Source organism: Lysobacter antibioticus, assembly GCF_000731095.1.
Classification (GTDB): Bacteria; Pseudomonadota; Gammaproteobacteria; order Xanthomonadales; family Xanthomonadaceae; genus Lysobacter; species Lysobacter antibioticus_B.
Map to the genome: position 1 here is coordinate 56,962 of NZ_JMTZ01000010.1, position 56,493 is coordinate 113,454.

49 protein-coding genes and 1 pseudogene (1 of these 50 only partly in view) are annotated in these 56,493 nt (G+C 67.3%); 27 read left to right on the forward strand and 23 right to left on the reverse strand.

All coding sequences use genetic code 11. From position 1 onward, the window contains the following. Positions 1-100: 100 nt before the first annotated feature. The gene (locus EX88_RS0103565; protein WP_031370632.1) at positions 101-1,477 is read right to left on the reverse strand and encodes a S8 family peptidase; all 1,377 of its coding nucleotides are present in this window, start codon (positions 1,475-1,477) and stop codon (positions 101-103) included. A gap of 210 nt (positions 1,478-1,687) precedes the next feature. Between EX88_RS0103565 and EX88_RS0103570 the strand changes: the two genes are divergently transcribed. From EX88_RS0103570 to EX88_RS0103610, 8 genes are all read left to right on the forward strand, one after another. Further along, the gene (locus tag EX88_RS0103570) at positions 1,688-2,527 is read left to right on the forward strand and encodes a DUF6689 family protein (protein WP_031370633.1); all 840 of its coding nucleotides are present in this window, start codon (positions 1,688-1,690) and stop codon (positions 2,525-2,527) included. A gap of 78 nt (positions 2,528-2,605) precedes the next feature. Next, a complete protein-coding gene (locus tag EX88_RS0103575) occupies positions 2,606-3,496 on the forward strand; it encodes an FHA domain-containing protein (protein ID WP_051884398.1) in 891 nt (296 codons plus the stop codon). Then, positions 3,493-6,816, forward strand: coding sequence for a serine/threonine-protein kinase (locus EX88_RS24280; RefSeq protein WP_051884400.1), 3,324 nt, complete (start codon positions 3,493-3,495; stop codon positions 6,814-6,816). The genes EX88_RS0103575 and EX88_RS24280 overlap by 4 nt, the downstream gene beginning before the upstream one ends. Next, positions 6,813-7,556 (forward strand): sensor histidine kinase, encoded by a 744-nt coding sequence (locus EX88_RS0103585; RefSeq protein WP_036147955.1) that lies wholly within the window; start codon positions 6,813-6,815, stop codon positions 7,554-7,556. The genes EX88_RS24280 and EX88_RS0103585 overlap by 4 nt, the downstream gene beginning before the upstream one ends. 38 nt (positions 7,557-7,594) lie before the next feature. After that, the gene (locus EX88_RS0103590) at positions 7,595-8,245 is read left to right on the forward strand and encodes a response regulator (protein WP_031370637.1); all 651 of its coding nucleotides are present in this window, start codon (positions 7,595-7,597) and stop codon (positions 8,243-8,245) included. Between the two features lie 590 nt (positions 8,246-8,835). Further along, positions 8,836-9,459, forward strand: a complete 624-nt coding sequence (locus EX88_RS0103595; RefSeq protein ID WP_152566081.1) for a hypothetical protein — start codon at positions 8,836-8,838, stop codon at positions 9,457-9,459. Further along, positions 9,456-10,811 carry an XVIPCD domain-containing protein gene (locus EX88_RS25065; RefSeq protein WP_081930595.1) on the forward strand — a complete coding sequence of 452 codons (1,356 nt, stop codon included), beginning with the start codon at positions 9,456-9,458 and terminating at the stop codon, positions 10,809-10,811. Before EX88_RS0103595 ends, EX88_RS25065 begins: the two co-directional genes overlap by 4 nt. A 167-nt stretch (positions 10,812-10,978) precedes the next feature. Further along, positions 10,979-11,788, forward strand: a complete 810-nt coding sequence (locus EX88_RS0103610) for an alpha/beta fold hydrolase (RefSeq protein WP_031370641.1) — start codon at positions 10,979-10,981, stop codon at positions 11,786-11,788. A 476-nt stretch (positions 11,789-12,264) separates the two neighbouring features. Here the strand turns inward: EX88_RS0103610 and EX88_RS0103615 are convergent, their stop codons facing one another. Both EX88_RS0103615 and EX88_RS0103620 read right to left on the reverse strand, forming a co-directional pair. After that, positions 12,265-12,786, reverse strand: a complete 522-nt coding sequence (locus EX88_RS0103615) for a nuclear transport factor 2 family protein (protein WP_081930596.1) — start codon at positions 12,784-12,786, stop codon at positions 12,265-12,267. A 93-nt stretch (positions 12,787-12,879) separates the two neighbouring features. Then, complete coding sequence (locus EX88_RS0103620; RefSeq protein WP_235186187.1) at positions 12,880-13,812, reverse strand: alpha/beta hydrolase family protein; 933 nt, start codon at positions 13,810-13,812, stop codon at positions 12,880-12,882. Positions 13,813-14,572: 760 nt separating this feature from the next. Between EX88_RS0103620 and EX88_RS0103625 the strand changes: the two genes are divergently transcribed. From EX88_RS0103625 to EX88_RS0103645, 4 genes are all read left to right on the forward strand, one after another. Next, positions 14,573-15,610, forward strand: coding sequence for a helix-turn-helix domain-containing protein (locus tag EX88_RS0103625; RefSeq protein ID WP_031370644.1), 1,038 nt, complete (start codon positions 14,573-14,575; stop codon positions 15,608-15,610). Between the two features lie 70 nt (positions 15,611-15,680). After that, complete coding sequence (locus EX88_RS0103630) at positions 15,681-16,640, forward strand: type 1 glutamine amidotransferase domain-containing protein (protein ID WP_081930597.1); 960 nt, start codon at positions 15,681-15,683, stop codon at positions 16,638-16,640. Positions 16,641-16,723: 83 nt separating this feature from the next. Next, complete coding sequence (locus EX88_RS24285; protein ID WP_081930598.1) at positions 16,724-17,164, forward strand: nuclear transport factor 2 family protein; 441 nt, start codon at positions 16,724-16,726, stop codon at positions 17,162-17,164. 262 nt (positions 17,165-17,426) lie between these two features. Continuing rightward, positions 17,427-18,080, forward strand: a complete 654-nt coding sequence (locus EX88_RS0103645) for a glutathione S-transferase family protein (RefSeq protein WP_031370647.1) — start codon at positions 17,427-17,429, stop codon at positions 18,078-18,080. Positions 18,081-18,158: 78 nt separating this feature from the next. On the opposite strand, the gene EX88_RS0103650 is transcribed toward EX88_RS0103645, so the two are convergent. The 3 genes from EX88_RS0103650 to EX88_RS0103660 form a co-directional block, all read right to left on the reverse strand. Beyond that, positions 18,159-19,712 (reverse strand): amidase, encoded by a 1,554-nt coding sequence (locus EX88_RS0103650; protein WP_081930599.1) that lies wholly within the window; start codon positions 19,710-19,712, stop codon positions 18,159-18,161. A 238-nt stretch (positions 19,713-19,950) separates the two neighbouring features. Continuing rightward, the gene (locus tag EX88_RS0103655; RefSeq protein ID WP_031370649.1) at positions 19,951-20,592 is read right to left on the reverse strand and encodes a GNAT family N-acetyltransferase; all 642 of its coding nucleotides are present in this window, start codon (positions 20,590-20,592) and stop codon (positions 19,951-19,953) included. Between the two features lie 197 nt (positions 20,593-20,789). Then, the gene (locus EX88_RS0103660) at positions 20,790-21,680 is read right to left on the reverse strand and encodes an AraC family transcriptional regulator (RefSeq protein ID WP_031370650.1); all 891 of its coding nucleotides are present in this window, start codon (positions 21,678-21,680) and stop codon (positions 20,790-20,792) included. Between the two features lie 134 nt (positions 21,681-21,814). Between EX88_RS0103660 and EX88_RS0103665 the strand changes: the two genes are divergently transcribed. Then, positions 21,815-22,570: an SDR family NAD(P)-dependent oxidoreductase gene (locus EX88_RS0103665; protein ID WP_031370651.1), complete on the forward strand. Its 756-nt coding sequence runs from the start codon at positions 21,815-21,817 to the stop codon at positions 22,568-22,570. Here the strand turns inward: EX88_RS0103665 and EX88_RS0103670 are convergent. Further along, complete coding sequence (locus tag EX88_RS0103670) at positions 22,558-26,067, reverse strand: PAS domain-containing hybrid sensor histidine kinase/response regulator (protein WP_036147959.1); 3,510 nt, start codon at positions 26,065-26,067, stop codon at positions 22,558-22,560. The two genes, EX88_RS0103665 and EX88_RS0103670, sit on opposite strands and share 13 nt — an antisense overlap. A 364-nt stretch (positions 26,068-26,431) precedes the next feature. Here EX88_RS0103670 and EX88_RS26740 point away from each other — a divergent pair, with 364 nt between their 5' ends. Further along, entirely contained in the window at positions 26,432-28,018 is a 1,587-nt protein-coding gene (locus tag EX88_RS26740) for a proprotein convertase P-domain-containing protein (protein WP_051884412.1), read from the forward strand. A gap of 396 nt (positions 28,019-28,414) precedes the next feature. Next, on the forward strand, positions 28,415-29,653 hold the full coding sequence (locus EX88_RS0103685; RefSeq protein ID WP_051884414.1) for a trypsin-like serine peptidase: 1,239 nt from the start codon (positions 28,415-28,417) through the stop codon (positions 29,651-29,653). Positions 29,654-30,330: 677 nt separating this feature from the next. Here EX88_RS0103685 and rpmG read toward each other — a convergent pair. The 11 genes from rpmG to EX88_RS0103740 form a co-directional block, all read right to left on the reverse strand. Continuing rightward, positions 30,331-30,495, reverse strand: coding sequence for a 50S ribosomal protein L33 (gene rpmG / locus EX88_RS0103690; protein WP_031370656.1), 165 nt, complete (start codon positions 30,493-30,495; stop codon positions 30,331-30,333). A gap of 13 nt (positions 30,496-30,508) precedes the next feature. Continuing rightward, positions 30,509-30,745 carry a 50S ribosomal protein L28 gene (gene rpmB, locus EX88_RS0103695; RefSeq protein WP_031370657.1) on the reverse strand — a complete coding sequence of 79 codons (237 nt, stop codon included), beginning with the start codon at positions 30,743-30,745 and terminating at the stop codon, positions 30,509-30,511. Positions 30,746-31,188: 443 nt separating this feature from the next. Beyond that, complete coding sequence (locus EX88_RS0103700) at positions 31,189-31,524, reverse strand: lipid-A-disaccharide synthase N-terminal domain-containing protein (protein WP_031370658.1); 336 nt, start codon at positions 31,522-31,524, stop codon at positions 31,189-31,191. Between the two features lie 8 nt (positions 31,525-31,532). Continuing rightward, on the reverse strand, positions 31,533-32,273 hold the full coding sequence (locus EX88_RS0103705) for a glycosyltransferase family 2 protein (RefSeq protein ID WP_031370659.1): 741 nt from the start codon (positions 32,271-32,273) through the stop codon (positions 31,533-31,535). Between the two features lie 328 nt (positions 32,274-32,601). Next, a complete protein-coding gene (locus EX88_RS0103710; RefSeq protein ID WP_031370660.1) occupies positions 32,602-33,567 on the reverse strand; it encodes an NAD-dependent epimerase/dehydratase family protein in 966 nt (321 codons plus the stop codon). A 168-nt stretch (positions 33,568-33,735) separates the two neighbouring features. Beyond that, positions 33,736-34,167, reverse strand: coding sequence for a hypothetical protein (locus EX88_RS0103715; RefSeq protein ID WP_152566082.1), 432 nt, complete (start codon positions 34,165-34,167; stop codon positions 33,736-33,738). 185 nt (positions 34,168-34,352) lie between these two features. After that, positions 34,353-34,802, reverse strand: a complete 450-nt coding sequence (locus EX88_RS25070) for a DUF4279 domain-containing protein (RefSeq protein ID WP_081930600.1) — start codon at positions 34,800-34,802, stop codon at positions 34,353-34,355. A 14-nt stretch (positions 34,803-34,816) separates the two neighbouring features. Further along, a complete protein-coding gene (locus tag EX88_RS0103725; RefSeq protein WP_031370663.1) occupies positions 34,817-35,734 on the reverse strand; it encodes a ParB/RepB/Spo0J family partition protein in 918 nt (305 codons plus the stop codon). Next, positions 35,731-36,549, reverse strand: a complete 819-nt coding sequence (locus EX88_RS0103730; RefSeq protein WP_031370664.1) for a ParA family protein — start codon at positions 36,547-36,549, stop codon at positions 35,731-35,733. The genes EX88_RS0103725 and EX88_RS0103730 overlap by 4 nt, the downstream gene beginning before the upstream one ends. A 110-nt stretch (positions 36,550-36,659) precedes the next feature. After that, complete coding sequence (gene rsmG, locus EX88_RS0103735; RefSeq protein ID WP_031370665.1) at positions 36,660-37,337, reverse strand: 16S rRNA (guanine(527)-N(7))-methyltransferase RsmG; 678 nt, start codon at positions 37,335-37,337, stop codon at positions 36,660-36,662. A 145-nt stretch (positions 37,338-37,482) separates the two neighbouring features. After that, positions 37,483-38,094 (reverse strand): 4'-phosphopantetheinyl transferase family protein, encoded by a 612-nt coding sequence (locus EX88_RS0103740; RefSeq protein ID WP_081930601.1) that lies wholly within the window; start codon positions 38,092-38,094, stop codon positions 37,483-37,485. A 282-nt stretch (positions 38,095-38,376) separates the two neighbouring features. Between EX88_RS0103740 and EX88_RS0103745 the strand changes: the two genes are divergently transcribed. Both EX88_RS0103745 and EX88_RS0103750 read left to right on the forward strand, forming a co-directional pair. Beyond that, on the forward strand, positions 38,377-39,687 hold the full coding sequence (locus EX88_RS0103745) for an AMP-binding protein (protein ID WP_031370667.1): 1,311 nt from the start codon (positions 38,377-38,379) through the stop codon (positions 39,685-39,687). A gap of 345 nt (positions 39,688-40,032) precedes the next feature. Next, the gene (locus tag EX88_RS0103750) at positions 40,033-40,308 is read left to right on the forward strand and encodes a GlsB/YeaQ/YmgE family stress response membrane protein (RefSeq protein WP_031370668.1); all 276 of its coding nucleotides are present in this window, start codon (positions 40,033-40,035) and stop codon (positions 40,306-40,308) included. 199 nt (positions 40,309-40,507) lie between these two features. On the opposite strand, the gene xth is transcribed toward EX88_RS0103750, so the two are convergent. The 3 genes and pseudogenes from xth to EX88_RS0103765 all read right to left on the reverse strand — a co-directional run. After that, positions 40,508-41,275 (reverse strand): exodeoxyribonuclease III, encoded by a 768-nt coding sequence (gene xth, locus EX88_RS0103755; protein WP_031370669.1) that lies wholly within the window; start codon positions 41,273-41,275, stop codon positions 40,508-40,510. Between the two features lie 16 nt (positions 41,276-41,291). Further along, complete coding sequence (locus EX88_RS0103760) at positions 41,292-42,620, reverse strand: hypothetical protein (RefSeq protein WP_152566084.1); 1,329 nt, start codon at positions 42,618-42,620, stop codon at positions 41,292-41,294. A gap of 52 nt (positions 42,621-42,672) precedes the next feature. Further along, positions 42,673-42,849: pseudogene (locus EX88_RS0103765) on the reverse strand (coniferyl aldehyde dehydrogenase); the annotation flags it as partial. Between the two features lie 309 nt (positions 42,850-43,158). On the opposite strand from EX88_RS0103765, the gene EX88_RS0103770 reads away from it, so the two are divergent. Together EX88_RS0103770 and EX88_RS0103775 are read left to right on the forward strand one after the other, a co-directional pair. After that, entirely contained in the window at positions 43,159-44,805 is a 1,647-nt protein-coding gene (locus tag EX88_RS0103770) for a WD40 repeat domain-containing protein (RefSeq protein ID WP_152566085.1), read from the forward strand. A 245-nt stretch (positions 44,806-45,050) separates the two neighbouring features. Next, positions 45,051-45,977 carry a glycoside hydrolase family 16 protein gene (locus EX88_RS0103775; protein ID WP_161786074.1) on the forward strand — a complete coding sequence of 309 codons (927 nt, stop codon included), beginning with the start codon at positions 45,051-45,053 and terminating at the stop codon, positions 45,975-45,977. A 460-nt stretch (positions 45,978-46,437) separates the two neighbouring features. On the opposite strand, the gene EX88_RS0103780 is transcribed toward EX88_RS0103775, so the two are convergent. Next, complete coding sequence (locus tag EX88_RS0103780) at positions 46,438-47,865, reverse strand: coniferyl aldehyde dehydrogenase (RefSeq protein ID WP_031370674.1); 1,428 nt, start codon at positions 47,863-47,865, stop codon at positions 46,438-46,440. A 208-nt stretch (positions 47,866-48,073) separates the two neighbouring features. Here EX88_RS0103780 and EX88_RS0103785 point away from each other — a divergent pair, with 208 nt between their 5' ends. The 8 genes from EX88_RS0103785 to EX88_RS0103820 all read left to right on the forward strand — a co-directional run bounded on the left by EX88_RS0103785 (position 48,074) and on the right by EX88_RS0103820 (position 56,166). Further along, on the forward strand, positions 48,074-48,616 hold the full coding sequence (locus EX88_RS0103785; RefSeq protein ID WP_031370675.1) for a gamma carbonic anhydrase family protein: 543 nt from the start codon (positions 48,074-48,076) through the stop codon (positions 48,614-48,616). A gap of 80 nt (positions 48,617-48,696) precedes the next feature. After that, entirely contained in the window at positions 48,697-49,200 is a 504-nt protein-coding gene (locus EX88_RS0103790; protein ID WP_031370676.1) for an RDD family protein, read from the forward strand. Next, a complete protein-coding gene (locus EX88_RS0103795; protein WP_031370677.1) occupies positions 49,200-49,883 on the forward strand; it encodes an RDD family protein in 684 nt (227 codons plus the stop codon). Before EX88_RS0103790 ends, EX88_RS0103795 begins: the two co-directional genes overlap by 1 nt. Further along, positions 49,880-50,896, forward strand: a complete 1,017-nt coding sequence (locus EX88_RS0103800) for a stage II sporulation protein M (RefSeq protein ID WP_036147963.1) — start codon at positions 49,880-49,882, stop codon at positions 50,894-50,896. The genes EX88_RS0103795 and EX88_RS0103800 overlap by 4 nt, the downstream gene beginning before the upstream one ends. After that, positions 50,893-52,569, forward strand: a complete 1,677-nt coding sequence (locus EX88_RS0103805; RefSeq protein ID WP_031370679.1) for a DUF4129 domain-containing protein — start codon at positions 50,893-50,895, stop codon at positions 52,567-52,569. Before EX88_RS0103800 ends, EX88_RS0103805 begins: the two co-directional genes overlap by 4 nt. Then, positions 52,566-53,792 (forward strand): DUF4350 domain-containing protein, encoded by a 1,227-nt coding sequence (locus EX88_RS0103810; RefSeq protein WP_031370680.1) that lies wholly within the window; start codon positions 52,566-52,568, stop codon positions 53,790-53,792. The genes EX88_RS0103805 and EX88_RS0103810 overlap by 4 nt, the downstream gene beginning before the upstream one ends. Further along, positions 53,789-54,778, forward strand: a complete 990-nt coding sequence (locus tag EX88_RS0103815) for an AAA family ATPase (protein WP_036147966.1) — start codon at positions 53,789-53,791, stop codon at positions 54,776-54,778. The genes EX88_RS0103810 and EX88_RS0103815 overlap by 4 nt, the downstream gene beginning before the upstream one ends. Beyond that, the gene (locus EX88_RS0103820; RefSeq protein ID WP_081930603.1) at positions 54,775-56,166 is read left to right on the forward strand and encodes a DUF58 domain-containing protein; all 1,392 of its coding nucleotides are present in this window, start codon (positions 54,775-54,777) and stop codon (positions 56,164-56,166) included. Before EX88_RS0103815 ends, EX88_RS0103820 begins: the two co-directional genes overlap by 4 nt. 243 nt (positions 56,167-56,409) lie before the next feature. Here the strand turns inward: EX88_RS0103820 and EX88_RS0103825 are convergent, their stop codons facing one another. Continuing rightward, on the reverse strand, positions 56,410-56,493 hold the 3' portion of the coding sequence (locus EX88_RS0103825) for a YkgJ family cysteine cluster protein (RefSeq protein WP_051884423.1). Its footprint extends 180 nt past the window's final position; the window shows 84 of its 264 coding nt (coding positions 181-264); its start codon lies beyond the right edge, outside the window; the stop codon is at positions 56,410-56,412.

The following is a 56,493-nucleotide window of genomic DNA, read 5'->3' on the forward strand; positions in this document are numbered from 1 at the left end:
CCCCCTAACCCGGCTGGGGAGAAACCCTCAGGTGCCGAGGGCCGAGCAAGGCCGTGCGACGGCCCCTACCGCGCTGCCGCGGCAGGGGCCTGCCGCCGTGCTACAGCCCCTGTGCGACCTGGGCCGCCTCGTAGGCATCGACATGACCGCTGCCGACCTCGTAAGGCTGGCGTCCGGCCATCGGGTCGGCGGTGGATTGCAGCACCTGCTTGACCTCGAGCGGGCTCAGCCCGGGGTTGGCCTCGAACAGCAGCGCGACGATACCGGCGACATGCGGCGTCGCCATCGAGGTGCCGCTCATGTGGGTGTAGAACGGCGCCTGCAGGCCGAGGGCGGCATCCTGCGGCGTGGCTAACAAGGGCAAGGCGCCGGTCAAGGCGCGCGCGGACACGACATCGACGCCGGTCGCGACCAGGCTCGGCTGGTTGACGTAGGTCCAGTGCGAGCCGTCGCTCATGGTGAAGCTGTCGCTTTCGCCGCGCTGGCCGCGCGAGGAGAAGTCGGCCAGCGTGCCGTCCTTCTCGCCGGCGCCCACCGAGATCACCCACGGCGCCTGCGCGTAAGGGTTGTGGGTGTTTTCGGCCGGGCCGTCGTTGCCGGCGGCGAACACGCTGACGATGCCCTTCTTGTACGCCGCATAGCTGGCGAGGTTGACCGGGTCGGTGGGGTCGAAGGCGCCGCTGCTGCCCCAGGAATTGGAGATCACCTTGATCGGCGAATTGAACGCGTGTTGCTTGGCGATGGCGTAGTCGAAGCCGCCGACCGCATCGAGGATCGAGATCACCGCGCCGGAACCGTAGCCGACCAGGTCGGCGGCCGGGGCGACGCCGCGCTGCTGGCCGCCCGAACGCGCGCCGCTGCCGCCGACGCTGCCGGCGCAATGGGTGCCGTGGCCGGAGCTGAGGTCGGTATTGAGTTGGCCTTCCAGGTAAGTCGCCGGGCCGAAACCGGTCACCGAAGCCAGGTTGGTCAGCGCCTGTACGTTCTCGACCACGTGGTTGCCGAATTTCAGGTCGTCGTGAGTGGCGTCGATGCCGGAATCGTTGACCATCACGGTGACGCCGCGACCGGTGTAGCCGAGCGAGGGCGCCGCCTGCAGGCGGTCGACGCCGGACAGACGGCGCGCGTCGGCGTTGTAGTAGCGCAGGCTGCGGTTGAAATGGATCGCGGCGATATCGTCGCGTTGCGCGAGGGCGCGGATCTGCGCCCCGGTCGCCAGGGCGCCGGCGATCGGCAGGCTGCGCATGCGGATGCCCTTGGCGATGCCGAGCGCCTGCAGAGCGGCGACCTGGCCGGTCGTGACCGGGCCGGTTTGCTTGTAGCTGACCACGATCTGCAGCGGCTCGTTCGTGGCCGTCGAATTCAGCTTCGACAGCAACTGCGGATCGAGCCGGGCCTCGGCCAGGGCCAGGCCGCTGCTCAGCAGGCCCAAAGACAGGGCGGACAGTTTCAGTGCCTTGCGACGAGTGCGATTCATGCGAGCGAAGACTCCCTAATGACCCGATGGCCGTGTCGGCCGAACATGAACCGGCCGCGGCGGTCGGGGCATCCGGGATTCCCTTCAGCGGCAAGCGCGGAAAACCCCCAGTCAGCTTCCTGGGGACGGCGCTGAGGGAAATCCCCTAGAGACACACGTCACATTTCGGTTTAGCCTGCCTCTCCGCGTGGTCGTACGCCGGAGTAAGCGATGGGGAAGTTGGCGTTGGCGTCGAGGCTGCTGGCAGCCGCCGCCCTGTTCGTATCCAGCGCGGTCGCATCGGCGCAATCGTTGCCGGTCACCGTCAACGCTTCCGGCAACACCGCCACCATCGTGGTCGGCGATCCCACCCAGCCGGTCGCCGACCTCACCCTGACCTTCGACGATGCCAGCGGCCTGCAGGCGTCCAGCCTGGGGGTCAGCGCCCAGCTGGTCAGCCTCAGCGACAGCGCCCTGCTCGCGCGCCTGCCTGGCCTCGGCCTGACCCCGCTCGACCCGGCCTTTCCGCTGCTGATCACCATCGAGCCGCCGGCGCTCGGCGGGCTCAGCTTCCGCCGCAGCGTGCGGGTCGAGGTGCATACCCATGCGCTGAGCTACAGCGCGGGCAGCTCGTATCGTTTGTTCAAGGCCCCGCTGGGCGGCAACTTCCGCGACATCTCCGACGAAATCGCTCCGGGCAGCGTGCGCGCGCGCGGCACCACCGGCGGTTTCTCGCAGTTCCTGGTGCTGTCGGACCTGCGCGCCACCGGCAGCGTGATCGCCCAGAAGATCGCCTGGCTGCGCGCCCGTGTCGATCAACTGCCCTTGGCCGAGCAGGCGGCGTTCGATGCCTGGCTCGACACCGTCGCCACCGCCGTCGCCGCGGCCGAGTACGCCGATGCGATCGCGGCGCTGGATGCGTTCCGCGCCCGCGCCGTCGCCCGCGCCGGCAGTCCGCTCGCCGACCAGTGGCGCGCCGCCCGCGACCTCGACAACCATGCCGGCGAACTGATCGCGGGGGCCGCGACGCTGAAGTTCAGCGTCGCCTACCTGCGCGACTTCGGCCAATAAGCACACCGCGTCATCGGCGGCTTGCGCTTTGCGCCGTCGCGCCTGCCTTTCCCGCATCGGCGACGCTAAGATGATCCGATGCAGGCGCGCCTGATCGCCTATCCGCCAGATCACGCTGCGGTCGTCCGGTCATTGCGGCCGGGCGACGCGTTGAGTATCGGCCGCGCGCCCGACTGCGACCTGGTCATCGCGCACCCTTCGATCTCGCGCCGCCACGCCGAACTGCGTGGCGAAGCCGACGGCTGGCGCCTGCGCGACCTCGGCAGCAAGAACGGCAGCTTCGCCGACGGCCTCGCGGTCGACGAACTGGTCATGACCGAGCCGTATTGGCTGCGCTTCGGCGACGTGCATTGCGAATTCGCGCCGCTCAGCGCCGCCGAGATCGCCGCCGGCGAACAGGGCCAGTCGCTGCGCCGCGCCGCGGCCACCGCACACACGATGCGGCTGCAAGGCCTGACCCGGCTCGACGACTTGCTCGACGGCAGCCTGCGCGCGGTGTTGGACCTGGCCCAATGCGAGCGCGGTTTCGTCCTGTTCGAAGCCGGCGACGGTGACGGCTATAAGGTGCACAGCAGCCTGGCGCTCGACCCGGGCCGGCTCGGCGCGCGCGAATTCTCCGGCAGCGTCGGCGCGGTGCGGCGGGCCTTGCAGCAACGCCGCGCGGTCGTCGCCAACGATGTCCGCAGCGAAGCCTGGCTGGCGACGCGCGCCTCGGTGGTCGCGGCCGGAATCAACACCCTGGTATGCCTGCCGCTGCTCGACGGCGAACAAACCCTCGGCGTGCTGTACGCCGATCGCGTGCGCCCGGGGCCGGCGATCACCACCCTCGACCTGGAATTGCTCGAAGCCTTCGCCGAAGGCGCGGCGGTATGGATCGCCGTGCGCCGTACCAGCGAATGGCTCGATGCCCAGCCGGCCGCGCCGCAGTGGGAGCGCATCGTCGCCGCCCAGTTCGGGGAGGCGGGATGAGCGCCTCCGGCGGTGCCGGGCACGACGCGACCGCCACCGGTCTCTATCGACACGCCGATCTGCCGCCGGGCAGCGTGCTGGCCGGGCGCTTCCGCATCGAGTCGATGCTCGGCGTCGGCGGCATGGGCGTGGTCTATCGCGCCACCGACCTCGCCTTGGACATCCAGGTCGCGCTGAAACTGCTGCGCCCGGAACTGATGCACCGCCCGGATGCGCTCGAACGCTTCCGTCAGGAACTGCTGCTGGCGCGGCAAGTGTCCAGCGCCCACGTCGTGCGCATCCACGATCTGGCGCAGCACGAAGGCCGTTGGCTGATCAGCATGGATTTCGTCGACGGCGAATCGCTCGATCGCCGCCTCGACCGCGACGGGCCGTTCGCCGTCGACAGCGCCCTGCGCATCGCCCGTCAACTCGCCGAAGGCCTCGCCGCGGCGCACGCCAAGGGCGTGGTGCACCGCGACCTCAAGCCGGCCAACGTGCTGCTGGATGCGCAAGGCAATGCCTACATCAGCGATTTCGGCGTGGCGCGCTCGCTCGCCAGCAGCGGCCTGACCCAGTCCGGCGCGGTGATCGGCACGCCGGACTATCTGTCGCCGGAGCAGGCGCGCGGCGAAGCGCTCGATGCGCGCAGCGATCTGTATGCGCTCGGCCTGATCCTCTACGAAATGCTGACCGGGAAGCTGCCGTTCGCCGGCGGCACGGTCAGCGAAGTGCTGGCGCAACGCATGCTGCGCACACCGCCGCCGGTGACCGCGCAGCGCGCCGAACTGCCGGCCTGGATCGCGCGCCTGGTCGACAAGCTGCTGCGGCCGCAACCGGCGCACCGCTTCAAGGACGCGGCCGCGGTGATCGCCGCGCTCGACGCCAAAGAAGTGCCTCGCGACGGCTATCGCGAAGGCGGTCGTTCCACGCGCGCCCTCTGGCTGGCCGCGGCCGCCGCACTGGCCTTGCTCGCCGGCGCCGGCGCGTGGTGGTGGCAGCGCGACAGCGCACCGGTGCAGATGGCCTCGGCGCCCCTGGACCGTCTGCTGGTCTTGCCGATCCGCCATGCCGGCGACGATGCGCTGGCGCCGCGTCTGCTCGGTTTGGGCGCGCATTTGCGCGATGCGCTCGCGGCATCGCCCGGTGTCGCGGTGGTCGATGAAGAACGCACCGTGCAGGCACTGCGGCAACTCGACCCGACCGGCAACGCCGTACCCGATAGCGCCGCCTTGAGCCGGCTCGCCGCGGCGCGGCGCGTGTTGCAGCCGCGCTTGGTCGAGCGCGACGGCCGTTGGCGCATCGACGCCGAACTGCGTGTCGGCGGCGCCCCGGCGCAGACCCTCGCCGGGCCGCTTGCCGCCGACCCGACCGCGGCCTTGCAGGCCTGGGCGGCGAAGCCGGACACCGTGCGCGCGCTGGCCTTGCCGTCGGCGATCGCGCTGGCCTTGCCCGATACGGGCAAGGCGCTCGATGCCTATGGCGCCGGCCTGCTGGCGCGTCGCCAAGGCCGCTTGAGCGATGCGCTGACCCAGTTCGGCCTCGCCACCGCCGCCGCGCCCGATTACGCCATGGCCTGGCTCGCGCAGGGCGAAGCCGCCCTCGCCATCGGCGAGCAGGACGCCGCCTTCGAAGCGATCGAACGCGGCCAGGCCGTGGCCGGCATCGGCGAACGCCTGCGGCGCCGGCTCGATGCCGAACATGCCCTGCTGCAAGGCGACCCGCCCAAGGCCGTCGCGGCCTGGCGCGAGTGGTTGGCCAAGACCCCGGACGACACCTACGCCGAACTCAACCTCGCCCGCGGCCTCGGCGCCGGCGGCGATTTCAAGGCCGCCGTCGCCGCCTTGCTGCGCCTGGCCGAGCGCGACGGCGACGACCCGCGGGTGTGGTTCGAACTCGGCAAGTTTTCGATCCTGCAGGGGCAGGCGCGGCGCGCGGTCGACGACTACCTCGTGCGCGCGCTGGTCTTGTTCAAGCGCAGCCGCAACCTCGGCGGCGAAGCCGAAACGGTCAACGCGCTCGGCGTCGGCTACGGCCGTCTCGGCCAGTCGGCCGACGCCGCCGAGCAATACCGCAAGGCGGTGGAGCTGCGGCGTGCGCTCGGCAACCGCCGAGGCGTGGCGACCAGCTTGCGCAACCTCGCCAACGTGCTTGCCACCACCGGCAAGTTCGACGAGGCCGCTGCCGCGTTGGCGCAGGCGCGCGCGCTGCATGTCGAGCTGGACGATCGCGCCGGCTTGGCCGCGGTCGAAAACGAACTCGGCCTGCTCGCCGAGGAGCGCGGCGACTACCCCGGCGCGCTCGACGCGTTCCGTCGCGCTTTGCAGGCCTGGCGTCAGGTGGAGGACCCGCACGGCACCGCGCAGGCGCTCAACAACATCGGCTTCGCCGACTATCAACTCGGCGCCTACGACGACGCCCAGGTGTATTGGCAGCAGGCCGCCGAGGCTTATGCTGCGCTCGGCGAACAGACCGGGCGCATCCGCACCGAACAGAATCTCGGCCTGCTTGCGACGGCGCGCGGTCAGTGGGGCGAGGCGCGCCGCCTGCTGCAGCATTCCTTGAGCGCCGCCGAACAGCAGCAGATGTTGGAAGAGGTCGCGGTGAGCCGCCGCAACCTCGCCGAACTGGAACTGCTGCAAGGCCATTACGCTGCGGCGATCGATCAGGCGCGCCAGGCCGGCGAGCTGTTCCGGCAACGCGAAGACGCGCGCGGCCAGGTCGATGTCGACCTGCTGCGCGTCCAAGCCCTGATGCAAGCGCAGGCCCTGGTCGAGGCCCGGCGTTTGCTCGACGAGCAAGACAAACCGCTCGCACAAGCGTCCAGCGAACAACGCGCGATCGCCTATCTGCTGCAAGCGCAGCTGGCCGCGCGCGGGCAACGCGCGGCGCAGGCCGGCCCCGCCTTGCGCCAGGCCCGGCAACTCGCCGAGGCCTCCGGCGTGCGCCAGTTGCAACTGCAGATCGCGCTGGAGCAGGCCGCCAATGAGCGCGTTGATCCCTCGCTCGACCGCGCCACCGCCAGCCTCGGTCACGCCGGCTTGCGGCTGGCCTGGCTGGAGTTGGCGATGCGGCAGGCCCTGGCCGCAAGCAATCCCGCGCTTGCCCTGGGCCATTACCGCGAAGCCGTGCAGCGCCTGCGCGACGGCGACTTCCATCGCGCCCGAGCGCTGCATCGTCTCGGCGCGCGCGCCTACGCAGCGACCGGCGACGTCGCCGGCGAACGCAGCGCCCGCAACAAGGCCGATGCCGCACTGAAGACCATGCGCGACGGATTGCCGCCGGCCCTGCGCGCCGGCTTCGACCGCATCGAAACGCCGTCAGGCAAGGAGGCGCCATGAGCCGCTCCGATCCCACCGAGCCAGACCTGTCGCTGGAACGCATCCGCGATCAATACCGCAGCCTGCTGCAACGCCTGGAAGCCAACGAACGCGAGTTCCGCCGGCTCGGCCGCTCGGTGTGGCGAGTGCAGGAAGACGAGCGCCGCCGCCTCGCGCGCGAACTGCACGACGGCATCGGCCAAAACCTCACCGCCCTCAAGCACCGCCTGGTCCAACTCGGCGACGGCTTGTCAGCCGAGCAACGCGCGCGACTGGAAACGGCGATCGCGCTGTGCGCCGACACGCTCGAAGACACGCGCGAGCTCTCGCGCCTGCTGCGCCCGCCGATCCTCGACGACCTCGGCCTGGAACCGGCGCTGCGCTGGCTGGCGCGCAGCCAGAGCGAAGCCAGCGGCATGGACGTCGCGATCGAGATCGAAGCGCTGCCGGCGCTCGACGGCGATCTGCAGACCTTGCTGTTCCGCGTCGCCCAGGAGGCGATCAACAACGCGGCCAAACATGCGCAGGCACGCAGTGTGCTTTTGCGCCTCGTCGCGCGAGGCGGCCTGCTGCAATTGCAAGTCGTCGACGACGGTTGCGGTTACGACCCCGACGCGGTGGCCGCGTCCGGCGGCTGCGGCCTCGGCGGCATGCGCGAGCGTCTGCGCCTGTACGACGGCAAACTCGAAATCCATTCCGTGCCCGGCGAAGGCACGCGCCTGCGCACGGTGCTGCCGTTGCCGCCCGTCGCCGACGCCTGAGGCTTGACGGCGGCGAAGCCGGCGCGCACCTTGCCCGCATGGCGAGTTTTACTATCCGGGTTCTGATCGCAGACGACCACACTCTCGTACGCGAGAGTCTCGTCAGCCTGTTGCAGGCCGACGGCGCGATCGAAGTCGTGGCCCAGGCGTCCGACGGCCTGGAGACCGTCACCCAAGCCATCGCCACCCGCCCCGACATCGTCGTCGCCGACATCTCGATGCCGCGCCTCAACGGCATCGAAGTCGTGCGGCGTTTACGCGAAGCCCTGCCCGACACCCGCGTGCTGGTGCTGACCATGCACCAGGAAGACGAGTACGTACTGCAAGCCGTGCGCGCCGGCGCTTCCGGCTACCTGGTCAAAGACAGCGCAGCCTCGGAACTGCTCGCCGCCGTGCGCTGCCTGCATGCGGGCCGCAGCTATTTCGGCCCGCAGGCGGCCAAGGCCATGGCCGAACAGATGCGCCACCCCGAGCGCACCGTCGAAGACCCTTACGGCCGCCTCACCCCACGCGAACGCGAAGTGTTCCATCTGATCGCCGAAGGCCTGACCACCAAAGAGATCGCCCGCAAGCTCGACATCAGCGCCAAGACCGCCGAGAACCACCGCGCCCGCGTGCTCGACAAACTCGACGTCCGCAACACTGCCGAGTTGGTGCGTTACGCCCTGCGCAAGGGCTTGCTCGACTGAGCGTGCTCCGCGGCACACCTAGACTGCATCCTGCCAGTTCGCCTCGGCACGCCCGCGGCCCAAAGGGTAGGAGCGGCGCAAGCCGCGACCGCGATCCCGCAACCTCGCGTCGCAACTTTCAGCATGGCCTAGGGTAGGAGCGGCGTAAGCCGCGACCGCGCAATCCAAAGCTCGCGCCGGAACCTCCGGTGCCGCCGAATGTAGGAACGGTGCAAGCCGCGACCAAGCCCGACCCATTTCGTCTCGTCACTCCCAGCCGCGCCGACCTGTCTCCCTACCGTAGCCATTCGTCTACACGCATGCAGCAAATGTCTACAGCTGATCGGAATTTTCCTATAGCCGGCTCAAGCGGCCCGCTGCTAGGCTGGATCGCAGGGGCCCTGCATCATCGGCCACACTACCAAGCACATTGCAGTACGGACCGGAAGCCAAACCCGCGATAGCGGTGTATCGAATCGACACAAGGAGAAGTCCTTTGCGAGATCCCTCAAGCATCCGCACACCGGTCCATCAATGTCGGCTATCCGTATCGTTGAATCGGGCGGGTTTATTCACAGAAATGAGGCCGCCATCCGGTCTGGAAAATGATCATGTCAACTTCATGTCGATTCGTTCTAAGTCTATTAGCCGCTCTTCTGGCCAGTGCATGCTCGAGTGACTCCGGCGCCAACAAGCCCGAGTACAAGAAGAACCCTGATCCGAAGCAACGCCGTGAGATTTCTGTCGTTCTGGACAATGCGCCTGGCGCATTCGCGGTCGTAGACGCGACCATGCAATTCGACATCATCAACATGGATTGCCTTCCGCCAGCCGAGCCGTCATCTGGCGTCCAAACGACGCCGACTTCAACCTTCTTGCCGATCGTGCTTATCAAGGCTTCTGATGGTTCCTATAAGGGCGAAGTTGCCCTTGACGGCTTGCTCGATGGGGACTATTTCGGTCAGGGCGTATGCAAGTTCAAGCCTGTCGTAGCCACCACCATCTTCAAGGCAACTGGGGCTGACGGCGAGACTCGGTTCATCGCGAGCCTGAGCGCCGAAGAGATCCGTGAATCGAAGAGCAAGAAAATCTACTACTGGCGTGGTGGCTATCCGAAAGAGGCCAAGTTGCCGAATTATCCGGACTACGGATATGGCGATCCGATGGAGTTCAAGGAAGGTCTCCGGGATGATCTTTTCAGCATACGCATGGCACCTGAAGTCGCGCCGCCATGAGCATCACGACGCAGCAGTACGCCAATCTGGCCGACGATGCGTATCGGAGTCCGGACCTGGAGGACCCCGAAAGCAGAAGGGCAAAGATCGGAGGGGTCGAGTATGCGATCCTCGCTCACGTCAACAAGGACTCGGGCTATCAGGGCACGATTTACCAGCGCCTGGATACCAAAGAGATCGTTGTTGCGCATCGTGGCACCGAGTTCGGTGACCAGCCGATCAAGGATGGCTTGTTGGCTGACGGTGGAATGGTCGCAAATCGTGTTAACCGACAAGCGAGCGATGCGCTCGAGTTCACCCGATATGCCGTGGATATCGCGAACGTCCAAGGGGGGCGAAGTGGAATTGCTCCGCAGGTAACCGTCACGGGTCATTCGTTGGGCGGTTGTCTAGCCCAGATCACAGCAGCAAAGCTGAATTTGAACGGAGAGACCTTCAACCCTTATGGTGCAGTGGGGCTTGGATACAGGATTCATGAAGGCGGCAATCAGATAGTCAACCACGTAATGGCTGGCGATTTCGTAAGTGCAGGCAGCCGGCACTTCGGCAAAGTCAAGATGTATGCAGATCCCGTAGAGGTGAACATTCTCAGGGCTGTCGGCTATGAGGACAGCGGTAGCCGGTTTGATGTTCGTAATCCGCTGAAAGCTGCCGCCTATGGAAACGGCTCTCACCGGATGCATCATTTTCTGGATGTAGATTCCAACGGACGACGAGATCATTCCGTTCTAGGCGACGCTAGGGCGTTGGAACTGGCGGAACAGCATCGGCCAATGTTCGATAGGTACAGGGGTGATGTCCTGGCGCTGCGTGGCGGCGCTTCGGTCGGAGTTGCATTGTCAGGCGGAGTGCAAGGATTCGTCGGGGAAATCAGCCGCCGTCTGCCCGACAAGGTGTCAAATCCATTCGAGGAGTCGAAGGGAACCTTGCCACCTTTACCAGACGAAAGGCATCGAGCAAGTGATCCGCGCGATCCGCGGCATCCTGACAATGGGATGTATCTGAAGATCCGAGACGGTGTAGGCGCCATCCTTCAGCAGCAAGGCAGGTCGTTCGACGAAGGCGGCGAACGGATTGCTCTCGACCTGCTCGTAGCGGCGAAGCAAGCCGGCCTGGATCGAGTCGATCATGTGGTGCCCAGCGTCGGCGCCAACCCGGGCGAGACCTGTTTCGTCGTGCAAGGCGATTTGCGCGACCCGGCGCACAAGCGCGCCCAAGTCTCGCTGGCTATAGCCGAAAAGACCCCTGTCATCGAGTCGCTGCAGAAGCTCGATATCGAGAACCAAGGGCTGGCGGAAAATCAGAGTCGAAACCAAGAACAGGCCCGGAATCTCGGTCCGCGTATGGTCTGATCAGCGGCGTCGGAGTTACACTGCCGCTTGTTCGAACCTCGCCCAGAACCCGTTTCGGCACGAACGAACCGTAACCCTCCCTCTTCACCGCGACGCGTTGGGCGCTGTCATCGATGGTCGCAGTCGAGCGGGTGGTCTGATTGTTCCGGCAATCGTCGACTGACCTAATGACCTCCATTCCCACCCGCGAGCACTGGATAAATACCGACCCAGGACGGTTGTACGCCAAGGCGTGGATGCCGGCGACGGATGCGGGGGAATCCGTTCCCATCATTCTGTTCCACGACTCGCTCGGTTGCGTCGAACTTTGGCGCGACTTTCCGGTGCGACTCGCGCGCACGACCGGTAGGCAGGTGGTCGCTTACGACCGGCTTGGTTTCGGTCGATCCGACCGCCATCCCGGCCACCTCGATGGGCGCTTCGTTCACGACGAAGCCCACGGAGCTTTCACTGCGCTGCGGAATCAGTTGAAGATCGGGCGCTTCGTCGCGTTTGGCCACAGCGTCGGCGGCGGCATGGCCATCGGTTGTGCGGCAAGCTTCCTCGAGGATTGCACGGGCCTGATCACCGAATCCGCCCAGGCCTTCGTCGAAGATCGGACGCTGCAAGGCATCCGCGCAGCGCAGCAGTCGTTCGCAGAGCCGGGTCAACTCGAGCGCCTGCAGAAGTACCACGGTGATAAAGCGGCCTGGGTGCTGAGTGCCTGGATCGACACTTGGCTGGCGCCGAGCTTCGCTGGCTGGAACCTCGACGAAGCCCTGGGCCGCATTCGCTGCCCGAACCTAGTCATCCACGGCGAGCACGACGAGTTCGGTTCGCTGCTGCACCCGCAACGGATAGCAGACCTGACGCACGGCCCAGCCATCAACCGCATCCTCAAGGGCTGCGGCCACGTGCCCCATCGCGAAGCGCCGGAGACGGTATTGGAGTTGATCGATAGTTGGCTCGATGCAAGCGACGACCGAATGGTTTCGTAGCAGGAGGTCGGCTTTCGGCCAACACTATCCATTCCGCTCGCGTCGCTCCGAGTATCAGCAGGGGGCAGCCAGGGGGCGGGCCGGACCGCCGGAGAGGGCGACCCCGCCCGGGGGAGACGATCGTGTCCGGGAGAGAGTTTGTGTTCGCTCATCCACTGGGGGCGTTCATCGCTTTGGGGTGGAAGCGGTCACTCGATTCTCAAAGACCATTGTCTGCTTTCGGTTGGGGCGGGAGGTTCTCAACGCTCACAGGTCCAGCAGATGCATACCACTATCAAACGGCCTTGGGAGTACGCGGGAGTGGCGTCGATCCACATCTGGATGGTGATGGTGGAATCGTCCGGAGGGACGAGCAGGAGAGCACCAAGGTCAGACGACGATGGAGCGATCAGCCGCGTCGGTTCATGCACGGCCCCTGCGGTCGGGTGTCCGTGTCATCGAGATGAGCACTGATCCGGACTCAGGAGCCCGGCTCGCTATGGTGTTTTCTGGCGGATGTCCTGCCTCGTGAACAGCGTGTCCGCATGCCGGTGGACCACGCGCCAGCCTTCCGTTTCGCGCCGAAAGATGGTGGTCACGCGGTAGTCCCGTTTAGCTGCCTCAGGCTGTCCGGAAGGGTGATACCGAATGTGTTCGTACTGCACGATGTAAGCGAAGTCGCCGCTGATCGCCGTCGAGATCTGCTCGATGCTCTTGGAGCCGTTGGAACCCAGGAACTGGGAGCTCGCCCAGTCGAGCCTCGAGCTGACATTGCTCCATCCTTTCGCAGTAGCGCCGCCAGCCGCGCCCGACAAGGTTACGTCCTGCGCGTGCGACCAGAGCGCCTTCACCGCCTCTGGCTTGCCGTTATAGAACAGCTCCGCGGCCTCGGCATACTTGCCGAGCATCGCCTGCAACGCGGCATCGGGTACCGACTGCACGGCAGTTTCCGCGGCGGAACTCATACTCGCTGCAGCCAGCAGAGCGGCCGCGAGAACACAGGATCGCAGGGTTTTCATGCTCGACTCCCAATGGTGGTGGGCGTGGCGCCAGTGCCTGAACTACGCGGAGTGGCGAGGCGGTTTCGGTTTGAGTGCAAGCCAAGTGCGTGGCTAGTGTCCCGGTTTCAGCAATGATCCGATTGCCTCGTGCACGACAGGCCACGCCGGCGAGGCTGGATCGGCGATCTCGAAATGGCCGAGCGATGGCAACACTTCTAGCCTTACGGAATCGCCGGCCTTACGCGCTGCGTCTGCGTAAGCCTCGCCCAGCCAAACAGGCGTCATCTCGTCCCGTTGACCCCAGATCAGAATCTGCCGTTTCGCTAGCGGAAGCATCCTCATGGCGGATGTCTGCGCATAGCGTTCGGGTGCAGCGGCAGGTTCGCCTCCAAGCAGGGTCTTGACGATGTTCGGGTCGCGGCAAGCGGTCATTTGCACCGGGATGAACGCCTCCAGGTCGCCGGCACCTGCGAGATCGACTACGCCACTGATCGGCAGTGGATCCGCAACATGCAGTTGACTCTTGGCCGGAAGGCGGGAGCGAGCCGCCACCCACATCGCCAGGTGTCCGCCGGCCGAGTGTCCCAGCACGACCACGCGGTCGAGATCGAGCCGGTACTTCTGCGCGATCACTCGAAGGTGATCCGTTGCCCGTCCGACATCTGCATAGGTTCCCGGCCAGCCGCTGCCCGGTTGGGGAATGCGGCGGTATTCAATGTTCCAGCTAGCGATGCCGTCGGCTTTCAGCGCATCGGCCATGGGCGCCAGGCCGCGCAGCGTGGCGTAGTCCGCTTTCCAGCAGCCGCCATGGATCAGGATCACCACGGGATGCGGCCCCGCCGTGGAAGGAACGCTCAAATCGGCGTATTGATTCGGGTCATCGCCATAGGCGATGCGATGGTCCGCCGGTCGACTGGGCAAGGACCGGAACTCGGCGGGCCCCATCAGCTCGTCGGCACTCTGCGACGCTATGCGAGGCGGCGGCATCGCCGTACATGCCGCAAGAATCGCCAGAGTCAAAACGCCGGGTGACTGTCGAAGCATTGGAGTGGTTCCCCATGCTGCTTAACAACCTGATAGACGGCCCCTTGGGTATCGGCGCACCCACCGGCTGGAGTGTAACTCCTGACCCTGCTCGCGCCCTACAACCCGGCCCTGGTCAACAAGCCGGCGCATGGCCGGGCCGGACACATCTGCACAGGCGGGTGACCGAATAAGCGCAACCGGTGGCTCGGCCATCCTCTCCGTTCTGTCCGCTTTCGGCCGGCAGCGGACATCGCTCTTTTCGATGGGTCGCCCCTGCCAAGCTTCGATGCCTCGGCGAAGAGGCTGGGCCGAGGCCCTGGCCTACGGCCCCGGACCATCCGAACCTGGCCGACTCGAACCGGGTCGGCCGGGCGCACTCGACCCGGCCGGTTGGAACTTGGAGGCGAGCCTATGAGGAAACGAACGGCCGCCTGCTCCGCCCGGCCAGGTTCGACGACCGCATCCGGACGGTCGTGCGTCCACGACCCACGCGCATGCACCCACATGAGCGGCCGACGTAAAAGTCCACGGTCTACGGCGGCGAGGCGCAGGAAACGGACTCCTGCGGTAGGTGATCGCCGGCGGTGCCTCGCCAGAACCGCGCCCCGGAAGGGCGATGGGCAAGTGTGTACCATTGCGTACCCTCGTCGAGGCGCATAAGGCCGGGCGCCGGATCGGGGCGATGTAAGCATGTTCCCGCCTGTTCGCCGCAAGCGCGCGCTGCCGTCTCGCCGTGCGGTCGCGACTCGACCAAAACCGATCTTTCGATGCGCCGATCATGCTGAGCCAGCATTTCCTGTTCTTCTTCGCCATGCTCGGCGCCTTCAACGGCATCGGCGCGGCGTCGTTTCTCTGGTGGCGGGCCAAGGGCGAACCCACACAGCGTTGGCTATCGCTGCTGATCCTCGTGGTCAGCGTACGGACGGGAAAATCCGTTGCCTTCTATTTTTGGCCCGACATTCCCAAGATCGTTCTCCAGCTCGGCCTGACCGCCTGTTTCATGATCGGACCCTGCCTGTTCTTTCTGGTCCGCTCCAGCCAGGGCGATAGCCCCGGCCCCGGGCGGGCCGACCGTCGGCATATCGCCGGGCTGTTGGCCATAGCCGCCGCCGTCAACGTGTTCCTGCCCTATGCCGGCCACATCGACTTGTGGCGACACGTCGTCGCGCCGGCTATCACCTACTCGTGGCTGGGCTATCTGCTGCTCGCCACCGCGCAGGTGTACCTGCATCGCACGCGGCTTTCGGGGACGCCGTCCGGCCCGCTGTTGCTGGGGGCGGTGGGCGGCATCTGGTTGATCTGGATCGCCTACTACACCTCCGGCTATACCTCCTACATCGTCGGCGCGCTGTCGTTTACCTTCGTCCTCGCGGCGAGCGTCCTGATCTACCTGCGCCTGCGGTCCGGTCAGGCCCCGATCGAGCCCTATCAGGATCGGCGGATTCCGGAGTCCGAGGCTTCCGTGCAGTTGCAGGCCTTGGCCGAGTTGATGGCGCGCGAGCGCTTGTATCTGGACCCCGCATTGACGCTGCCTCGCCTCGCTCGCCGCCTCGGCGTGCCCCAGACCCGGTTGTCGCAGCTGCTGAACGACAACAACCAGACCACCTTCAAGCAATACCTGGCGCAACTGCGCGTGGGTGAGGCGAAGGCGCTGCTGCGGCAGCTCCCCCCGAAGCCGCTCGAAGTCGTGGCCGAAGAAGCCGGCTTCCAATCGATGTCGACCTTCCACAGCGCATTCAAAAAGCTGGAGGGGGTCACGCCGGCGGCGTTTCGCGCGACCAAAGCCGACTCCGAAAAGCGATTCCAGCACTCCTGAAGAGTATTTCAAGACATTGATTTGAAAGAGATTGGGTAGTGTGCGGGCTCCTCCCCGCGAGCTCGCGCTCATGCACCTACCTCGCTTCATCCAATGCATCCTGATGCTCATGCTGTCCGCCTGGCTGGGCGGCGTTTCCGGCGCCCAGGCGGCCCATGCTTTCACCGGGCCGACCTTTACCGGGCATGCCATCGCCGGCCAGGCTCTCGCCGGCCAGGTGGCCGTTGACCGTTCGCCGACCGTGGCGCCCACGGAGCCGACGGGCACGGCCCGATCCGTCGCGAAGACCGACCGCCGGGAGCCTGCCGGTGGCAACCCGGGGCGCATCCTCTTCATCCTCGCCAGCAGCAAGGTCCACGGCGCTTCGGCCCTGCCGGCCAGCATCAGCTTCGGCGAGGTCGTGCATGCGTGGGATACGTTCCATGCCGCGGGCTATTCGGTCGACTTCGTCTCGCCCGACGGCGGGGCGGTGCCGATTCTCGACACTTATGTCAGCAAAGAGGTGGAGCCTCGGCTGAAGGACGGGCGCATCATGGACGGGCTGCGGAACACCGCCAAACCCGCGCAGGTCGACCCCGCCCGATACCGCGCCGTGTACTACGTCGGGGGCAGCAATGCCATCTACGGCGTGCCGGAGCATCCGGTCCTGCAGAACATCGCCATGCATGTTTACGAGCGTAACGGCGGGGTGGTTTCCGCCGTCTGTCACGGCACGGCTGGAATCGTCAACCTCAAGCTCTCCAGCGGCCAAGCCTTGGTCGCGGGCAAACGCATCACCGGTTTTCCCGAAGAACACGAAGATCAGGGCGCTGCCTACTTCAAGGAGTTCCCTTTCCTGATCCGGAAAACGGTCGAAGCCCGCGGCGGCTCCTTCCATGCGCTCGATGGCAACCAGCCTTACGCCGAAGTCGACGGCAGGGTGGTGACAGGCCAGAACTACGCGTCCGCGAAGCCCGTGGCGGAAGCCGTGGTCGATGTCCTTCGCAAACTGGCCGATCGACAGCCAGGCAGCGGCGCAGCGAAACGCTGATCTAAACGCTGATCTTCCGGACCATCGCCGTCGCCGGGCGAGGCCGGACCACCCTCACGTACCCGATAAACCTCAGGACAATCATGAAAATCTCGATCCGGTCGCTCGTTCTCGCACTAGCTTTCCTCGTTCTTCCGACATCCGTCATGGCGCAAAACAGCGAGCATGACGCGGTAGACCAAACCATGAAAAAGATGATGCGCGCCTTCGAAACCGGCGACGCCAATCTGGCTTTCGAAGTGCTCAGAAAAGACGGTGTCGTGCTCGGCTACTCGGCAACCAGAGGCCAGGTTGTCGCGCAAACCGCGGAGGAATGGGCGAAGGGGTTCCAGGGCAAGCCGGCCGACGATGAGGCCCAGCGCAAACGCAGTTACGAAATCGTGGATGTGACCGAACACGCTGCGGTCGTCAAAGTGATGCTGGATTATCCCGCGTGGAAGGGGCTGGACTATCTTGCGTTGTCGAAGATCGACGGGAAATGGATGATCGTGAGCAAATCGTGGAGCGGTCAACGTAAACCCTAAGCACCGTAGCGCGGCTCTCGAACCCGCCGCTTTGCGCGCAGGGCGGCGCGAAGCGGCGGCATAGTGCCGGCGTATTCTTTGCGCGAGGGCGGGCGGAATGCCTGCCCCGAATGAAACCGAATCAGGTTCACTCCACCCGTGCCCGTGCCGGACGCGGGTGCGCGCTCATGCGCATGCTTCCGGCGTCTGTCGAATTCCGCTCCGGCCGTTCGTCGTGTATGTAGCGGACAACCCGCAACCGGCTCACCAGGAGCGCGTCACGATGACCATCACCATTACCGCCTTTGAACGGTCGCCCGACGGGGGCAAGGGGCTGGCGCGCGATACGCGTCTGCGCTGGGCACTGGAAGAGACAGGCCAAGCCTACGAGGCCCGCCTGGTTTCGTTCGCTGCGATGAAGGAACCCGCGCACCTGCGCCTGCAGCCCTTCGGCCAGATTCCCACCTACGAGGAAGGCGATCTCGCCCTGTTCGAAACGGGCGCGATCGTCTTGCATCTCGCGCAAAGCCACCCGGGGTTGTTGCCGGGCGACGCCAACGCGCGGGCGCGTGCCATCGCCTGGATGTTCGCCGCGCTCAACACCGTGGAGCCGCCGATCCTCGACCTCGTCGTCGCCAAGTTCCAGGAAGGCGACCGGCCCTGGGCTAAAGAGCGCCTGCCGCTGGTCGAAGATCGCATTCGCCATCGGCTGGTGCAGCTTGCGGCCCGCCTGGGCGATGCCGACTGGCTCGACGGTGCATTTAGCGCGGGCGACCTGATGATGGTGTCGGTGCTGCTCAGGCTGCGACCGTCGGGCATCCTGGACGAATTTCCGCGTCTGGCCGCCTACGTCGCCCGCGGCGAAGCGCGGCCCGCCTACCAGCGTGCATTCGCCGCGCAATGGGCGGTCAACGCCGCCAAGCCGCAAGCCGGTTGAGGGTTCGGTTCGGGGTGGGAGCTGTGGTCCGGAGCGGCGGTCGGCTTTAGGCCAAATGCAGACGCTCGGCCGTGGGTGTTAAGCCCCGAAACCGGGCGGCGCCTGAAAACCGCCTAGCTCCTGTGCGATCAGTCGGGCCACTTCAATGGTGGTCCGGTCGCCATACTCCGGGCCGATGATCTGCAGGCCGATTGGAAGCCCGTCGCTTGATGATCCGCAGGGAAAAGCGGTGCTCGGCAAATATGCGAGGGTCGCAAGGCCTACCCAAAAGTAATGCTCGTAATGCGAGGTCGGTGCCGTGTCGACGGCGAGAACTCGCTCGAGCTTGGGCCGATGATCATGTTCGTAGGCCGTGGTTGCGGAAATCGGGCATATCACCACATCCCAATCGTTGAAGAAGGCGCGCCACCGCAGTCGGTAGCGGGTACGCGCTTCATCGTGATCGGACCAGCTTCGATGATCGAGTACGCGGGCGCGCGTAACTACCGCTAACGGCGATTCGTCGTTCGCATCGAACTCTGCAGCCGCCGCTTGAGCAACGGAATAGTATTCATCGGGAAGGTCGACGAGTCCTGTCGATGCCAACAGGTTCAGGTATGTGTTGTGCGATTGCCGTGACGAGAGTTCAGGGCGGGCCAGATCAGAAACGACCGCGCCAGCCCGGGCAAGAGCTTCTCCGACTTGCTGCACGCGATCCGATATCTCGACCGAAGTAGGAACGAAATCCTCCTGCGGCCAAATCGCAACGCGCAAGCCTCGTAAAGTGCGTGCCTTCGGCGGTGGAAGCACCAGTCTCCAGCCCGGCGACCGGAACCGGTCAGGACCCGCTACGACGTCCAGAGCCAGCGCCAGATCTTCCGCACTTCGCCCCATCGGCCCGACGACATTCAGATCCGGCGCAGATACGACGCCGAGGGGATTGTGGCCCAGCGTCGGAACGATTCCATACGTGGGTTTGTGCCCATACACACCACAGAAGTGAGACGGATTTCGGATCGACCCCGCGATATCGGAGGCGAATTCCAAGCCAGTCAAACCGGCCGCCAGGGCGGCGGCCGATCCGCCGGAAGATCCGCCCGGCGACCTCGCCGTGTTCCAGGGGTTGTTGGTTATTCCGTAAACGTCGTTGTAGCTCTGCCAGTCCGCGAGTCGCAGCGCGACGTTCGTCTTCCCCATGAAATGGGCGCCGGCTGCCTTCAGGTACCCGACGACCGTTGCGTCGTTCAGGGCGAGGTTGTCCTGTTGCTCCGGCACGCCCCACGTGGTCGGCAATCCGGACACGTCGAAGGCTTCTTTGATCGTCATCGGCACGCCGTGCAGCGATCCCAATCGCTGTCCCCGGGCAAGAGACTCGTCGGCTGATTTCGCCGCTTCCAGTGCGCGTTCGAAATCCCTCGCCACGACGGCATTCAACGCTTCATCGAATCGTTCGATGCGCTCGATGTAGTACTGAGTGAGTTCGAACGAGCTGACTTGTTTTCGCTGAATCAGTTGCGCCAGATCGGTCGCCGACGAAAAAGCCAGCTCTCCCGATGCGAGGCCATTGTGTGCAGAGGTAATGGCAGGACCGCAGGATGAATCTGAAGTGCCGTCTGGCGCCCTAGGAAAGTCACGCCTGGAGATCGGATTCATGATGGCCCTGTCGGTAGGTCGGCGGTCTTCAATCAGGGGTGTTTGCGCCCCCGATTCTTACTTGCTTGTCCTGCAACGCCCGAATTCTAGCGGAAACAAGTGACCGCAACCGGCTGGAAGCGGTCACTTCGGGCCTACTGCAAGGGAGTAACAGCCTTGCCTGGACGAGACACGGTAAGCCCGATATTTCTACTCGAACGGAGCATGCCCGGACCGCAAGATCAGCCCGCCTATAGCTTCAACCTTCCGGAATAGTCGCAGCAGCGAACGGTGCGAGCACCGTCCAGCCCAGGTTCGCATACAGGCCGCGGCCGTCTTCGGTCGCGACCAGGAGCTGTTGGCTTGCAACGGAGTTTCTCGCGCTGCCAAGCGCGACCATCACCGCGACGCCCAGTCCTTTACGGCGATGATCCTGTGCGGTTTCGATTCGGTCGTAGATGAAGGCCTCTGCGCTTTCCGCCGCGCATCCGGTTGCGGCCAGATCGCCGTTCGGCGCGATGACGCTGGCTCGGGTGACCGGCCCGGCACGATGCAGTTCCATCCTGTACCCGGCCGGCAGGGGCTTCGTGTCGAGGTCGGCGATGGCCGTCGTCATCAGATAGTTCGCCGGCTGAATCGCCCAGCGGGCGGGCAGTGCGCTTCGCAGTTCCTCGTCGCTGCCGCACAGCTTCAAGTAATGCCGTGGCGCCGTAATGTCGTGAGCGATTTCGCGCAGGCCGTCGCATAGCGCCGGGAACACCCAGCGCTTCACTTCCTTTTCCGAGTGGGTATCCACGCGAAAGCCGCCGCGGTCGTGCACGGGAACCGGGGAGCCGCGGGCGATGGAATGCGCGGCTTGCCAGGCGAACAATAGCTTCGGATCGATGTTGGATACGGTCATGGTGGGTCGTCGGCGACGCTCGGCAGGTGGAGGGGCATTCTCCGACGACCGCAGGCGTTGCGCCATTGGCTCTCTGCTATGAAGTTCCTGTGACTTCCAACTAAATCATCGCCCTGTCTCAGGAGTTAAGACGACGGCGGTAGGGCTGGACGAACGGTCGGAACGAATCGCCCGTACGAAGCAGACGACACCCCAACTCACGTCACCGTCCGCGCCTTGTTCTTCGCCGTCTGCGTGTCCCGCACCGGCGGCAGGCCGAACACGCGGCCGTACTCGCGGGTGAATTGCGGCACGCTTTCGTAGCCGACTGCGAAGGCGGCGCTGCTGGCGCTGACGCCTTCCGACAACATCAGCCGCCGGGCTTCGATCAGGCGCAGTTGTTTCTGGAACTGCAGTGGCGACAGCGAGGTCACTTCGCGGAAATGTTGGTAAAGCGAGGACGGGCTCATGCCGGCGGCCGCGGCGAGGCGCTCGACCGGCAGCGGTTGGGCGAACTCGGCGCGCAGCACGGCCACTGCCCTGGCGACGCGTTGGGCGTTGCTGTTGGGCCAGCCCAGGCGGCGGATCGCCGCGCCGTGCCGGCCGAGCAGCAGCCAGTAATGCAGTTCGCGCAGCAACTGCGTTTGCAGGACCGGCATCGACGCGGGGCGGTCGAGCAGGCGCATCAGGCGCAGGGCCGCGTCGGCGACTTCGCTGTCGGTCGGCTCGATCTGCACCGGGAAACGCTCGGCCGTGGGCGCTGCCTGCATTTCCGTCGCCAGGTTGGCGATGACGGCGGCATCGAGTTCCATCACGAAGGACAGGTAGGGCGCGGCAGCGCTGGCCTGGGTGATCTGGCTGACCGTCGGCACGTCGGCGGCGATCAGCAACGAGTCGCCGGCGCCGAAGGCGAAGGTCTGGGTGCCCATCGTGACTTGCTTGCTGCCTTGCAGGACCAGGCAAACCAGCGGCCGCGAGATTTCGTGCAGCAGGCCGCTGGGTGCGGTGGCGCGGATCGCGGCGAGGCCGGGGATCGGAGTGCGGGCCAGGCCGGTCGGGTCGGCATGGGCCTGGGCGTAATGGCCGACGGTATCGAGAAGAGTGGTCACGGGGCGAGCCTACTCCGTCGCTGCGGCGGCACGGGCCAGCCTGGAGGATCAGGCAAACAACGCCGAGATTCCAGCAACCGGCGGCGGGCCGCCGGTCCGATAGTGGCGCCCTCACTCGCCCCAGGATTCGCAGCATGAACAAGATCGCCCTCGTCACCGGCGCCAGCCGCGGGCTCGGCCGCAACACCGCACTCAACATCGCCCGCCACGGCGGCGACGTCGTCCTCACCTACCAACGCCGCGCCGAAGACGCGGCCGACGTCGTCGCCGAGATCGAGGCGATGGGGCGCAAGGCCGTCGCCTTGCCGCTCGACACCGGCGACGTCGCCGCGTTCGCGCCGTTCGCGCAGACGCTGCGGACCGCACTGCAGGACAGGTGGCAGCGCGAGACCTTCGACCACCTCGTCAACAATGCCGGCCACGGCGACAACGCGCCGTTCGAGCGGACGACCGAGGCGCAGTTTGACCGCCTGGTCGACGTCCACTTCAAGGGCGTGTTCTTCCTCACCCAGGCCTTGCTGCCCCTGATCGCCGACGGCGGCCGCATCGTCAATCTGTCGACCGGCCTGACCCGCTTCTCGGCGCCGGGTTGGTCGGCGTACGCGGCGGCGAAGGGCGCGGTGGAAGTGTTGACGGTGTATCTGGCGAAGGAACTCGGCAGCCGCGGCATCGCCGTCAACACGGTGGCGCCGGGCGCGATCGAGACCGATTTCTTCGGCGGCGCGGTGCGCGACACGCCCGAGTTCAACCGCCATTTCGCCGAGATGACCGCGCTCGGCCGTGTCGGCTTGCCCGACGATATCGGGCCGATGATCGCCAGCCTGTTGTCCGAGCAGAACCGTTGGGTCAACGCGCAGCGGATCGAGGTATCGGGCGGTCAGGCGATCTGAGGCGGCGGCCGCAGCCTGACCTGCGCGGCCTGTTTCTGCGCGGCCAGGAACGCGCGCAGCGAGGCCGGCTTGATCGGCTTGGTCAGCACCCGGCAGCCGCGTTCGCGCGCGGCGAGCTTGAGGGCGTCGCTGCCGTCGCCGGTCAGTAGTGCGGCCGGCAAGGCGATGCCGAGGCGTTCGCGCAGGGCCTCGATGGTGGCGAGGCCGTCGAGGCGGTCGTGCAGGTGGTAGTCGACCAGGGCGACGTCGGGGTTTTGATCGAGCAATGCCAAGGCATCGTCGACGGTCGCGGCCAGCAGCGCGGTCGCGCCCCATCGGTCGAGCAGGGCGCGCATGCCGTCGAGAATCTCGCGGTCGTTGTCGATGCACAGCACGCGCAGGCCGGACAATGAGTCGGCCGCCGACGAGTTCGCCGGTTCGACGAGGGGCTGGGCGCGCAGTGCCTGGCCGCGCGGCACGAAGATCGAGAACACGCTGCCGCGGCGGATCTGCGAACGCACGCGCAGCGGATGGTCGAGGGTGCGGGCGATGCGCTGGCAGATCGACAGGCCCAGGCCGAGGCCGCGCTCGCCGCCGCTGCCGGGCTGATCGAAGCGGCGGAACTCGTCGAAGATCTGTTCCAGATGGTGCTCGGGTATGCCGGGGCCGGTGTCCCAGACCTGCAGTTCGATGCGGCCCGGTTGCGAGGGGTCGTGATGCGGGCGCAGGCGCGCGGCCATCAGCACGCCGCCTTCGCGGGTGTAGCGCAAGGCGTTGGCGAGGAAGTTCTGCAGCGCGCGGCGCAACAGGCGGCGGTCGCTGCGCACCGGCATCGAGGCTTGCGCCAGGCGCACGCGCAGTTCCAGGCCGCGGCCGGCCGCGCTCGGTGCGTACTGCGCGGCGAGTTCGCGCAGCAGTTCGCCGGCGTCGAAGTCGGTCAGCTCGGGCCGCAGCGCACCGGCGTCGAGGCGGGAAATGTCGAGCAGGCCGTCGAGCAGGTCTTCGGCGGCGCGCAGCGAAGCGTCGACGCGTTCGGCCAGGCGCCGTTGTTCGCCGATGTCGTCGCTCTCGCGCAGCGCGGTGGTGAACAGGCGCGCTGCGTTGAGCGGTTGCAGCACGTCGTGGCTGACCGCGGCGAGGAAGCGGGTCTTGGACTGCTGCGCCGATTCGGCTTCCTGGGTGCGTTGCTCGACGCGTTGTTCGAGGTTCTCGTTGGCTTCGCGCAGCGCCTGTTCGGCGCGCTTGTAGTCGGTGACGTCGCTGTAACTGGTGACGTAGCCGCCGCCGACCAGCGGGCGGCCGACCATCTCGATGACCTGGCCGTTGGCGCGCACACGCTCGAACACGTGCGGCGCGCCGGCGCGCAGGTGGGCGAGGCGGCGGCCGACCAGTTCGTCGATGGCGCGTTCGTCGAGCGGGCCGGTGCCCATCTCGCCGCGCTCGGCGTTCCAGCGCAGCAGGTCGCCGACCGGGCGGCCGACGTAGAGCATGCCGTCCGGGTAGTCGAACAGTTCCTGATAGCGCCGGTTCCAAGCGACCAGGCGCATTTCCGGGTCGACCACGCTGACCCCCTGGCTGATGTTCTCCAGGGTGGTCGACAGCACCTGGCGGTTGAAACGCAGCTCTTGGTTGGCCTCGTCGAGCAGGGCCACCACTTCGCCGAGTTCCATGCCCGAGCCGCGCAGCGCGCTGGTCAGGGTGAGGCGCGCCGAGGCCGCGCCGATGGCCGAGGCGAGCAGGCGTTCGGTGAATTGGGCCAGGGCGCGGTCGGCCGGTTGCAGCGGCTGCCATTCGCGGCCTTGCTGGTGGGCGTAGTCCTCGAAAGCGCGGCGCGCATGGCGTTCGCCGACGATGCGTTCGGCCAGGGTCAGCAGTTCGCCGCTGCGCACGCTGCCGGCCCAGCCGCCGGGGCCGAGCGCGGGGCGGCGCACGTAGGGGTCGAGGAAGGGTGCGGCGAGCAACTGGTCCTGCAAGCGCGGACGCTGCCGCACCGAGATGAACAGGAAGGCGCCGATGTTGAACAGCAGCGACCAGAAGGTGCCGTGGGTCAGCGGGTCCCAACCGACGAGGCCGAACAGCTGCTCCGGGCGCAGCCAGACGATGTCGAGCGGGCCGGTCGCGAGCCAAGCATCGGGAATCCAGCCGCCGCGCGCGAGCGCCGGCAGCAGCAAGGTGTAGATCCACAGCACGGTGCCGGCGAACAGGCCCGAGAACGCGCCCGAACGGCTGGCGCCGCGCCAGTACAGGCCGCCGATCAGCGCCGGGGCGAATTGCGCGACCGCGGCGAAGGCGAGCAGGCCGTGTTGGGCCAAACCGTTCGAGCCGAGCGAACCGCGGTGGTAGGCATAGGCCATCAGCGCCAGCATGACGATGGTGATGCGCCGCACCCACAACACCTGGCGGTCGATGCCCTGGCTTTCGTTCAAGGCGCCGCTGCGCAGCAGCAGCGGCACCACCAGGTCGTTGCTGACCATGGTCGACAGCGCGACGCTGGAGACGATGACCATGCCGGTCGCGGCCGAGAAGCCGCCGATGTAGACCATCAAGGCCAGCGCCTGCTGGTCGAACTGCAGCGGCAGCGCCAGCACGTAGGTGTCGGGCGAGATGCCGCTGCCGGCGAGAACGGCCTGGCCGGTCAGGGTGATCGGCACCACCAGCACGGTGATCAGCGCCAGATAACCGCCGAACAGCCAGCGCGCCGCACGCAGGTCGTTCGGGTCCTGGCATTCGACCACGGCGACATGGAACTGGCGCGGCAGGCAGATGATCGCGGTGAAGGCGAGCAGGGTCTGGGTGACGAAACCGGCCGGCAGGCCGGGCTGGATCACCACCTGCGCGGCCTGTTGGATACGTTGCGGGAAATTGCCGAGGCCGGGCAGGTGCAGTAACGCGAACACGCCGATGGCGATGAAGGCGATCAGCTTGACCAGCGACTCCAGCGCGACCGCGAGCACCATGCCGTGATGGTGTTCGGTGGCGTCGATCTGGCGCGTGCCGAACAGGATCGCGAACACCGCCAGCATCATCGCCACGTAGAACGCCGGGTCGGCGAGTAGGCCGCCGTCGGACGGCACCCCGGCCAGCACTTCCACGCTCATCGCCACCGCCTTGAACTGCAGGGCGACGTAGGGCACCGCGGCGGTCAGCGCGACCGCGGCGACCAGGGCGGCCAGGCCCGGTGCGCGGCCGTAGCGCGAGGACAGGAAGTCGGCGATCGAGACGATGCGGTGTTCGCCGGAGATCAGCACCAGGCGTTCGAGGATGCGCCAGCCGAACGCCAGCATCAGCAGCGGGCCGAGGTAGATCGGCAGGAAGCCCAGGCCGGTGCGCGCGGCGGTGCCGACCGCGCCGTAGAAGGTCCACGACGAGCAATAGACGGCGAGCGCGAGCGAGTACACCGCGGTGCGCAGCCAGCGCGCGCGCGGCGTGCGTTCGCGCTGGTCGCCGTAATAGGCGACCGCGAACAGCAGGCCGACGTAGCCGGCCGATACCAGCAGCAGAATCCAGCCTGGGATCAAGGGCGCGGGTTCGGAATCGGTGAAGTCGGTCGAGTGTACGGCCTGCGCGCGCGGGCCGGACCGGCGCCGGGCTTCGACTTTGGCCGCGGGGCGGGCCGGAGCGGGGCGAATCGGCGCCGGGCCGCCGGCACGCTCGCGCTGAGGCCGCGGTCAAGGTTCAGCGATACGGCCGCGGAGGGAACCACTGCGATCACGGTTTCGGCCGGGGCGATCTGAGAGCGTGCTGCGGCGCCGGCCCGTCGCCGCGCGCTCCGACTCATCACCCCCGGCGTCTGCACCGCGACGCTGCGCCGCCGTCCGCACGGCGGCCGACCGCCGTTGCGACTGCTCTGTGCGCCATCGCCGCTCCAGGAGGGAAACCGCAATGAAGTCCGGAACCACGAAATTCTTCGCGCCCACGCTGCTCGCCATCGCCCTGACCACGGGCCTGGCCCTGTCTTTCGCCCCAGAAGCCGTCGCCGCCGACCCAGCGCCGGCGCCGCTCAAGATCGCCGAGCAGCGCAGCACCGACCTGCGCCTGGGCGCCGGCGGCAAAGCCGCGTTCGAGCCGGTCGAAATCCGCACGCCCGACGCCGCCTTCATCAAGGTGCACTTCGACCGCTTGTCGCTGCCCGAAGGCGTGATGCTCGAAGTCGCCAGTCCTGACGGCCGCGAGGTCTATCGCTACGGCAACACCCAGCGCGACCGCTACACCGTCGCCGAGGACCTCGGCCAGGACGGCCGCCTGAGCTTCTCGGCGATGTCGATCGGCGGCCCGGTCGCGGTGCTGCGCCTGGTCGGCACGCCGCGCGAGCCGTGGAACTCCGGGCACGGCGTGGTGGTGACGCGTTATCTGGAAGGTTATCCCGAGGCGATGCTCGGCGAATTGCAGGATGCGAATCTGCTCGGCGGCCAGGTCGGCACCAAGTCGATCTGCGGCGTCGACGACAAGAAGGCCGCGGCGTGTTACGCCAGCAGCGACGCCGCCGCCTTCGATCGTTCGCGCCCGGTCGCGCGCATGCTCAGCAGCGGCGGCAGCCTGTGCACCGCGTGGCGCGTCGGTCCCGACAACCGCATGTTCACCAACAACCACTGCATCAACACCGCCGCGGCGGTGGCCGGCGCCGAGTTCTGGTTCAACTATCAGCTCAGCAGTTGCGGCGGCGCGCAGGGCACGGTGACCAAGGTCGCCGGCGACCAGATGCTGCGCACCGATGCCACGCTCGACTACACGCTGTTCACGGTCAAGAACTTCGCGACCATCTCCAGCTTCGGCTACCTCGGCCTCGACGTGCGCGCCGCGACCGCGGGCGAGGGCTTGTTCATCTCCGGCCACCCGGGCGGGCGCCTGAAGGAACTCAGCGTCGTCGACGACCGCAACGGCGGCGGCAGCTGCCGCGTCGATTCGGCCAACGTCAACGGCAACGGCACCAACACCGACATCGGTTACTACTGCGATACCGAAGGCGGCAGCTCGGGCTCGCCGGTGATCGCGCGTTCCACGCGCAAGGCCATCGCCCTGCACCATTTCGGCGGCTGCCTGAACTCGGGCGCGAAGTTCTCCTTGATCTGGCCGCAGGTCTCGACCCACTTCGGCGGGGTAGTGCCGGACGGCGACGACGGCGGCGGCACGCCGGCACCGCGTTTCGAGAACACCACCGACTATGCGATCAACGACAACGCCACCGTCGACAGCCCGGTCACGGTCAGCGGCATCAGCGGCAGCGTGCTGTCGGTGAGGGTCGAGGTGGCCATCGTGCATACCTACCAGGGCGATCTGAAGGTTGACTTGGTCGCGCCCGACGGCAGCCTCTACAACTTGCATAACCGCACCGGCGGCAGCACCGACAACATCAACAAGGTCTATACCGTGCCCGTCAGCGAGATCGCCAACGGCGTGTGGAAGCTGCGCGTCAACGACAACGCCACGCAGGACGTCGGCAAGATCGACCGCTGGGCCCTGCAGTTCTGAGCCCATGCGGCATGAGGCGCGGCCCGCATGCGGGCCGCGCTTCGCGCTTCACTTGTAGGAGCTGGGTGAGCTGCGACCGCGAGATCGCACATCGCGCCGTAATCGTGAGGCATCGTGGTCGCGGCTTGCGCCGCTCCTACCCTTAAAGCGACGCGCCCCACGATTGGGGCGCCATCCGCCGCTGCATCGCGTTCAGCTCATGCGCACACACGCGCTGCGCGCTCGATCCAAGTTCCGCACATCCGCGCCGCGAATCCGATCGCGGTCACGTTTGCATGCGGTTTTGGTGTTGCGCGAGGCGTCCGTGCGGCGTTCGTGCTGTGCAAGCTCGTGCGCGGCGCATGCGTGCCGTTCGCAGTCGCGTAGAGAGCGCCGGATCGCAATCTAGGAGACGACATGACTATCGCAAGGATTTCGCCGCAGGCGTTCGGCCTGCTGATCGGCGCCTGCCTGTTGAGCGGCACCGCCTTCGCCGCCGACACCCGCCCGGCCCCGCTGACCGCCGGCCAGACGCGTGCCGTCGACCTGCGGCTGGGACCGCATCTGGGCCTGTCGAAGTCGGCATGGTCGCAGCCGGTGCGGATCGGCACGCCCGATGCGGCCTTCATCAAAGTGCACTTCGAACACTTCGATTTACCGGCAGGCGTGACCCTGCAGGTGTCGAACCCGCAGGGCACCGAGGTCTATCGCTATCGCCAGGGCGACCTGGGTCGCCACACGGTCGATGCCGCGCTCGGCGAGGACGGCAAGACCCGTTTCGGCGCGATGTCGATCGCCGGCAATACCGCGGTGCTGCGCCTGGTCGGCACGCCGACCGAGCCGTGGGCCCCGCGGCACGGCGTGCGCGTGAGCCGTTACGACGAAGGCTTGCCGCAAGCGTTGATGGGCGAGTTGAACGATGCCGGCCTGCTCGGCGGCGACGTCTCGGCCAAGTCGATCTGCGGGGTCAAGGACAGCCGCCCGGTCGCCTGTTATGCCGGCACCGACGCCACCGCGGTCGCGCGCTCCAAGCCGGTCGCGTTGATCCTGCTCAACGGCACCAAGTGGTGCACGGCCTGGCGCGTGGGCGCCGACAACCGCATCTTCACCAACAACCACTGCCTCGACAGCGCCGCCGACGTGGCCGCGTCCGAGTACTGGTTCAACTACCAGGCCACCACCTGCACCGGCACCACCAGCGGCACCTTGACCAAGGTCGCCGGCGACAAGTTGCTCAAGACCGATCAAACCCTGGACTACAGCCTGCTCACGGTGAAGAACTTCGCCGCCATTTCCAGCTTCGGTTACCTGAGCCTGGAGGTGCGCAAGCCGGTGCTCGGCGAGGAGATCTACATCAGCGGTCATCCCGCCACGCGCATGAAGGAGTTGTCGGTGGTGAGCGACCGCGACGGCGGCGGCCGCTGCAAGGTCATCGACGCCGATGCCGACGGTTACGGCACCAACACCGATGCCGGCTACTACTGCGACACCGAAGGCGGCAACTCCGGCTCGCCGGTACTGGCGCGCTCCTCGCACAAGGTCGTCGCGTTGCACCACTTCGGCGGCAACTGCAATCTGCAGGCACCGAACCGCGGCGTGAAGATGCAGTTGATCTGGCCGCAGGTGAAGTCGTTCTTCAACAACGTGGTGCCCTGAGCTGCGTCTAACCGTACAGCCGTGCGGATTGCCGCACGGCTGTACGCGAGCGGCTGTGGCGGTTGGAAGAGTTACTGCGTCATCCGCCTGCCGTCGTTCCCGCGAAGGCGGGCTCCACTTTACTTCGGCGCAGCCGAATACTTAGGGCTCTATCGAAGCAATGCGCTGAAGGCTTTGCGACCCGGCCAGGGCGCACAGCCGCCCTGGCGTTCATGGATGCGCGAGCCAGTGGCTCGCGCATCCATTCACCCCGCCTTCGCTGGGATGCCCTGGCGTTCATGGATGCGCGAGCCAGTGGCTCGCGCATCCATTCACCCCGCCTTCGCTGGGATGACGGTTGGGAAAGGCGTTACCTCATCTACCTGCTGTCCCTCCTGCGAAGGCGGGAGCACAGGGTTTTACCGAGGCATTGCGCTGAAGTCTCTGGACCCCCGCCTTCGCGGGGGTGACGGCTGAGAGCGTTGTTCTCGATGACGTGCGCGAGAATCATCGACTCCCGACTCCCGACTCCCGACTCCCGACTCCCGACTTCCGACTTCCGACTTCCGACTCCCGATTCCGGGCAAAAGAAAACCCGCCACGTGGGCGGGTTCTCTTCTGAAGGCTTTGGATCTCCGCTTACGCGGGGATGAGGCCTTGGCAACGCCGTTCGCGCGCGGCGCGAACGGGCCAAGACATCACTTGATCTTGCCTTCCTTGTAGATCACGTGCTTGCGAACGACGGGGTCGTACTTCTTGACCTCCATCTTCGCCGGGGTGTTCTTCTTGTTCTTGTCGGTCGTGTAGAAGTGACCGGTGTTCGCCGTCGAGATCAGGCGGATCTTGTCGCGCTTGGAAGCCATGGGTCAGTCCTCCTCAGATCTTTTCGCCGCGGGCGCGGAGCTCGGCGAGAACGGAGTCGATGCCGTTCTTGTCGATGGTGCGCAGGGCATGGGCGGAAACACGCAGCTTCACCCAACGGTTCTCACTGGCGACCCAGAAACGGCGCTCGTGCAGATTGGGGAGGAAACGGCGGCGGGTTTTGTTCATGGCATGCGAGACGTTGTTACCAGTCGTCGTTCGCTTGCCCGATACTTGGCATACGCGGGACATTACGCACCTCGAAAAGGTCTGTGCTTCCCTTGGCCAGGGAGGCGGCGGCCCCGATGCCGACATTCGATCGAATGCTGCATCACGCGACACGGGTCAGGATTGAAAACCGCTGCACCATGGCGGGCCGGAATCGCGTTTCCGGGTCCGCCCGGATACCCCTAAGGGCAAGCCGGACGCAGCGAGCCGCGCATTATGCCGGCAAATGCAAGCCGGAACAAGCACTTGGGGCCGGGCAAGGGCCGAAACCGCCAGCGCTGCTCCCTGGGTAGGAGCGGCGCGAGCCGCGACCCCGGGTGACAGGTCGCGGCGGAGGGGCCGGCTAGAGGTTTCGAGGGCCAGGGCCGGAGTCTACGGCCGGTGGTGCCGTGTTCGGGGTTGCGCGGTCGCAGCTCGCGCCGCTCCTACCCTTGGAGTCCAGATAATCGCAGGCCAGCCTGAGACGCTCAGTGGCTGTTGCGGTCGCGGTGCCAGCCGCGGTGCTTGATGTCCAGGTACAGGCTGTAGGCGGCGGTGAAGGCCGGGAACAGGTTCTGGATCACGCCGACCGAGTCCTGCTTCTGCGAGAACACGAAGTAGCTCAGGGTCATGACGCTGCCGACCAGGCTCATGTACCAGAACGCGCGCGGGATCACCGGCTTGCCCTGGCGCTTGCTGGCGATGAACTGCACCAGCCAGCGGCCGCCGAACATGAAGGCGCCGACCAGGCCGATCAGCTTCCACGGCGACATGTGCAGCCCGGTCCAGGCCAACCACGAGATCGGGGAGTTCATGAAGTCCATGGCGGGCCTCAGCGTTCGACGATCGCGGTGAGCTTGGCCCGGCGGATCAGCCAGGCGACGCCGCGCAGGTCGGCGATGCCGACCAGGGCGCGGTTGAGGTTGTTGTACTTGGACACGCCGGTGCTGCGGGCGCGGTGGTTGACCGGCACGCTCACGGTCTTCCAGCCGGCGCGTTGGATCAGCGCCGGCAGGTAGCGGTGCATGTGGTTGAAGTACGGCAGTTCGAGGAAGGCGGCACGCTCGAACAGCTTGATGCCGCAACCGGTGTCGGGGGTGTCGTCGCGCAGCATGCGGCTGCGGATCGCGTTGGCCCACTTGGAGGCCCAGCGCTTGCTGCCGGAGTCTTGGCGGTTGACCCGCCAGCCAGCGAACAGTTTCACCTCGGCGCCGGACTCGGCGCGCTTGGCGAGCAGCTTGGGGATGTCGGCCGGGTCGTTCTGGCCGTCGCCGTCGAGGGTCGCGATCCAGGTGCCGCGCGCGGCTTTGACGCCGTTGCGCACCGCGGTGCTCTGCCCGCTCTGGGTGACGTGGTGCAGCACCCGCAGCTCGGGCACGCCGGCTTTCAGCGCTTCCAGCGCGGCCAGGGTACCGTCGCGCGAGTGGTCGTCGACGTAGACGATCTCGAAATCGCCGCCGTCGGACGGCGCGCGGCCGCGCAGGGCGGTGGTGATTTCCTGGATCAGCGGGGCGACGTTGTCCTGTTCGTTGAACACCGGTACGACGACGGACAGTTGTGGGCTTTGCGTCATTGCTTGGAACTCGCGATGGATTCGATGCGATTGCGCCCTGGAGCGGACAGGCGAAGGCGGGCGCGCTGCGGGCGAGTGCAGACGCGACCGCCGGTACGCGACGGCACCTCACGCCCCCTTACCGCCGGGGCGCCCGGTCTTTCGGGCTGCCTCCCCCGAGGGGAAGGGAACTGCAGGGGATTCAGGTTCTTCTTGTCGGCGCCGACCGCGAGCGCGGTGGAGCCAGGATAGTGTGTCATCGCGGCGGCGAACCGGAGCTTCACATCGTCACGGTGCCGCCGGGAAGCGCCGGTCCGGCCGGCCGCCGCAACCGCCGCCGGCGATGGGCTCAGGCACGGTCGCCGAAGTAACCGCGGCACCAGTCGACCACCCGCGGCAGGCCGAGCTCGATCGAGGTGCTCGGCTCGAAGCCGAACGCCGCCCGGGCGCGGCCGGTGTCGGCCATGGTCTCGATCATGTCGCCCGGCTGCATCGGCTTGTAGACCTTCTCGGCGCTGCGGCCGGCGGCCTCCTCGATCACCGCGATGAAGCGCTCCAGCTCGACCGGGGTGTGGTTGCCCAGGTTGAACACGCGGTGCGGCGGGTCCTGCTCGGAAGGGTGGCCGAGCGCGCCGAGCACGCCGGCGACGATGTCGTCGATGTAGGTGAAGTCGCGCCGCATCTTGCCGTGGTTGAACACGTCGATCGGGCGCCCGGCCAGTACCGCGCGCGAGAACAGCAACGGCGCCATGTCGGGCCGGCCCCAGGGGCCGTAGACCGTGAAGAAGCGCAGGCCGGTCGCGTGCAAGCCGTAGAGGTGGGCGTAGGTGTGCGCCATCAGCTCGTTGGCGGCCTTGGTCGCGGCGTACAGCGAACGCGGCTGGTCGATGCGCTGGTCTTCGGAGAACGGCGGCGTGGCCGAATCGCCGTACACCGAGGAGGAGCTGGCGTAGACCAGGTGGCGCACCTCGCGGTGCCGGCACAGCTCGAGCAGATTGACGAAGCCGGCCAGGTTGCTGTCGACGTAGGCGTGCGGATGGGTCAGCGAATAGCGCACGCCGGCCTGGGCGGCGAGGTGAATGACGCGTTCGGGCCGGACCTCGTCGAACAGCGCGGCCAGACCGTCGCGATCGCCGAGGTCGAGGGCGCGGATGTCGACATCCGGGCACAGCGCGGCGACGCGGTCGCGTTTGAGTTGCGGGTCGTAGTAGTCGTTGTAGTTATCGAGGCCGATCACCGCCTGGCCTTGCGCGCGCAGGGCGCGGCAGACGTAGGCGCCGATGAAGCCGGCTGCGCCGGTGACGAGGATGGTCATGGGAACTGCAACGGGGTAGAGGAAGGGAAGCTTGCCCGAGTTTCGATGAACCGTTGTCGGAAGGAGGTCGTAACGCCCGCGGCGAAGAGGCCGAGGGCGTTACGACGACGTCGTTGTGGGGCGCTCATGCCGGCCGCCGGCAACGAAGGTCGCGAACCGCTGCGCCGCTTACTGGACCGCAATCTGCTTCGACAGGCCGAAGGCCTCGTCGAGCTGTTCCTGGCTGCTCGCATCGATCCAGACATAGACCTTGACCTTGCTCTTGGGCTTGGCGCCGGGCAGGTTGATCTGGGTTTCGCGCGAATACGGACGCGCGTTGTTGACGGTCGCCTTCTTGAACCAGGTGACCGCCTGGGTGCCGACCGTGCCCTTCTCGGCACGCGCCTTCTTGCCCGGCTTGAAGTTGCGCTGGCCGAGGTACACGCCCAGGCCGGAACCGGCGCCGAGGCTCGACGGCAGTTCGAGGTAGCAGATGGTGTAGTTGGCGCCTTGGCGTTCGCCCCATTTCAGGCTGGGGTCGCTGAGTTCGGGGCAGGTGCCCGACTGTGCGAAGGCCAGGGCCGGTGCCAGCAACAAGGTGGCGGCGGCAATCCATTTCATACGAATCTCCTTTCGGTGGTGTCGGTATTGGCGGTCGAACGGCAGGCGGTCGAACGGCGGCGCGATGCGTCCGGCCAAGATGGACGCAGCATTTTAGTGGATCGATCCGGCCCTGCCGCCGTAAAGCGTCACAGGACGACCCCGCCTCGTCCCCGCAGGCTATGCCGGACGAATCGAGCCCGTGCTCAACTCGCCGCGGCGGTCGGCGGCTCGGGCGGATAAAGGTCGAACCCCAGCTCGACCCCAAGCGCGGCCGCCTTGGCCATCAAGGCTGGAGACAATACAAGGCCGGAGTTGTCGTCGCAGAACAGGCCGATGAAGAATCCGGCGCGACCGCCATCGGCATTCAGGGCCTGCAGCCGACCGGCGTGCGGGCTGAGGCGGTCGAGCTGTCGCTCTATGAACGCCTCCAGATCTTCCTCCCGGGAGTCCGCCGGGTGTTCGCCTGGGGTGAGGTCCGCCGACCAACTCGAATCCTGGCGCAGGCCCGGCAGGACCGTGCCCTTGGGTGTGACTCGCGGATCGCCGGCCTGCCAACTTCGCGATGGCGTTGCATGCAGATAACTGCCGAGCTCGCGCAGATCGGCCTGCGGATGCTGAAGTTGTAACGCGACGCGGTAACGGTAAGGGTGCACGCAGCGGCGACGAGTTACGCCTCGACCTTGCCGCGCAGCCGTTCCAGCACGCCTTCAAGCGAATCCAGATCGGTGTAGTGGATGACCAGGCGGCCCTTGCCGCCGCGGCCGTGCAGCACGTTGACCTTGGTGCTCAGCGATTCCGACAGCTCGCGTTCCAGGGTGACGATGTCGGCCTGTGGCTTGGCCTTGGCCGGCTTGGGCTTGCCCGACACCGGCACCTTGCCGGCGGCGAGCTGCTGCACGCGGTGCTCGACGTCGCGCACCGACCACTGGTTTTCGGCGGCCTGGCGGGCGAGCGCGATCGCCGCCTGCGGGGCCAGCGTGAGCAGGGCGCGCGCATGGCCCATTTCGAGGGCGCGGGTTTCGACCAGGATGCGGATCTCGCTCGGCAGTTCGAGCAGGCGCAGCAGGTTGGACACCGCCGCGCGCGAACGGCCGACCGCTTCGGCGGCCTGGGCGTGGGTGAGGTCGAATTCGTCGATCAGCCGCTGCAGCGCGGTGGCTTCTTCGAGCGGATTGAGGTCTTCGCGCTGGATGTTCTCGATCAGCGCCATCGCGACCACGGTGCGGTCGTCGACTTCGCGGATCACCACCGGAATCACGTCGAGCCCGGCCAGGCGCGAGGCGCGCCAGCGGCGCTCGCCGGCGATGATCTCGTAGGTCTTGCCGCCCTTCTCGCCGATCTCGCGCACCACGATGGGCTGGATCACGCCCTGGGCCTTGATCGATTCGGCCAGCTCGGCCAGCTTGTCCTCGTCCCAGTGCTTGCGCGGCTGGTACTTGCCGGGGCTCAGCGAATCGACCGGCAGGTTGCGCAACATGTCGCCGGGCTGGGCTTCGACCAGGGTCGGCGCTTCGGCGGCGGCCTTGGGGCCGAGCAGGGCTTCGAGGCCGCGGCCGAGGCCGCGCTTCTTGGCAGGGTGACTCATGCCGGGGTCTCCGCGGTGACGGCGTGGACGGCGGCCTTGGCGGCCTGGTCGCGTTCGCGCTGGCGGCGCAGCACTTCGCCGGCCAGGCCCAGGTAGGCGATGCCGCCGCGGCTGGCCTTGTCGTAGCCGACGATGCTCTGGCCGTGGCTCGGGGCCTCGGCCAGGCGCACGTTGCGCGGCACGATGGTCCGGAACACGCGGTCGCCGAAGTGATTGGTGAGTTCGGCCGAAACCGCGTTGGCGAGGTTGTTGCGCACGTCGAACATGGTGCGCAGCACGCCTTCGATTTCCAGTGAAGGATTGAGGTTGGCCTTGAGCGCCTCGATCGTGTCGACCAGCGCGCTGAGGCCTTCCAGTGCGTAGTACTCGCACTGCATCGGCACGATGATCGAGTCGGCCGCGGTCAGCGCGTTCAGGGTCAGCAGCGACAGCGCCGGCGGGCAGTCGATGATGATGAAGTCGTAGTTGCCGCGCAGCGGCGCCAGCGCGCGCTTGAGCCGCTGCTCGCGTTCGCTCTCGCCCATCAGGGTGATCTCGGCCGCGGTCAGGTCGATGTTGCCGGGCAGCAGGTCGAAGTCCTCGGGCGCCCGCACGATGGTCGCGGCGGCGTCGGCTTCGCCGAGCAGGACATCGCAGATCGAGTCCTCGAGCTGGCGCTTGTCGATGCCGCTGCCCATGGTCGCGTTGCCCTGCGGGTCCAGGTCGACGAGCAGGACGCGTTTGGGCGTGCGCGCGAGCGCAGCGGCGAGGTTGACCGCGGTGGTGGTCTTGCCGACCCCGCCTTTTTGGTTGGCGACGGCGATGATGCGGGCCATGCGGCTCGTCCCCTGCTGTAACGGTGAGATGACATGAAGGAGGACGGCGCCTGGCGCCGGCCGGACTGGGGATTATGCCCCAGGGCGGGAGTCGGGGAGGGGACCGGGGATCAGGAAGCGCCGGCCGCCTCGCCGCTGCGCCCGACCACCACCATGTGCCGCTCGGCGGCCAGGCCGGGTACTCGCATCGGTTCGACCGAGCGTACGCTCCAGCCGGCCGGCAGGGCGGCGATCTCCTCGTCCGGGCGCACGCCCTTCATCGCCAGCAGCACGCCGCCGGGCTTGAGCAGGTGGCCGCCAAGTTCGAGGATCAGCGGCAGGGTCGCCAAGGCGCGCGCGGTGATCGCATCGTAAGCACCGGGTTCGGCGAAGGCCTCGATCCGCGACTCGGCCACGCGCGCGTCCTTCAGGCTCAGCTGGCGCAGGGCTTCGCGCATGAAGCGGGCCTTCTTGCCGTTGCTCTCGACCAGGGTCACGCGCAGGCCGGGCTTGACGATGGCCAGCGGAATGCCGGGCAGGCCGGCGCCGGTGCCCAGGTCGGCCAGGGCGCCGCCGCGACCGGCGAGCTCCTCGACGTAGGGGTGCATGGCCAGAGAGTCGAGCAGGTGCTTGCCGACCATCTCGTGCGGGTCGCGCACGGCGGTCAGGTTGTAGGTGCGGTTCCAGCGCGCGAGCAGGGCCAGATAATCCAGCAAGGGCGCGGCCAGGGCCGGATCGAGGGCGAGCGCGGACAAGCCGGCTTCGAGCTCGCTGCGCAGCCCGGGCGGTAGGGAAACGGGGGTATTCATCGGCGACAGTATCGCCGATGGGCCGAGTCGGGCGCAGCCAGGAGCAGTGGGCGGGGTGTACGAACGATGGTTGCGGTGCCGGTCGCGCCGGCGCTGCAAGGGCGCGGTCGCGGCTTGCGCCGTTCCTGCCCTTTGGACACGCTGCCTACTCCGCCAACGGCCGCCACGCCAACGCGCCCAGATACCCCGGCGCCGGCTCGATCTCGCGCAAGGTCCACTGCTCCGGCCGGCCCAAGGCCGGGTCGCATTCGACCAGGCGCAGCTTGTCGTCGCGTTCTTCGAAACGCAGCTTGTCGAGGCCGAACGACAGCCCGTGGCCATGCGCCTTGAGCACCGCTTCCTTGGCGCACCACAGGCGCAGGAAGGCGCGGTCGCGATCGGGGTGCGTGCGCAGCCAGTCGGATTCGCGATCGGTGAAGAAACGCGCCGACACTTCCAGCGCGCGCGGCCGTCGCTGCAGACGCTCCAGGTCGACGCCGACCCGCGCCTGCAGGGCCAGTGCGACCAGCAGGCGTTCGCCGCTGTGGCTCCAATTGCAGTCGTAGCGATCGTGCGGCGGGTCCAGGTGCGGACGCTGGCGGCCGTCGCGGGTCAGCGACAAGGCCGGATCGCCGAGCTGCCCGGCCAGCCACTCGCGCGCTTCCGGTTCGGCCGGTCGGCCGTGCCGGTGCGGCAGCCAGGTCCAGCGCACACCGTGGCCGTCGGAGCGTTCCGAATACGTATCGACTAGCGAAGGTGAACGGCCGGACAGGGACATGAACAGGTGTGCTTTGGCCTGGAACAGGCCGGTCAGCGTAAGCTAAACCCTGGGGGTACGGGTTCGTGGCGGCGGCACAGCGCGGGGGCGCGGTGCGATCGCATTGGTGCCGCGAGGGTCCGAAGGGACCGTCAGCTGCCGATCAGGCGGGCCCGGGCAAGTTGCAACACATTGGAAGCGGCCCTCAGGCCGCGGGAAATCTATTTGATGTCAGCGGTTATCGATCCGAGCCTTGTTCCGTTCAGCCAGGATCCTGCGTCGCCCGGCGGCGAGTCGTTCGCGCTGGTCGCGGGTGCGCCCGAGCGCACCTTGGCCTTCGGCCCCGACGGCGTCGTCGATCGCGCGAGTTTCGAGGCCGAAGTGCGCGCGCTCGCGGCGACGCTGCCGGCGGCGCAGTACGCGGTCAACCTGTGCGAAAACCGCTATCGCTTCCTGGTCGCCTTGTGCGCGGTGGCCTTGCGCGGGCAAGGCAATCTGTTGCCGCCTTCGCGCGCGCCGGCGGTGGTCGACGATGTGCTCGCGCGTTATCCCGACAGCTACTGCATCGGCGATCTCGCCCTCGATCCGCTGCCGCCGCGTTATCTGCGTTTGCCGACCGAACTGCCGCGCGACGCCGGCGACGCGTTGACCGCGCAGGCCGCGGCCTTGCTCGCGATCGGCTTCACCTCCGGCAGCACCGGCCAGCCCAAGCCCAACGCCAAGACCTGGCAGGCCTTCCGCACCAGCACCGCGCAGAACCTGATCGCGCTGGGCGACTTGTTGCGCGCCGGCGAAGTCACTTATCTGGTCGCGACGGTGCCGCCGCAGCACATGTACGGCATGGAGATGTCGGTGTTGCTGCCCTTGCTCGGCCCGGTCGCGGTGCACGCAAATCGGCCGTTTTTCCCGGGCGATGTCGCACTTGCGCTCGGCGATGCGCCGACCCCGCCCTTGCTGGTGACCACGCCGGTGCATCTGCGCGCGCTGGTCGAATCCGGCGTCGAGCTGCCGCCGCTGGCCGGCATCGTCTCGGCGACCGCACCGCTGCCGGTCGAACTCGCGGTGGCGGCGGAAACGCGCTACGGCTGCGAAGTGCGCGAAGTGTTCGGCTCGACCGAGACCTGCGTGTTCGCCCGTCGCCGCACCGCGCGCGAGGCGGCGTGGACGCCGTTGCCGGGCGTGCGCGTATGTCCGCAACCCGACGGCACCGCGATCCACGCGCCGCATCTGTCCGAGCCGGTGGTCCTCGCCGATCTGATGGAAGTCGAGGCCGACGGGCGTTTCGTGCTGCGCGGGCGCAGCGCCGACTTGCTGGAGATCGCCGGCAAGCGCGCCTCGCTCGGCGACCTCACCCGCAAGCTGCTCGCGATCGAGGGCGTACTCGACGGCGCCATGTTCCAGCTCGATGCCGCCGACGCCTTCGGTGTGCGCCGCATCGCCGCTCTGGTGGTGGCGCCCGCGCTCGACGAAGCTTCGATCCTGCAGGCCCTGCGCCAGAGCATCGACCCGGTGTTCCTGCCGCGTCCGTTGCGCCGCGTCGACGCTTTGCCGCGCAACGAAACCGGAAAGCTGCCGCGCCACGCGGTCGAGGCGATGCTCCGCGACGCCGAGTGATCGCGCTGCAAGAGGCCTCGGCGCGAACGCGAAAACCGCCGCGGCTTCATGCCGGTTTCGCGCAGAATCGATGCGGACCATGCCGGATCGGTACCGACCATCGGCGAATCGCGACGTTCATCGGGAGAAGCGAAACGCAGCTGCCGTAGGCCTGTGAACCATACCCAGGCGCAATGTGCTTTTTGCCTTGTGGTACAGCGTTTTCTTCACATTCCTAAGCGCGGTTTCTGACGTCGTCGTCACGTGCGCCGATTCATGCTGCAGCTGCCCCCGAACGAGGGACAGCGATTCGCACCATGCGCATCGTGTCGCCTTGGGCTCATCAGAATCGCTAGGAGAACGCACATGCTCGGTATCATCATTTGGCTGGTAGTAGGCGGCATCATCGGTTGGATCGCCAGCATGATCATGAAGACCGATGGTCAGCAGGGTCTCTTCCTCAACATCATCGTCGGCATCGTCGGCGCGTTCCTCGGCGGTTGGCTGGGCGGCGTGCTCGGCATCGGCGCCGGTACTATCAACAGCGGTGCGTTCAGTCTGTCCGGATTGTTGCTGTCGCTGGTCGGCGCGATCGTTCTGCTCGCGATCGTGAACCTGTTCCGTCGCGGACGCGTGCGTTAAGCGCTACGCGTTGCCCCATAAAAAAGGCCCGGCATTGCCGGGCCTTTTTTATGGGGCGGGAATGGGGAATCGGGAATGGAGAATCGTGAGCAGCGCCGTCGAAGTGAATGCTTGCAACAGCACACAAGCTTCTTATGCTTTTCCCGATTCCCGATTCCCGATTCCCGATTCCCGATTCCCGATTCCCGATTCCCGATTCTCAAGCCAACTCCACCCAAGCCGGCGCGTGATCGCTCGGGCGGTCCCAGGTGCGCGGTTCGCGGTCGATGCCGGCAGCGACGCAGCGGGCGCGCAGCGAGTCGGAGATCAGGGTCAGGTCGATGCGCAGACCGAGGTTGCGGCGGAAGCCGGCCTGGCGGTAATCCCACCACGAGAACTGGCCTTCTTCCTGGTTGTGCAGGCGGTAGGCGTCGTGCAGGCCGAGCGCTTGCAGGCGTTGCAATGCTTCGCGTTCGGCGGTCGAGGTCAGGATGTGGTGCTCGTTCCACACCGCCGGGTCGTGGGTGTCGCGCGCTTCCGGTGCGATGTTGAAATCGCCGAGCACGATCAGGTCCGGATAGCGGGCGAGTTCGTTCTGCAGCCAGGCGTGCACGGCGTCGAGCCAGCGCAGCTTGTAGGCGTATTTGTCGGTGCCGACGTCCTGGCCGTTGACCACGTACAGATTGACGATGCGCAGGCCGGCGACGGTGGCGGCGATGACGCGCTTTTGCTCGTCGTCGAAACCGGGGATGCCGATCTGCACGTCGCTGGCGCTTTCGCGCGAGAGGATGGCGACGCCGTTGTAGGTCTTCTGCCCGGCGAACACGCTGCGGTAGCCGGCGCCGACCAGCGCGGTGTCCGGGAAGCGCGTGTCCTCGAGCTTGGTTTCCTGCAGCGCGACGATGTCGGGAGCGAACGTGCCGAGCCACTGTTCCAGATGCGGCAGGCGCACGTTGAGCGAGTTGACGTTCCAGCTGACGATTTTCATGGCGGCAAGTGTAGCCTCAGCGCCGCTCGCTGTCGGCCTCGGCGGTCTCGTTGGTGCCGGCGCGGCGGTCGTTCGCGCTCCCGCCGTCGGCAGTCTTTCCCGGTTGGGCCGAACCGTCGGGCGGGCACAGGGCGTGGTGGATGCGCGCGGCCGCGGCGATGCGTGCGGCCGAGTCCGCGCCCGTCGGCCGGCGTTCGGATTCGCTGAGTTCGTAGACCGCGCAGGGTTTGCGCGCGTGCTCGGAGCGGCGCGGGTCGGCGCCGGCCTTGCGCAGGGCTTCGACGAGTTCGGCCGGCACCGCCGGGTCCGGGCCGCGGTCGAGCAGTTCGGACAATTCATAGCTCAGGTGCGACAGCGCATCCGCGCCCTCGCTCTGTCCCGCGCTCAACATCGCCGCGAACTCAGGGTCGGCGGCGATCAGTTCCTGCAGCATCGGTTTGGAGCGCACCGCGCGCAGGGCGAGGTTGCGCTGTTCCTCGCTGAAGCCGAATCCGGCCTGCAGCCATGCGCGCAGGCCGGCGTCGTGCCAGCGCTTCAGTACGGTATCGGCGGGGTCGCGCGCGGCGCTGCACGTGCCGGTGTCGCCGCGGTAGTCGGACGCGAGCAGAGGGGTGCGCGCCGCATCGGGTTGCTCCAGGGTGCGCCGCCACAGGCCGGCCCAGGTCGGGAACAGCGCGGGCTCGTCGCGTTCGCTCAGGTAATGCAGTAAGACCAGCAGCGCCGCCTGTTTCTCCTGGCGCGGCCAGGCGCCGTCGACGACGGCCGCGGCGGCTTCGAGCAGGTCGGCGCTCGGCAAGGCCTCGCCATAGGCGTGATCGTCGAACCACAGCCACTGTTCGAAGGTGTAGGTGGCGCCGCCGCCTAGCGCACACAGCGCTTTCGGCGCGCTGAAGCCGTCGGGCAAGGCGGGCAGCGCTTTGCGGATGCGGGCGTGGTCGTGGCTGCGCACGGTCGCGACGAATTCGGCATAGCGCGCCTTCTTGTCCTCGAAGGCCTGGGTCCGGCGGGCATGGATCAGGTGCAGGCTGAGTGGCAGTGCGAGCACCGCGACGACCGCGCCGATCGTCACCCCGAGCAGGGCCTGGCCGATGCGTCGGCTCAGGCCGCCCCAGATCAACACCGGCAGGGGCACCAACAGGGCGACGACTGCACCGGTCAGGACGGCGTCGGAGTAATCCCAAAAATCGGCGGCTTCGGTGCCGCGGGTCAGCACTACCCAGACCAGCCAGGCGAAGGCGGCCAGCGGAAAGGCCGCCAGCGCGACCCAGAACACCGCGCGGCTGCGGCGGGGCGCCGGCGATGAGGGCGGCAGGTCGTTCGGTGCGGGAGGTACTGAGCCGGCCATGGCATGCGATCCGTGGTGGGCTCCGACCCGGCATGGGTCGGAGCGAGGCCGGCTATTTCGCCAGCCAGCGGATCATCGCATCGATCTTACCGCGGTACGGCGGCTTGAGCAGGTCGCTCCCGGCGAGGCGGCGCTGGTGGAACACCGGCAACAGCTTGCTGAAGGTGTCGAAGCCGATGCGGCCGTGGATGGCGCCGATGCCGCTCGGGCCGATGCCGCCGAACGGCAGGTCGGGGTCGTCGCGCATATCGCCAACGCTTCCAGCGTCGAACGCCGCGTCGAGCAGGCCAAGGCGGATCCGTTGTTGGCTGCAAGCCTATTCTCAGGCCACGCCTCCCCCCCCCCGAAGCGCCAGGATCGGCAAATGAGCGGGCGGTCACGTCAACGCCGTGTGAAATCGATTACATTCATTTATGTAAACGGTTACATGATTTTGTAACCGTTTACATCATTCAAACATCACTCAGAAGGACACGAGCTGAAAATGAAATTGAATTCGCTAATCGCAGCTATGAGCGTCGCCGGAATCGCTCCGGTCATGGCGTGGGCCTCCTTCGGCGCCGTCGCCGAAACCCCGGCCGCAGACGGACAAGCGATCAGTCGCGCTATCGAGCCGGCCGCGGCTGCCATGCTCGCCGATACGCAGTCGCCCAAGGTCCGCATCAGCGGCGGCGCATGGGTCGTCGCCGGCCAGAGTCACTCGCTGACCGGCTGGGTCAGCGACGATGTCGCGGTGTCCAAGGTGGTGTGGCACAACACCCGCACCGGGCTGATCGGCACCGCCACGCTCAGCGGCGCCGGCACGGTCGCGTCGTGGACGATCGGCAAGATTCCGGTGGTCGCCGGCGCCAACCTGATCTACGTGGCGGCATTCGACGCGGCCGGCAACAAGACCCGCATAGAAACCACGATCACCGCCAACGCCACCACCTCCGACGGCACCGTCGGTCCCTGCGCCGGGTTCTATCCGGCCGGCTTCCAGTTGGCGCAAGGCAAGCTCGTGCAACCCTGGGCGACCACACCCCAGCCGCAGCGCGGCATCGCCACCCGCGGCTACAACTACGGCACCTGCCAGATGCGGCTGACCGACCGCGCGGCCGACGGACTGCCCGGCTATGCGCGCAACGATTACTCGCGCAAGCAACCGTTCAACGCCGACGACAGCGCGCAGCTGATCGCCGCCGGCGACGGTTCCTGGCACTTGTACGAGCCTGCGACCGGCCGCTACATCCGGTCGCTGTCCTACCTGCCCGGCGGCGACGGGCTGGCGGGCGACGCCGAGCCGCAGTGGGACCCGCTCAACCGCGACCTGCTGTACTACATGAACTCCGAAGGCGTCGGCATGTTGCTGCGCAAGATCGACGTGAAGACCGGCGTGCGCTCGGTGCAGGCGAACTTCGCCGCTCGCCTGAAGGCGCGTTGGCCGGCCGCGGCTTCGGCATCGACGGCCGCCGAAGGCTCGCCGTCGGCCGACGGCCGGTACTGGTGCTTGATGGTGAAGAACAGCGCCGGCTCGCGCCTGGGCATCTTCACCTGGGACAAGACCGAAGACCGCATCCTCGGCATGGCCGATCACACCGGGCACATCGACAACGTCAGCATGAGCCCGAGCGGGAATTACTGCGTGGTCAACGTGCCTTACGTCGGGACTACGGTATGGCCACGCGACCTGAGCAGCTCGCGGCAGATCACCAACGACGGACAGCACTCCGACATGGCGATCGACAAGAACGGCGACGACGTCTACGTCAGCAACTACCTGCGTATCAGCGATCCGGTGCTGAAGGACGGAGACGTCTACATGTACAACCTGCGCACCGGGCAGAAGACGACGCTGTTCTCCTCGTACTTGAACGGCACCACCACGGCCATGCACTTTTCCGGCCGTGCCTTCGCCAAGCCGGGCTGGGTGGTGATGGGTACGCAGGCCGAAGGCTGCGCCCGCACCAGCTGCAGTCAGCAGTGGGCGCATCGCAAGATCATGGTGGTGGAACTGGCGGCCAATCCCCGGATTTACAACATCGCCGACACCCGGGTGAGTTACGTCGACTACGACAGCGCACCCGTGCCGGCGGTGAACCGCTCGCTGACCAAGATCGCGTGGAACTCCAACTGGGGACGGTCGGCCGCCTCCACGGAAACCTATAACGTGCAGATTCCCAGCTACGCCATTCCAGAAAGATGAAGCAGCGCTTCGGTCGCCGCGGTCTACGCGCACGACGCGGCTGACGCGGGCCATTGATCCATACGGCCGAAACGGAACCAAGGCGCCTGACGATCGCACTCGCAGGCCCAGGGCCGCGGCCAACGCGGCCGAGTCCGGCTCCATCGAAAGGCCCGGCTGCAACGGGCCTTTCGATCCGGTCCCGTCCTGCGTCGTGTCGAGGCGCGATGGGTTCAGCCGGGCGCATTTACGTCAAGGAGATCACGATGAAATTACGCAAGCATTCGCAGTGGGTGCGGCTGATCGCCGCAACGATGGTCCTCGCATTGCCGGCGCTGGAGTCGGTGCACGCAGCCGAGCTGCGTCAACCGATCGCGAGCAGCGTCGGCAGCTATGTTCCGGCCGGATACTCGGTGGTATTCAATGATGAATTCAACGACACTCAGTTGAATCGGGAAAAGTGGGCGACCCGTTACATCTACGCCAACGGTACGCTCGACCGGCTGACCAGCGAGGCCCAGGTCTATCGGGACAATGCGAACCACCTGATGTACGACGGGATGCTGAGCCTCACCGCGCGCCGAGTCGGTGCCGGCTATGAATCGGGCATGATCCGGTCGCGTTGGGAATTCAAGCCCTCTTCGAGCACCAGCTATTACCTGGAAGCTCGGGTGCGCATGCCGGACGGAAAAGGCGTATTCCCGGCGTTCTGGTTGAACTCGGGTTACTCGCCGACCGGCAAGCTGTATTGGGGGCCGGAGATCGACATCTTCGAGTTCGTCGTCGACGGTGTCGAAGAGAACCCGTCGTCGCGGCCGAAGAACATGGTGCACAGCGGCGCCGTCACCCATGCCGGGCGGATTCCGAGCGCGCTCACCTACGCCCATCCGAATTACCAGCGTGCATGGAATCTGTTTTGGGCCCCGTCCGACCTGACCGCGGATTTCCACACCTATGGCCTGCTGTGGACGGAGACCGGCATTGCGTTCTACGTCGATGGTGTGCGGACCAACGCGCGCACTTACCAGTGGATCTACGACAACGACGGCAAGCCTGCGGGGCCGGCGCATATCCTGCTGAATCTGGCCATCGGAGGCGATTGGGCCGGCCGCCACGGCATCGACGACAATGCGTTCCCGCAAGCGCTGGATATCGACTGGGTGCGTGTGTACAGGAAGACGACGTTGCCCTGAGCTGGAGTCGCTGCGCCGGACAGGGCGACCTTATCGTTGTGGGCAGATTTCCGCGCCCGCCTGATGGCGGCAGGTCGCCAGGGCCTGTTGATACGGACAAGCTGAGACATGGCGATGCTGTTGGCAGCCAGTTCTATCGCAAGCTTCCCAATCGGCGGCAGGCCGATCTCGACTTCGTATCCTTGGCGACAATTGGCTGTGTGGCATGCGGTCAGACGTAGCACATCGCCGCCGGACCAAAGTCGCGCGCAAAAGCCTGAAAACCACCGAGACGCCAGGGGGCGACTAAGCTGTTCGCTGGATGCAACAGACGGTCGGAGCAAGGCAGAACGCAGAAACCGGCCGACGTCATTTTGTCGGCCAGTTTCCGCGCGCGCCTTTGGAAGCTAGCAAGCTCAGCGGTAACGCGAAGGCTTGCGATTCCTGTTGAGTCCGATCCGGCGCGGCCGGCGTGCGCCGGCTATTTCGCCAGCCAGCGGATCATCGCATCGATCTTGCCGCGGTACGGCGGCTTAAGCAGGTCGCTGGCGGCGAGGCGGCGCTGGTGGAACACCGGCAACAGCTTGCTGAAGGTGTCGAAGCCGATGCGGCCGTGGATGGCGCCGATGCCGCTCGGGCCGATGCCGCCGAACGGCAGGTCGTGGGCGCCGAAATGCAGCAGGGTGTCGTTGACGGTGACGCCGCCGGCCAGGGTCTGGGCGAGGATGCGCTCGATCTGGGCGCGGTCGTGGCCGAACGGGTACAGCGCCAGCGGCCGGTCGAGCGCGTTGATGCGGGCGATGGCTTCGTCGAGCGTGCGGTAGGACAGCACCGGCAGGATCGGCCCGAAAATCTCGTGCTGCATGACCTGGGCGTCGGCGCCGGGCTCGATCACCAGCGCCGGTGGGAAGATGCGTTCGGCCACGCGCTGTTCGCGCGGCACGCTGTCGGCGAAGGGCTCGACCACGTCCAGGCCGCGTGCGCGGGCGTCGTCGAGATAACCCGACAGGCGCTGGTACTGGCTGGCGTTGATGATGCGGGTGTAGTCCTGCGGCGCGACCAGGTCGCCGTAGCGTTCTTTCAATTGCTTGAGCAGGGCCGCGACCAGTTCGTCGCGGCGTGCCGCGTCGACCAGCACGTAGTCGACGCCGATGCAGGTCTGGCCGGCGTTGAACCATTTGCCGCTGGCGATGCGCGCGGCGGCGCGTTCGATCGGGTAGTCGGCGCAGATCAGCGCCGGCGCCTTGCCGCCGAGTTCCAGGGTCACCGGGGTCAGGTTAGGCGCGGCCGCCGCCATGACCTTGCGCCCGACCGCGGTCGAGCCGGTGAACAGCAGATGGTCGAACGGCAGCGCCGAGAACGCCGCACCGATCTCGGGGCCGCCGAGCGCGACCGCGACGCGGTCCTCGGGGAATACCTCGGCCAGCAGGTCGCGCAGGAACTGGGCGGTGCGCGGGGTGTGTTCGGACGGCTTCAGATAGACGTGGTTGCCGGCGGCGATGGCCGACACCAGCGGCACCAGGGCCAGGTTCACCGGGTAATTCCACGGCGAGAGGATGCCGACCACGCCGACCGGTTCGGGACGGATCTCGGCGCGCGCCGGCCAGAAGCGCCAGCCGACCGCGGCCCGGCGCGGGCGCATCCAGCGGCTCAGATGGCTCAGGGCGTGATCGATTTCGGCCAGAGTGATCATCGCCTCCGAGAGCAGGTTCTCGTGGCTGGAGCGGTGGCCGAAATCGGCGCGGATCGCCGCGTCCATCGCCGCGCCGCGGGCGCGGAAGGCGTCGCGCAGCCGCAGCAGGTCGGCGCGGCGTTGCGCGTAGTCGGGCTTGCGCGCCTGCCAGGCGGTGCGCAGGCGCTCGCGGGTGGCGGCGAGTTCGGTCGGGGCGGTGTCGGCGATCGTATCCATACGCCGCAGTCTAGTCGGGTTCGGGCGCTCAGCGTGCGGGCGGCAGGGGACAGCTGAGGGGGGCGAATCGGCCGAACACCGTCGCCCGGCATGCCGATCGCATCCGTTCGCCGTACCGCATGCGGCGGCTGCGTATCGTCGCTCGTCCAGCGGCGTTCGACATGCCCGCTTGCGCCTGGGGTCGCCCGCGAACGCCTACAATGCGCGCATGAGCCTACGTCCCTATCTCGACAAATTTCCCGTCCTCGGCGAGCGCGTCTACGTCGACCCGGCCGCGACCGTGATCGGCGAGGTCGACCTCGGCGACGACGTCTCGATCTGGCCCGGCTGCGTGGTCCGCGGCGACGTCAATTCGATCTTGATCGGCGCACGCACCAACGTTCAGGACGGCACCATCGTCCACGTCACCCACGAAGGCCCCTACACCCGTCCCGGCGGCCTGCCGACGGTCATCGCCAACGACGTCACCATCGGCCACGGCGCCATCGTCCATGCCTGCACGATCGACGAGTTCGCCCTGATCGGCATGGGCGCCAAGCTGCTCGACGGCGCGCGCGTGTCGCGCTACGGCTTCGTCGCCGCCGGCGCGGTGCTGTCGCCCGGCAAGATCGTCGGCGAAGGCGAGCTGTGGGTCGGCAATCCGGCCCGCCTCGCGCGCCGCCTCAGCGACCGCGAGATCGAACAGCTGCAATACAGCGCACAGCACTATGTGCGGCTCAAGGATCGCTACCTGGGCATGCTGTCGGGCTAGTCACGGCCGGGCTAGTCAGGGCCGATGGCCGCGTTTACAGTCGCGGCAGGGGAAAGCAGGACTCAGGGAGTCAGGGCTACATGGAAGAAACGCAGAATCCGTACGCCGCGCCGAATGCGCCGGCGCTGCCGAATGCCGAATGGCAACAAACCGTACGCGCCGACCGCGGCATGCGCCTGGTCGCCCGCTTGATCGACGGCGGCCTGTATCTGGTGTGTTTCCTGCCGATGTTCATCGCCGTCGCGATCGATCCGGAAAGCAAGGAACCCTCGGCGATCCAGATGGCCATGATGGGCCTGAGCTTCATGCTCATGCTCGGCCTGTTCGTCTACAACCTCGTCCTGCTCAACGAGAGCGGCCAGACCCTCGGCAAACGCTGGATCGGCATCAAGATCGTGCGCACCGACGGCACCCCGGCGTCGCTCGGCCGCATCCTCGGCCTGCGCATGTTCGTGATCGCCCTGATCGAGGCGATTCCCTGCCTCGGCAGCGTCTTCGCCCTGGTCAACGTGCTGTGGATCTTCGGCGAAGACAGCCTGTGCCTGCATGACCTGATGGCGGATACGAAGGTCATCAACGCCTGATGCTCGACACGTACCGCCAGGTGGTGACGCCGGAGGGCGTGGCCTTGCACCTGCGCGCGGCCGGACCGGTACCGCGCGCGCTGGCCTGGATGATCGACCTGGCGTTGCGCGCGGTCATCTACGTGGCCCTGTTCCGCGCCCTGGTCGGCCTGTTCGGCGAGGCCGGCAACGCCATCCTGGGCTTGGCCGTGTTCGTGATGACCTGGTTCTATCAGGTGCTGTTCGAGGTTCTCATGCAGGGCCGCACGCCCGGCAAGTGGGCGCTCGGCCTGCGCGTGGTCGCCGCCGACGGCGCCCCTGTCGGCTGGATGGCGTCGTTCACCCGCAACCTGCTGCGCGTCGTCGATGCGCTGCCGGTCTGCTATGCGGTCGGCCTGATCACCAGCCTCATCGATCCCTGGGGCCGCCGCCTCGGCGACATGGTCGCCGGCACCCTGGTCGTGCATGCCGCGCGCCAGACCGACATCCGCGCCGCCGCGGTCAGCCCGCCGCTGGCGCCGTCGATGGTGTTGCTGCCGCACGAGCAGGCCGCGGTGGTCGCGTTCGCCGAGCGCGGCCCGAACCTGACCGCGGCGCGCCAGGCCGAACTCGCCGACCTGACCGAAGCGCTGACCCAGGCCCGCGGCGAAACCGCGGTGATGCGCCTGTACGGCATCGCCAACTGGTTGCTGGGGCGGCGATGAGGCAGGAGCATTTCGTCGCCCGTCATGAGGCCGAGTGGCGCGAACTCGAGCGCTGGCTGGAGATGCGCGCCTCGAGCGCACGCAACGCCCGCAGCCATCGCCGCGACTGGACCGGCCTGCGCGACGACAAGATTCCCGAGCGCCACCGTCGCCTGTGCCAGCAACTGGCCCTGGCGCGGCGGCGCGGCTACAGCGCGGTGGTCACCGACCGCCTGCAGCAACTCATGCAACGCGGCCACAGCGTGCTGTACCGGACCAAGCCGGTGCACTGGCGGCGTTCGGCCGAGTACTTATTGGCCGGTTTCCCGCGCCTGGTCCGCGCCGAGTGGCGCTGCATGCTGGCCGCGGCGCTGCTGTTCTGGCTGCCGCTGATCAGCATCTTCGTCGCCATCCAGGTGCGCCCGGAACTCGCCGCCGGCCTGTTCGACGCGCAGTCGCTGGTCCGCTTCGAGCAGATGTACGACCCGGCCCGGCCCGACAGCGCCCTGGGCCGCACCAACGAAGACGACCTGCAGATGTTCGCCCACTACATCGGCAACAACGTCGGCATCGGTTTCCAGACCTTCGCCAGCGGCCTGGTGGCCGGGCTCGGCACGGTGTTCGTGCTGATCTTCAACGGCGTGATGATCGGCGGCGTCGCCGGGCATCTGCAGGCGGTCGGCCACGGTGAACCCTTCTGGCGCTTCGTCGCCGGCCATTCGGCGCCCGAGCTCACCGCCATCGTCATTTCCGGCGGCGCCGGCCTGCGCTTGGGCCTGAGCCTGATCGCGCCCGGGCAGCGCCGGCGCATCGATTCGCTGATCCATGGCGGCCGCCGCGGCGCGTTGATCTGCATCGGCGTGTTCGCGATGCTGGTGTTCGCGGCGTTCGTCGAAGCGTTCTGGTCGTCGATCGGCAGCGTGCCGGCGGCGATCAAGTACGGCGTCGGCCTGGCGTTGTGGGTGTTGGTCGGCCTGTGGTTGCTGCGCGGCGGGCGTAACGCCGTCCACCGCGACGACGAAGACGCGGCATGAAGCTCGAAGCGCTGACGGTTTCGCTGCGCCCGCGCACTGCGTGGGAAGCCTGCGAGCTCGGCATGGCCCTGGTGCGCAGCCAGGCCGGCGCGATCTGGAAGCCGTGGCTGCTGGTGACCTTGCCGATCCTGGTGCTGCTCAATGCCGCCGGCTGGGCCCTCGACCTGTTGTGGTTGTCGGGCCTGCTGATGTGGTGGCTCAAGCCCTGGTTCGATCGCATCCCGCTGTTCGTGATTTCGCGCGCGGTGTTCGGCGAAACCCCGAGCACGCGCCAGACCGTGCGCGCGCAACTGCGCTGGGGCGCGCGCTGGTGGCTGCCGTATCTGACCTGGCGCCGGCTCAGCCCGGCCCGGCCCTTGTACCTGCCGGTGGACCTGCTGGAAGGCGGCGACGGCGCCGAGGCGCGCCAGCGCCGTTCCGCGCTCGGCGCGCCGGTGTACGGCGTGTGCGCGCTGCTGACCTTGGTCTGCGTGCATTTCGAGTTCGCGATCATCATCGGCAGCGTGCTCGGCGGCCTGATGTTCGTGCCGTTCGATTACCTGCCCGACACCTTCAAGTCGTTGATCGAAGCGATCGGAGTGGAGCCGCAATGGCTCAGCGCCTTGTTCAACGTGCTGGCCTGGGGCGCGGTCAGCGTGATCGAGCCGTTCTACGTCGGCGCCGGCTTCGGGCTGTATCTCAACCGCCGTACCCAGATCGAAGGCTGGGACATCGAGATCGTGTTCCGCCGCCTGCGCGCGCGCCTTACCGCCGCGGCTGCGCCGATGCTGCTGGTGCTGTGCGCGATGATCGGCTTCTCGCCGGACGCCGCCGCGCAAACGCCGCCTGCAGTCGAGACCAGTGTCGCCGCGAGCACGGACACGCAAACGGACGCGGGCGAGGACGTTGTCGCCGCCGACAGCGAAGACGAGGAAGCGGAAGCCGAAGCGCCGGCCGAGGCGCCGATCCGCGATTACCTCGAAGACGGCAAGAAAGCGCGCCGCCTGCCGTCGACGCTCGGCGAGGTCTACCGCGACGGCCGCAGCGACGACCGCGGCCTGCGCGATGCGGTCGCCCGGGCGATGAAAGATCCGACCGTCGACCCCAAGCGCAAGCAGAGCGTCTGGAAAGCCAAGTCCGAGAGCACGAAGAAGAAATCCGAGGACAAGCGCGATCAAGCCATCAACGAGGGCCTGTTCAAGGGCCTTAGCGGCGGCGTGGCGGGCTTCCTGCAAGTGCTGATGTGGGGCGTGGTGGCCTTGATCGTCGTCGCCCTGCTGCTGACCGCCTCGCGCTGGCTCGGCTGGTTCCGCGACGGCGGCATCGAAGAGGACGAGGCGCCCGGCGACGTGCGCAACGCGCCGTTGCCCGAACACGAGCCGCTGCCCGACGACATTCCGACCGCGATCCGCCGCCTGTGGCAGGCCGGCCGCCGTCGCGATGCGCTGGCCTTGATGTACCGCGCCGCGGTCGAATCGATGGCGCAACGCGCCGACATCGTATTGGTGCCGGGCGCGACCGAGGCCCAGTGCCTGCGCGCCTCGCGCAAGCTGGCCTCGGCCGAGGACCGCGAGGCCTTCGCGCGCGCGGTGCGCACCTGGCAGTACGCGGCCTATGCCGAAACCCTGCCGAGCGGCGACGACTTCGACGATCTGGTGGGCCAGCTGAGCCGGCGTTTCGGGTGGGCGGCATGAACCGCGCCGGCCTGAGCCTCGTCGGCGCCGGTGCGGCCCTGCTGATCGTGCTGGTGCTGATCGTCGGCGCGCTGTGGCGCCGCGACTACCACAAGGTCGAGGAAACCGTCGCCGCCGCGCGCAGCGGCGAGGCCGCGAGCAACCCGCTGTATGTGCTCAAGCTTGCCCTGCAACGCGACAAGGTCAAGGTCGAGGCGCGCCAGCGTCTGCAACTGTCGACCCACCCGCTGCAGACGCGCGACACGGTGCTGATCTACCGTGACCCGCGCACGCTGGCCGCCAGCGAAGCCGAGGCCCTGCTCGGCTGGGTCGAGCGCGGCGGCCATCTGATCGTGCGCACGCCGCCGCTGCAGGACCAGGTCGGCGATTCGCCGGTGCCGGTGCTCGATGCGCTCGGCATCACCCTGCTCGATGCCAGCGACGCCGCCGATCCGGAGTACCTGCGTAACGAATGCGTCGGCCTGTACGAGCGCGGCCTGGAGCCGCAGCAGGTGTTCTGCTCGGCGCGCCGTTTCTATTTTTACAACAGCGACGCCGACCCCGATTACGCCTGGGGCGGCGAGGACAGCGCCTACGTCTACGTGCGCTTGCCGCGCGGCAAGGGCCATGTCGACGTGCTCGCGGACCTGGATTTCCTGTCCAACCGCACCGGCACCGGCAACCCCTTGCTCGACAGCATCGGCATGGGCGACGACGAGATCGCCGCGCCGGCCAATGCCGCATTCGCGCGCCAGGTGCTGGCGCCGAACTACCGCGCCGGCACCGTGCACCTGATCTACGCCGCCGAAGTGCCGAAGCTGTGGAAGACCCTGCTGCGCGACAGCTGGATGGCCTGGTTGCCGCTGCTGCTGTGCCTGCTCGGCTGGCTGTGGCAACGCACCCAGCGCTTCGGTCCGCTGCGCCCGGCACCGGCGCTGGAGCGGCGTTCGCTGCTCGAACACATCGTCGCCAGCGGCGAGCACGTCTATCGCTACGGTTACGGCCCGCGCCTGTACGAATCGGCGCGCCGCGCCTTCATCGCCCGCCTGCGCCGCCGCGATCCCTACGCCGCCGCGCTCGACGGCGAGCCGCAGATCGCGTTGTTGATCGAGCGCTTCAAGGCCGATCCGGCGCCGATCGCCGCCAACGACATCCGCGACGCCCTCACTCCGCCGCCGGCACGCGACCACGCCGCGTTCCGCGCCCGCATCGCCACTTTGATCCGCATGAGAAACCGCTTATGAGCCTCGACGCCGCTCCGCTCGTCCCGATCACCGGCACCGCGCTGGCCGAACGCGCCGCCGCCGTGCGCGACGAAGTCGGCAAGGCCTTCATCGGCCAGGCCGACGTGCTCGACCAGATCCTGATTGCCCTGCTCGCCGGCGGCCACGCGCTGCTCGAAGGCGTGCCCGGGCTCGGCAAGACCCTGGTCGTGCGCGCGCTGTCCAAGGCCCTGGACTGCGGCTATGCCCGCGTCCAGTTCACCCCCGACCTGATGCCCAGCGACATCAGCGGCCATGCGGTCTACGACCCCAAGACCGAGAGCTTCAACATCCGCCGCGGCCCGGTATTCACCAACCTGCTGCTCGCCGACGAAATCAACCGCGCCCCGGCCAAGACCCAGTCGGCGCTGCTGGAGGCGATGCAGGAACTGCAGGTGACGATCGAAGGCCACAGCTTCGAGTTGCCGCCGCCGTTCCTGACCCTGGCCACGCAGAACCCGGTCGAACAGGAAGGCACCTATCCCTTGCCGGAGGCGCAGCTCGATCGCTTCCTGCTGAAGATCCTGATCGGCTACCCGACCCGCGCCGACGAAAAGCGCATGGTCACCGCGGTCAGCCTAGGCCGCAGCGCGTCGGACTTCGATCTGTCGCAGGTGCGGCGCGTGCTCGGCCCGGAAGAGATCGTCGCCATGCAGCAGGGCACTGCCCTGGTGCGCGTCGACGAGACGGTGATCGACTACGTCGTGCGCATCGTCGGCACCACCCGCGACTGGGCCGGCATCGCCCTCGGCGCCGGTCCGCGCGGCAGTCTCGCCCTGGTGCGCGCGGCGCGCGCGCAAGCGGTGCTGTCGGGGCGCGATTTCGTCACCCCCGACGACGTGCGCGAGATCGCCAAGCCGGCCCTGCGCCATCGCATCGCGCTCGCGCCCGAGCTGCAGATCGAAGGCCAGTCGCCCGACGACGTGTTGCAGGCGCTGTTGGCCAAGGTCGAAGCGCCCCGGCAATGAGCCGCGCCGCGCCACCGCCGCTGCCAGTCACCGCCGCCAGCGCCGGCCTGACGGTGCCGCGCGACCGCGCCCTGCCGCGTCGCGGTTGGGCACGGCCGGCGCCGCGCTGGATCTGGCTCGCGCTGCCGTGGTCGGCGCTCGGCCTGGCCGCGAGCGTGGGTTGGGTGCAAGCCGCGGCCTGGCAGGTGGCGACCCTCGTCATCGTGCTGCTCGCGATCGTCGATCTGTTGCGTCTGCTGTACGCGCCGACGCCGCGGGCGAGGCGCAGCATGCACGACACCTGGGCGATCGGCGTCGAACGCCCGGTCACCCTCGAATTCGAGGCCGATCGCCGGCAACGCCTGGATGCCTTCGACTTGCATCCCGGCAACTGGAGCATGCGCAACCTGCCGCGCCGGATCGACCTGCGTCGCGGCGAGAGCGCCAGCTTCGAGTACGAACTGCGCCCCGGTATGCGCGGCGATTTCCAGTTCGACGGCGTGCAACTGCGCCTGCACTCGCCGTGGGGGCTGTGGTGGCAGTCGCGCATCGGCGGCGAGATCCAGCGCGTGCGCGTGTTCCCCAACTTCGCGCCGCTGGCCAAGTTCGCGATGTTCAGCGCCGAACAGGCCTCGCGCCTGGTCGGTGCGCACGTCAAGCGCCGTCGCGGCGAAGGCACCGACTTCCATCAGATGCGCGAATACCGCGTCGGCGACAGCCTGCGCCAGATCGACTGGAAAGCGACCGCGCGTGCGCGCCGGTTGATCTCGCGCGAGTACCAGGACGAGCGTAATCAACAACTGGTGCTGATGCTCGACACCGGTCGCCGCCTGATGGCGCGCGACGGCGAGCATTCGCATTTCGACCATGTGCTCGACGCGGCCCTGGTCGTGGCCTATCTGGCTTTGCGCCAGGGCGACGGCGTCGGCCTGCTGGCCAGCGGCGGCGAAAGCCGCTGGGTGCCGCCGCAGCGCGGTGTCGGCGCGATCGACAACCTGCTGCGCGCCAGCTACGCCCTGCAGCCGCAGCCGGTCGCGACCGACTTCCTCGCCGCGGCGACCGAACTGTCGTTGCGCCAACGCCGCCGTTCGTTGGTGATGCTGGTGACCAACCTGCGCGACGAGGACATGGACGACCTGCTCGCCGCCGTGCGCATGCTGCGTGGTCGCCATCTGGTCTGCGTCGCCAGCCTGCGCGAAGGCTCGCTGGATCAGGCGCTCGCCGAAGAAGTCGCCGACCTGCCCGGTGCGATCCGCGCCGGCGCCACCGCGCAATACCTCGAACACCGCGTCGCCGCCCACGAAGCCCTGCGCAACCACGGGGTGATGGTGCTGGACGTCAGCTGCGATCAGCTGGCGGCATCCTTGGTCGAGAAGTACCTGGCGGTGAAGCGCGACGGCTTGCTTTGAGAATCCGCGAGCTGCTTGATGCGCTCGGCTAAGGCGGATCAAGACAACGTCAGCAGCAACAGCAACGGCAAATCCCCCACGACCGCTACGCGCTCGTTCGCCCCCTTTTTCTAAGGGGGCAAAGGCAGGAGCGTCGTAGCAGGGCCGCAATCGCGACCCACACCTGCTGTTCCCCCACTTTGCAAAGGGGGGCTCTAACCGCCGCATCGCCGCGTTCGAAGCCCTCGCGGCGACGCCGCACGCTCACCCCGGTCGGGTCTGCGCTTCCAGCCAGTCCAACCACTGCATCGCCTGCCCGCGATCCTCGCCGCACATCTCGCGCGATGG

Bases quoted from the DNA above. Each gene is read 5' to 3' on its own strand.
- EX88_RS0103590 (WP_031370637.1), top strand. From the start codon at position 7,595: ATGGCGAGTTTTACTATCCGGGTTCTGATCGCAGACGACCACACTCTC.
- EX88_RS0103565 (WP_031370632.1), bottom strand. From the start codon at position 1,477: ATGAATCGCACTCGTCGCAAGGCACTGAAACTGTCCGCCCTGTCTTTG.
- rsmG (WP_031370665.1), bottom strand. From the start codon at position 37,337: ATGAATACCCCCGTTTCCCTACCGCCCGGGCTGCGCAGCGAGCTCGAA.
- EX88_RS0103715 (WP_152566082.1), bottom strand. From the start codon at position 34,167: ATGAAATGGATTGCCGCCGCCACCTTGTTGCTGGCACCGGCCCTGGCC.
- EX88_RS0103585 (WP_036147955.1), top strand. From the start codon at position 6,813: ATGAGCCGCTCCGATCCCACCGAGCCAGACCTGTCGCTGGAACGCATC.
- EX88_RS0103710 (WP_031370660.1), bottom strand. From the start codon at position 33,567: ATGACCATCCTCGTCACCGGCGCAGCCGGCTTCATCGGCGCCTACGTC.
- EX88_RS0103610 (WP_031370641.1), top strand. From the start codon at position 10,979: ATGACCTCCATTCCCACCCGCGAGCACTGGATAAATACCGACCCAGGA.
- EX88_RS0103630 (WP_081930597.1), top strand. From the start codon at position 15,681: ATGCACCTACCTCGCTTCATCCAATGCATCCTGATGCTCATGCTGTCC.
- EX88_RS0103705 (WP_031370659.1), bottom strand. From the start codon at position 32,273: ATGACGCAAAGCCCACAACTGTCCGTCGTCGTACCGGTGTTCAACGAA.
- EX88_RS0103820 (WP_081930603.1), top strand. From the start codon at position 54,775: ATGAGCCGCGCCGCGCCACCGCCGCTGCCAGTCACCGCCGCCAGCGCC.
- EX88_RS26740 (WP_051884412.1), top strand. From the start codon at position 26,432: ATGAAGTCCGGAACCACGAAATTCTTCGCGCCCACGCTGCTCGCCATC.
- EX88_RS0103655 (WP_031370649.1), bottom strand. From the start codon at position 20,592: ATGACCGTATCCAACATCGATCCGAAGCTATTGTTCGCCTGGCAAGCC.
- EX88_RS24285 (WP_081930598.1), top strand. From the start codon at position 16,724: ATGAAAATCTCGATCCGGTCGCTCGTTCTCGCACTAGCTTTCCTCGTT.
- EX88_RS0103725 (WP_031370663.1), bottom strand. From the start codon at position 35,734: ATGAGTCACCCTGCCAAGAAGCGCGGCCTCGGCCGCGGCCTCGAAGCC.
- EX88_RS0103645 (WP_031370647.1), top strand. From the start codon at position 17,427: ATGACCATCACCATTACCGCCTTTGAACGGTCGCCCGACGGGGGCAAG.
- EX88_RS0103685 (WP_051884414.1), top strand. From the start codon at position 28,415: ATGACTATCGCAAGGATTTCGCCGCAGGCGTTCGGCCTGCTGATCGGC.
- EX88_RS0103650 (WP_081930599.1), bottom strand. From the start codon at position 19,712: ATGAATCCGATCTCCAGGCGTGACTTTCCTAGGGCGCCAGACGGCACT.
- EX88_RS0103575 (WP_051884398.1), top strand. From the start codon at position 2,606: ATGCAGGCGCGCCTGATCGCCTATCCGCCAGATCACGCTGCGGTCGTC.
- EX88_RS0103570 (WP_031370633.1), top strand. From the start codon at position 1,688: ATGGGGAAGTTGGCGTTGGCGTCGAGGCTGCTGGCAGCCGCCGCCCTG.
- EX88_RS0103805 (WP_031370679.1), top strand. From the start codon at position 50,893: ATGAAGCTCGAAGCGCTGACGGTTTCGCTGCGCCCGCGCACTGCGTGG.
- EX88_RS0103770 (WP_152566085.1), top strand. From the start codon at position 43,159: ATGGCGTGGGCCTCCTTCGGCGCCGTCGCCGAAACCCCGGCCGCAGAC.
- EX88_RS0103790 (WP_031370676.1), top strand. From the start codon at position 48,697: ATGGAAGAAACGCAGAATCCGTACGCCGCGCCGAATGCGCCGGCGCTG.
- rpmB (WP_031370657.1), bottom strand. From the start codon at position 30,745: ATGTCCCGCGTATGCCAAGTATCGGGCAAGCGAACGACGACTGGTAAC.
- EX88_RS0103795 (WP_031370677.1), top strand. From the start codon at position 49,200: ATGCTCGACACGTACCGCCAGGTGGTGACGCCGGAGGGCGTGGCCTTG.
- rpmG (WP_031370656.1), bottom strand. From the start codon at position 30,495: ATGGCTTCCAAGCGCGACAAGATCCGCCTGATCTCGACGGCGAACACC.
- EX88_RS0103625 (WP_031370644.1), top strand. From the start codon at position 14,573: ATGCTGAGCCAGCATTTCCTGTTCTTCTTCGCCATGCTCGGCGCCTTC.
- EX88_RS0103775 (WP_161786074.1), top strand. From the start codon at position 45,051: ATGAAATTACGCAAGCATTCGCAGTGGGTGCGGCTGATCGCCGCAACG.
- EX88_RS24280 (WP_051884400.1), top strand. From the start codon at position 3,493: ATGAGCGCCTCCGGCGGTGCCGGGCACGACGCGACCGCCACCGGTCTC.
- EX88_RS0103615 (WP_081930596.1), bottom strand. From the start codon at position 12,786: ATGAAAACCCTGCGATCCTGTGTTCTCGCGGCCGCTCTGCTGGCTGCA.
- EX88_RS0103810 (WP_031370680.1), top strand. From the start codon at position 52,566: ATGAACCGCGCCGGCCTGAGCCTCGTCGGCGCCGGTGCGGCCCTGCTG.
- EX88_RS0103730 (WP_031370664.1), bottom strand. From the start codon at position 36,549: ATGGCCCGCATCATCGCCGTCGCCAACCAAAAAGGCGGGGTCGGCAAG.
- EX88_RS0103665 (WP_031370651.1), top strand. From the start codon at position 21,815: ATGAACAAGATCGCCCTCGTCACCGGCGCCAGCCGCGGGCTCGGCCGC.
- EX88_RS0103700 (WP_031370658.1), bottom strand. From the start codon at position 31,524: ATGGACTTCATGAACTCCCCGATCTCGTGGTTGGCCTGGACCGGGCTG.
- EX88_RS0103785 (WP_031370675.1), top strand. From the start codon at position 48,074: ATGAGCCTACGTCCCTATCTCGACAAATTTCCCGTCCTCGGCGAGCGC.
- EX88_RS0103780 (WP_031370674.1), bottom strand. From the start codon at position 47,865: ATGGATACGATCGCCGACACCGCCCCGACCGAACTCGCCGCCACCCGC.
- EX88_RS0103750 (WP_031370668.1), top strand. From the start codon at position 40,033: ATGCTCGGTATCATCATTTGGCTGGTAGTAGGCGGCATCATCGGTTGG.
- EX88_RS25065 (WP_081930595.1), top strand. From the start codon at position 9,456: ATGAGCATCACGACGCAGCAGTACGCCAATCTGGCCGACGATGCGTAT.
- EX88_RS0103815 (WP_036147966.1), top strand. From the start codon at position 53,789: ATGAGCCTCGACGCCGCTCCGCTCGTCCCGATCACCGGCACCGCGCTG.
- EX88_RS0103620 (WP_235186187.1), bottom strand. From the start codon at position 13,812: ATGCTTCGACAGTCACCCGGCGTTTTGACTCTGGCGATTCTTGCGGCA.
- EX88_RS0103595 (WP_152566081.1), top strand. From the start codon at position 8,836: ATGTCAACTTCATGTCGATTCGTTCTAAGTCTATTAGCCGCTCTTCTG.
- EX88_RS0103760 (WP_152566084.1), bottom strand. From the start codon at position 42,620: ATGGCCGGCTCAGTACCTCCCGCACCGAACGACCTGCCGCCCTCATCG.
- EX88_RS0103800 (WP_036147963.1), top strand. From the start codon at position 49,880: ATGAGGCAGGAGCATTTCGTCGCCCGTCATGAGGCCGAGTGGCGCGAA.
- xth (WP_031370669.1), bottom strand. From the start codon at position 41,275: ATGAAAATCGTCAGCTGGAACGTCAACTCGCTCAACGTGCGCCTGCCG.
- EX88_RS0103740 (WP_081930601.1), bottom strand. From the start codon at position 38,094: ATGTCCCTGTCCGGCCGTTCACCTTCGCTAGTCGATACGTATTCGGAA.